The sequence below is a fragment of the Methanosarcina sp. genome (genome assembly GCF_028693135.1).
GTDB lineage: Archaea > Halobacteriota > Methanosarcinia > Methanosarcinales > Methanosarcinaceae > Methanosarcina.
On sequence record NZ_JAQUVZ010000026.1, the window covers coordinates 1 to 46,389 of the forward strand.

35 protein-coding genes and 1 pseudogene are annotated in these 46,389 nt (G+C 43.5%); 21 read left to right on the forward strand and 15 right to left on the reverse strand.

The features are described from left to right. On the reverse strand, positions 1 to 178 hold a 178-nt coding region (locus PHF18_RS11680; protein WP_300103050.1), incomplete at its 3' end, for a helix-turn-helix domain-containing protein. Between the two features lie 179 nt (positions 179 to 357). Here PHF18_RS11680 and amrS (PHF18_RS11685) point away from each other — a divergent pair. Together amrS (PHF18_RS11685) and PHF18_RS11690 are read left to right on the forward strand one after the other, a co-directional pair. Then, complete coding sequence (gene amrS / locus PHF18_RS11685; RefSeq protein ID WP_300102962.1) at positions 358 to 1,407, forward strand: AmmeMemoRadiSam system radical SAM enzyme; 1,050 nt, start codon at positions 358 to 360, stop codon at positions 1,405 to 1,407. Between the two features lie 270 nt (positions 1,408 to 1,677). Next, positions 1,678 to 1,863, forward strand: coding sequence for a hypothetical protein (locus PHF18_RS11690; RefSeq protein ID WP_048129191.1), 186 nt, complete (start codon positions 1,678 to 1,680; stop codon positions 1,861 to 1,863). A 142-nt stretch (positions 1,864 to 2,005) separates the two neighbouring features. Here PHF18_RS11690 and PHF18_RS11695 read toward each other — a convergent pair whose 3' ends face one another. Continuing rightward, the gene (locus PHF18_RS11695) at positions 2,006 to 2,275 is read right to left on the reverse strand and encodes a hypothetical protein (RefSeq protein WP_300102971.1); all 270 of its coding nucleotides are present in this window, start codon (positions 2,273 to 2,275) and stop codon (positions 2,006 to 2,008) included. A 355-nt stretch (positions 2,276 to 2,630) separates the two neighbouring features. Between PHF18_RS11695 and PHF18_RS11700 the strand changes: the two genes are divergently transcribed. From PHF18_RS11700 to amrS (PHF18_RS11730), 7 genes are all read left to right on the forward strand, one after another. Beyond that, positions 2,631 to 4,205 carry an ABC transporter substrate-binding protein gene (locus PHF18_RS11700; RefSeq protein ID WP_300102974.1) on the forward strand — a complete coding sequence of 525 codons (1,575 nt, stop codon included), beginning with the start codon at positions 2,631 to 2,633 and terminating at the stop codon, positions 4,203 to 4,205. Between the two features lie 42 nt (positions 4,206 to 4,247). After that, positions 4,248 to 5,189, forward strand: coding sequence for a nickel ABC transporter permease (gene nikB, locus PHF18_RS11705; protein WP_300102977.1), 942 nt, complete (start codon positions 4,248 to 4,250; stop codon positions 5,187 to 5,189). Then, positions 5,173 to 6,072, forward strand: a complete 900-nt coding sequence (nikC, locus tag PHF18_RS11710) for a nickel ABC transporter permease subunit NikC (RefSeq protein ID WP_300102980.1) — start codon at positions 5,173 to 5,175, stop codon at positions 6,070 to 6,072. Before nikB ends, nikC begins: the two co-directional genes overlap by 17 nt. Next, the gene (locus PHF18_RS11715; RefSeq protein WP_300102984.1) at positions 6,069 to 7,133 is read left to right on the forward strand and encodes an ABC transporter ATP-binding protein; all 1,065 of its coding nucleotides are present in this window, start codon (positions 6,069 to 6,071) and stop codon (positions 7,131 to 7,133) included. The genes nikC and PHF18_RS11715 overlap by 4 nt, the downstream gene beginning before the upstream one ends. Beyond that, positions 7,121 to 7,861: an ATP-binding cassette domain-containing protein gene (locus tag PHF18_RS11720; RefSeq protein ID WP_300102987.1), complete on the forward strand. Its 741-nt coding sequence runs from the start codon at positions 7,121 to 7,123 to the stop codon at positions 7,859 to 7,861. The genes PHF18_RS11715 and PHF18_RS11720 overlap by 13 nt, the downstream gene beginning before the upstream one ends. Before the next feature lie 207 nt (positions 7,862 to 8,068). Beyond that, positions 8,069 to 9,268 (forward strand): methyltransferase, encoded by a 1,200-nt coding sequence (locus PHF18_RS11725; protein WP_300102990.1) that lies wholly within the window; start codon positions 8,069 to 8,071, stop codon positions 9,266 to 9,268. Between the two features lie 613 nt (positions 9,269 to 9,881). Next, positions 9,882 to 10,946 carry an AmmeMemoRadiSam system radical SAM enzyme gene (amrS, locus tag PHF18_RS11730; RefSeq protein ID WP_300102993.1) on the forward strand — a complete coding sequence of 355 codons (1,065 nt, stop codon included), beginning with the start codon at positions 9,882 to 9,884 and terminating at the stop codon, positions 10,944 to 10,946. 707 nt (positions 10,947 to 11,653) lie between these two features. Here the strand turns inward: amrS (PHF18_RS11730) and PHF18_RS11735 are convergent. From PHF18_RS11735 to tatC (PHF18_RS11750), 4 genes are all read right to left on the reverse strand, one after another. After that, entirely contained in the window at positions 11,654 to 12,175 is a 522-nt protein-coding gene (locus PHF18_RS11735) for a Nudix hydrolase (protein WP_300102996.1), read from the reverse strand. Positions 12,176 to 12,309: 134 nt separating this feature from the next. Continuing rightward, positions 12,310 to 12,615 (reverse strand): twin-arginine translocase TatA/TatE family subunit, encoded by a 306-nt coding sequence (locus PHF18_RS11740; RefSeq protein WP_300103000.1) that lies wholly within the window; start codon positions 12,613 to 12,615, stop codon positions 12,310 to 12,312. Positions 12,616 to 12,841: 226 nt separating this feature from the next. Beyond that, complete coding sequence (locus tag PHF18_RS11745; RefSeq protein WP_300103003.1) at positions 12,842 to 13,186, reverse strand: twin-arginine translocase TatA/TatE family subunit; 345 nt, start codon at positions 13,184 to 13,186, stop codon at positions 12,842 to 12,844. A gap of 131 nt (positions 13,187 to 13,317) precedes the next feature. After that, a complete protein-coding gene (tatC, locus tag PHF18_RS11750; RefSeq protein WP_300103006.1) occupies positions 13,318 to 14,097 on the reverse strand; it encodes a twin-arginine translocase subunit TatC in 780 nt (259 codons plus the stop codon). A gap of 306 nt (positions 14,098 to 14,403) precedes the next feature. Between tatC (PHF18_RS11750) and tatC (PHF18_RS11755) the strand changes: the two genes are divergently transcribed. From tatC (PHF18_RS11755) to PHF18_RS11780, 6 genes are all read left to right on the forward strand, one after another. Then, positions 14,404 to 15,183, forward strand: coding sequence for a Sec-independent protein translocase TatC (gene tatC, locus PHF18_RS11755; RefSeq protein WP_300103009.1), 780 nt, complete (start codon positions 14,404 to 14,406; stop codon positions 15,181 to 15,183). Positions 15,184 to 15,309: 126 nt separating this feature from the next. Beyond that, a complete protein-coding gene (locus tag PHF18_RS11760; RefSeq protein WP_300103013.1) occupies positions 15,310 to 16,197 on the forward strand; it encodes an EamA family transporter in 888 nt (295 codons plus the stop codon). A 1,466-nt stretch (positions 16,198 to 17,663) separates the two neighbouring features. Continuing rightward, the gene (locus PHF18_RS11765; RefSeq protein WP_300103016.1) at positions 17,664 to 23,597 is read left to right on the forward strand and encodes a DUF3320 domain-containing protein; all 5,934 of its coding nucleotides are present in this window, start codon (positions 17,664 to 17,666) and stop codon (positions 23,595 to 23,597) included. A gap of 261 nt (positions 23,598 to 23,858) precedes the next feature. After that, a complete protein-coding gene (locus tag PHF18_RS11770; protein ID WP_300103018.1) occupies positions 23,859 to 24,830 on the forward strand; it encodes a DMT family transporter in 972 nt (323 codons plus the stop codon). 134 nt (positions 24,831 to 24,964) lie between these two features. After that, positions 24,965 to 25,753: an HNH endonuclease gene (locus PHF18_RS11775; RefSeq protein WP_300103019.1), complete on the forward strand. Its 789-nt coding sequence runs from the start codon at positions 24,965 to 24,967 to the stop codon at positions 25,751 to 25,753. A 466-nt stretch (positions 25,754 to 26,219) separates the two neighbouring features. Then, positions 26,220 to 27,380: a tetratricopeptide repeat protein gene (locus tag PHF18_RS11780; RefSeq protein WP_300103021.1), complete on the forward strand. Its 1,161-nt coding sequence runs from the start codon at positions 26,220 to 26,222 to the stop codon at positions 27,378 to 27,380. Between the two features lie 133 nt (positions 27,381 to 27,513). Here the strand turns inward: PHF18_RS11780 and PHF18_RS11785 are convergent, their stop codons facing one another. The 5 genes from PHF18_RS11785 to PHF18_RS11805 all read right to left on the reverse strand — a co-directional run bounded on the left by PHF18_RS11785 (position 27,514) and on the right by PHF18_RS11805 (position 33,157). Next, on the reverse strand, positions 27,514 to 27,789 hold the full coding sequence (locus PHF18_RS11785) for a hypothetical protein (RefSeq protein WP_300103022.1): 276 nt from the start codon (positions 27,787 to 27,789) through the stop codon (positions 27,514 to 27,516). A 217-nt stretch (positions 27,790 to 28,006) separates the two neighbouring features. Beyond that, a complete protein-coding gene (locus tag PHF18_RS11790; RefSeq protein WP_300103024.1) occupies positions 28,007 to 28,558 on the reverse strand; it encodes a pyruvoyl-dependent arginine decarboxylase in 552 nt (183 codons plus the stop codon). 138 nt (positions 28,559 to 28,696) lie between these two features. Beyond that, positions 28,697 to 28,837, reverse strand: a complete 141-nt coding sequence (locus PHF18_RS11795) for a hypothetical protein (RefSeq protein ID WP_300103026.1) — start codon at positions 28,835 to 28,837, stop codon at positions 28,697 to 28,699. Next, positions 28,815 to 30,812, reverse strand: coding sequence for a hydantoinase/oxoprolinase family protein (locus PHF18_RS11800; RefSeq protein ID WP_300103028.1), 1,998 nt, complete (start codon positions 30,810 to 30,812; stop codon positions 28,815 to 28,817). Before PHF18_RS11800 ends, PHF18_RS11795 begins: the two co-directional genes overlap by 23 nt. Before the next feature lie 422 nt (positions 30,813 to 31,234). Beyond that, the gene (locus PHF18_RS11805) at positions 31,235 to 33,157 is read right to left on the reverse strand and encodes a hydantoinase/oxoprolinase family protein (RefSeq protein ID WP_300103030.1); all 1,923 of its coding nucleotides are present in this window, start codon (positions 33,155 to 33,157) and stop codon (positions 31,235 to 31,237) included. Between the two features lie 581 nt (positions 33,158 to 33,738). Here PHF18_RS11805 and PHF18_RS11810 point away from each other — a divergent pair. From PHF18_RS11810 to PHF18_RS11820, 3 genes are all read left to right on the forward strand, one after another. Continuing rightward, positions 33,739 to 34,020 carry a type II toxin-antitoxin system RelE/ParE family toxin gene (locus PHF18_RS11810; protein WP_300103032.1) on the forward strand — a complete coding sequence of 94 codons (282 nt, stop codon included), beginning with the start codon at positions 33,739 to 33,741 and terminating at the stop codon, positions 34,018 to 34,020. A 614-nt stretch (positions 34,021 to 34,634) separates the two neighbouring features. Next, positions 34,635 to 35,372 carry a M48 family metallopeptidase gene (locus PHF18_RS11815; protein ID WP_300103034.1) on the forward strand — a complete coding sequence of 246 codons (738 nt, stop codon included), beginning with the start codon at positions 34,635 to 34,637 and terminating at the stop codon, positions 35,370 to 35,372. A gap of 228 nt (positions 35,373 to 35,600) precedes the next feature. Continuing rightward, positions 35,601 to 36,110: a hypothetical protein gene (locus tag PHF18_RS11820; protein WP_300103036.1), complete on the forward strand. Its 510-nt coding sequence runs from the start codon at positions 35,601 to 35,603 to the stop codon at positions 36,108 to 36,110. 181 nt (positions 36,111 to 36,291) lie between these two features. Here PHF18_RS11820 and PHF18_RS11825 read toward each other — a convergent pair whose 3' ends face one another. Beyond that, the gene (locus PHF18_RS11825; RefSeq protein WP_300103038.1) at positions 36,292 to 36,846 is read right to left on the reverse strand and encodes a hypothetical protein; all 555 of its coding nucleotides are present in this window, start codon (positions 36,844 to 36,846) and stop codon (positions 36,292 to 36,294) included. Between the two features lie 593 nt (positions 36,847 to 37,439). Further along, on the reverse strand, positions 37,440 to 40,643 hold the full coding sequence (locus PHF18_RS11830) for a tetratricopeptide repeat protein (RefSeq protein WP_300103040.1): 3,204 nt from the start codon (positions 40,641 to 40,643) through the stop codon (positions 37,440 to 37,442). A 745-nt stretch (positions 40,644 to 41,388) separates the two neighbouring features. Between PHF18_RS11830 and PHF18_RS11835 the strand changes: the two genes are divergently transcribed. Beyond that, positions 41,389 to 42,192 (forward strand): HD domain-containing protein, encoded by an 804-nt coding sequence (locus PHF18_RS11835; RefSeq protein ID WP_300103042.1) that lies wholly within the window; start codon positions 41,389 to 41,391, stop codon positions 42,190 to 42,192. A gap of 32 nt (positions 42,193 to 42,224) precedes the next feature. Here PHF18_RS11835 and PHF18_RS18095 read toward each other — a convergent pair. Both PHF18_RS18095 and PHF18_RS11845 read right to left on the reverse strand, forming a co-directional pair. Next, a pseudogene (locus PHF18_RS18095) lies at positions 42,225 to 42,341 on the reverse strand (pentapeptide repeat-containing protein); the annotation flags it as partial. A gap of 56 nt (positions 42,342 to 42,397) precedes the next feature. Continuing rightward, positions 42,398 to 43,318, reverse strand: coding sequence for a Nif3-like dinuclear metal center hexameric protein (locus PHF18_RS11845; RefSeq protein ID WP_300103046.1), 921 nt, complete (start codon positions 43,316 to 43,318; stop codon positions 42,398 to 42,400). Between the two features lie 556 nt (positions 43,319 to 43,874). Here PHF18_RS11845 and PHF18_RS11850 point away from each other — a divergent pair. Beyond that, positions 43,875 to 45,482, forward strand: coding sequence for a BatD family protein (locus tag PHF18_RS11850; protein WP_300103048.1), 1,608 nt, complete (start codon positions 43,875 to 43,877; stop codon positions 45,480 to 45,482). An 810-nt stretch (positions 45,483 to 46,292) separates the two neighbouring features. Beyond that, positions 46,293 to 46,389 (forward strand): RRXRR domain-containing protein (locus PHF18_RS11855; protein WP_300103052.1); only part of this gene is annotated, 97 nt, incomplete at its 3' end.

Genomic DNA, 46,389 nt, shown 5'->3' on the forward strand with positions numbered 1-46,389 from the left:
AAACTAAGAGGTGATTATTAAGGTCAAACTCCGAGAGACTTATTCTGAATTTTTTATACATTAACGATTTGATTTCAAGGAGTTTATTATAGACAAAACGACAGCTACCGAAGTGTTTTTCCATAAGGGCTTTTTGCTCCTTATTAGGGTGAATTCGGTATCTGTTACCTCGAAGCATCTTTATAATATACTCTTTGTAACTATATGGAGATATACGAAATTATTATCTTCGGATTGTGGGGAAGTTGACGCTCTCATCTCCCACCTGTCCAATCTGGTTTTACCGGATTGTCCGAGGAAGGAGTCTTCCCGCTTCGGGAGATAAATCCCATATTCTGGAACAGGGGGTTCTATATAATGATTCAAGAAGCCATGTTTTACGAAAAACTTACCGAAAACAAGGTCCGATGTAGCCTCTGTGCCCATCGCTGCAAGATCAACCCCGGAAAGCGAGGAATCTGCGGAGTAAGGGAAAACTGTGAAGGCACACTCTTTTCCCTGGTCTACGGTGCAGTTGCAAGCGAGTCAATTGCACATATCGAACAAAAGCCCCTTTATCACTATTATCCGGGGTCCACTGCGTATTCCGTCGGGACCATTGGCTGCAACTTCAGATGCAGGCACTGCCAGAACTGGACGCTTTCCCGGGCTTCTCCGGAAGATGCTGACCTGGGGACGCTCAGCCCCTCCCAGCTTATTCGGCAGGCTAAAATGGCAGGGTGCCAGTCGGTTTCCTGGACCTATAACGAGCCCACCGTCTGGTATGAGTATACTTACGACGGGGCAAAACTTGCAAAGGAGGCGGGACTCGGGACAAGCTATGTGACAAACGGGTACATCACCCCCGAAGCCCTTGAACAGATCGCCCCTTACCTAGACGCCTTCAGCGTGGACATCAAGGGGTTTTCCGAAGCATTTTACCGGGAAATCTGCGGGGCAAAACTGGCTCCTGTGCTCGAAGCCACCCTGCTTGCAAAGCAGCTTGGGATCCATGTGGAGGTCGTAAACCTGATAATCCCTACCCTCAACGACTCTCCTGACGAAATCAGGGAACTTTCCCGCTGGGTTTACGAAAACCTGGGGAGAAATACCCCTCTTCACTTCAACCGCTTCTACCCTTCCTACGAGATGAAGGACCTGCCTCCAACGCCAGTGGAAACGCTGGATAGGGCACGCTCGATTGCAATTGAGGAAGGGATGCGTTTTGTGTATGTGGGCAATGTACCCGGACACCCACACGAAAATACTTACTGTCCCGAATGCGGGACTTTGCTGATTGCAAGGGGATTTTTTGAGGTACAGGAATACAACCTTACCTTAGAGAAGGCCTGCCCGAAATGTGGAGAGAAGATTCCTATTGTGGGGGAGTATGCCGGAAACAGGAACCATATTTCGGACGCAGAATAAAGAAAACATTTCCGGATACATAATATAGGAACCATTTCCGGACACAGAATAAAGAAACCATTTCCGAACGCAGAATAAAGAAACCATTTCCGGATACATAATATAGGAACCATATTCCGGATGCAGAAACCAGGTGAACTAAGAATCTCCTTTTAAGATCAAGTTTAGTTGATTTATGCTCAAATCTATTTTTTAAAAAGATACATATAGAAGATTCCTCCAGTTAATATATAGTATAAAATTACCCAATTTTACTGGAGATGAATGTTAGTGACCATCTGGGAATACGATGTTAAAGAGATTAGGTTCAGTGAGTGGTCAAAGGCAAAAGAAGACCTTAACAACCTGGGTGTTGAAGGCTGGGAACTGATCAAGTGTTCAAATGAGATCGATGAAAATGGCATGATTACAGCTGTTTTCAAAAGGTCGGTTGATTACGTTGATGCAGCCTTCTAAAACTCTTTTTTCTTCCTTATCAAAAATTCTGAAGATTTACTCTTTTACTCTTTCTTATCCGTTTCCGGTTTTCCGTAAAAATCTCAATTACCTTCTACCTCAGGTAATTGTAGTATGTTAGCCAGAATTTGATTTTCAGCATTCAGTTATTTATTTTCAGGGTATTTTTCAGGGTATTTCTCAGGGTATTTCTCAGGGTATTTCTCAGGGTATTTCTCAGGGTATTTCTCAGGGTATTTCTCAGGGTATTTCTCAGGGTATTTCTCAGGGTATTTCTCAGGGTATTTTTCAGGGTATTTTTCAGGGTATTTTTCAGGGTATTTTTCAGGGTATTTTTCAGGATATTTTTCAGGTTTTTGTGTTTTACTGCCGTTATATTTCCTTCTAACGAATGATTTTCCGGGAGTAACATATTCAGTTAACGGCGTTTACTTGTAGTGGTATAAGAAAAATCTTTTATCTTATTAAATATTACAATATTTTAGTAAAATAATAATTGTAGGGGTAAATACATCGGGGGTATTTTTAAAGGCTTGAAATTCTCCGGTTTTTTATTTCCTGCATTAATTCCTTTAATATGGATGAAATGACGGCAGATTCCAGATAATCGGGACTATTAAAACATCTCCATCAAACTGTTTCCCATAAAAAATCTCCAACTAAACTGCCATTCCATCGGCCTGAATTCTATCAAACACCAGTTCATTAAATTATCTCCTATCAAAAATTAAGGATTGACTCTGAATTGGAGTTATTGAGGATTATCTATGAATCGGAGTTTCAAGTTCATTTTGATCATTTGTATGCTGTTTGCCGTAATCGGAGCAAGTGCCTGTATAGGTGAAGAAAAAGATGGGACTGCAAAAGGTGCAGGTTCCGGAGAAAATTCCCAGGAGCTTGTTGTGGGCATAAGTACGGATGTCAGCAACTGGTACCTTGACATGTTTGCAGCGGGTGATGCACGTTTTGTCTGGTCTCAGGTCTATGAAACCCTTGTGAGGCTTGATTCAGACCTGAACATTATCCCCGGGCTTGCGGAATCCTGGGAAACCCCTGATGAAGGAAAGACCTGGATATTCCACCTGCGCGAAAATGTGACTTTCCATGACGGGACTCCCTTTGATGCCGATTCGGTTGTTTACTCTTATTCCAATAAGTCCTATGTAAGGCAGGCAGTCTTAAAACCGGTTCAGAGCGTGGAAGCTCTCGACGCTCATACTGTAAAATTTGTCCTGGCAAAACCCATGCCTCTGCCGTTCTACCTGACTCACATAGCCTGGCCTGTAATGGGTCCGAGCTGTCTTGATGAAGCCGGGAATTTCATCAAACCGATAGGAACCGGGCCGTTCAAGTTTGAAACTCAGGCAAAGGACCAGGAAATAGTGCTCACAAAAAATGAAGCCTACTGGGGTGAAAAGCCGCTGCTTGATAAGGTTACTTTTAAGGTAATCCCGGAGGCGGCTACACGGGTGATTGCCCTTGAGACGGGGGAAGTGGACATGGTCGTCAAGGTCCCGGAATACGATGTCCAAAGGCTCGAAGCCGAAGAGGGTATCCAGGTCCACAGGAAACTTTCGACCTTTACGGATTTCCTGCAGTTCAACTGCGACAAATCTCCCTTTAATGAAAAGAGAGTACGCCAGAGTGTTGCTTATGCAGTCGATACTGAAACTCTCGTAAATGAAGTGCTTGAAGGCGTCGGGGTGCCGGCAGGTGGAAGGCCTTATTCCCCTGTAATGATGTACTCAGACCCTGATCTTAAGACATATACGCAGGACCTCGATAAGGCAAGGGCTCTCCTTGAGGAGGCCGGGTGGAAAGATTCTAACGGGGACGGGATTGCAGAAAAAGACGGAAAACCCCTGCATGTGACCCTGATAGTAAGTAAGGGAGTTTGGGCAGCCAGGCATAACCCTATAGCTCAGGTTGTGCAGGGTGTCCTTCGAGAAGTCGGAATGGATGTAGAAATCAAGGTTCTTGACGAAGGAGCCATAAGCAAACTCGAAAGCACAGGGGACTTTGATATGATACTCAGAAGCGGCTATTTCGTCTGGGGACCCTACCCGAAGCACTTCTTTGTGCACCACTCCGCAAGCCCTTATTCTCATTACCACAATGAGACCTATGACCAGCTCGTCAATGAAGCCGATATGACTGTTGATACACAGAAACAGGAAGAACTCTACCATTCCCTGCAGGCCTTTGTGATAGAAGAAGTTCCGGCTTTTTACCTTGTGCACGAGGAAAAAGTTGTTGCAACCGGCTCTTCGGTAAAAGGCTATACCATAAGCTCTGAAGACCCCTGGCTGAACCTTTCGAGGGTCTACCTGGAAAAGAAGTAAAGCATAAAGTTCAGAAAGATGTAAAGAGTTCGGAAGATACTCATGTGGAAATACATATCAAAGCGCCTGGCAATGGTTTCTATCGTACTTATGGGAGTTACACTCGTAGCTTTTTCTGCGATGTGCCTTGCTCCAGGCGACCCTGCAGAGGTTATAGCCCTTGCAAGGTACGGGGAAGACCTGAGCGCCAGCCAGATCGAAACCCTGAGGGAAGCGGAAGGACTTGATGCTCCTGTACATGTGCAGTACCTTATATGGCTTAACCATCTGCTTCGGCTGGACCTTGGAAAATCGCTTGTGACTTCAGAAGATGTCCTTGCCGAAATCCGCCAGAAACTGCCTGCAACCGCAGAACTTGCAATTGCCAGCCTGCTGATTTCCCTTCTAATTGCCCTGCCTGCGGGGATCCTGGGGGCACTCCGGAAAAACACCCTGCTTGACAAAAGTTGCATGTTTGTTTCTCTGGTAGGTGTTTCTATTCCGAACTTCTGGCTTGGACTTCTCCTGATCTGGCTTTTTGCCCTGACCCTCCACATATTACCCAGTTTCGGCTACGGAAGCCTGAAACACTTAGTTCTGCCTGCCCTTACCCTTGGAACCTCAATGTCGGCAGTTACTGCAAGGCTTACCCGCGCAAGCCTTCTGGAGGTGATGGGACAGGAATATATTTTGGCTGCACGCGCCAGGGGGTTTGACGAACATACAATCCTTTTCCGGCACGCCCTGAAAAACGCTTTTCTTCCGGTTGTCACATTTGCAGGAATGCAGTTTGGCTACCTTCTTGGAGGGGCAGTGATTGTGGAAACCATCTTTTCTTGGCCTGGCATTGGAAAACTTCTTGTTGACTCGATTTTTGCGAGGGACTTCTCCATGGTCCAGGGCTGTGTCCTTTTTATTGCAGTGCTTTTTTCCCTCTCCAGCCTTGCCGTTGATATCCTTTATGCAGTGCTTGACCCGAGGATAAGATATGACAGACGTGATTGAAAAAATAGAGATAACTGAAAAGATATGCCTGGCTAAAAAAAGGCTGTGTTTAGGGGAATTAAGGAAGAACAGGCTTGCGGTCTCAGGCATCCTGCTTATCGTCTTCCTTTGCGTTCTGGCTCTGTTTGCTCCCGAGATCGCTCCGCACGACCCCCTTGCCCAGAGGCTTGACAGCAGGTTTCTTTGTCCGTCTTTTGAATATCCTTTCGGAACCGATGAGCTTGGGCGCTGCATTTTTTCAAGAGTTATCTATGGAACACGCATTTCTCTGGGTATCGGACTCCTTGTGGTTGCAGTAACGTCCATTGCAGGCACATCTCTGGGGCTGCTTTCAGGGTACATGGGAGGTGTGCTGGATGAAGTCATAATGAGAGGAATAGACATCGTGATGGCCTTTCCCAATATCATCCTTGCCCTGGTGATTGCAGGGCTGCTGGGTCCGGGCTTTTCAAGTGTTGTCCTTGCCCTTGCCTTTACCCAGTGGCCTGCTTATGCCAGGCTTGTACGCGGGCAGGTGCTGTCTCTCAGGAAGAGGAATTTTGTGGAGGCTGCAAGGGCTCTGAGGCCCTCAAGTTTCTACATTATGCGAAAACATATCCTTCCAAACTGCATGGAGCCTGTAATCGTGCTTGGAACCCTTGAGATTGCACACGTTATTATTTTTGCTGCAGCCCTGAGTTTTCTCGGACTCGGGATTCAGCCCCCTGACCCGGAATGGGGTTCCATGCTCAAAGCCGGGGTCCCGTACCTCCGTACAGCTCCCCATCTCACCTTTTTCCCGGGCCTGATGATCATATTCACAGTCTTTGCGTTTAATTTTGCAGGAGACGGTTTGAGGGAAAGCCTTGGTCAGCCTGCCGATCAGGAGGTGCTGGCAAGGTGAACCCCCCCATTCTCTCAATTGAAGACCTGAACGTCTCTTTCAAAACCTCAAAAGGCATTGTAAGAGCCAATGAGGGAATTTCCCTTGAAATAAGGGAAGGAGAAATTCTGGGGCTTATAGGAGAAACAGGCTGTGGAAAAACCACTCTTGGAAAAGCCATTTTGAGGCTGCTCTCCGGTAAAGCAAAACTTGAAGGAAAAATAGTGTACAGGGATACGGATCTCCTAACCCTGCCCGAGAAGGAAATGAGATGCTTCAGGGGAAAGGAAATAGGAATTATGCTCCAGAACCCTTCAGCTTGCCTCAACCCTGTTCTTTCTGCAGGAAGGCAGATTGCAGAAATCTACCGTTACCACGAAGGCATGGGAAAAAAGGAAGCTGAAAAGAAAGCCGGAGAGATGCTTGAGCTTGTGGGGATAAGCTCTTTCCGGGGGTGCGAATATCCCCACCAGTTCAGCGGCGGGATGCTGCAGAGGGTCATGGTTGCAATAGGGCTTGCCCTCAGGCCCGGGCTTCTGATCGCAGATGAGCCTACAAAAGGGCTTGACACGGATACGAAATTGCAGATAGTGGAACTAATTGCCGGACTTGTCCGCAAGGAAAATTCTTCCATGCTTCTGATCACGCATGACCTGGAACTTGCCGGCAGGCTCGCGGACAGAATTGCAGTTATGTACGCCGGAGAAATCATCGAAATCGGAAAGGCGGCTGAGATCATTTCTAACCCGAAACATCCTTACACCCTTGACCTGCTACATTCGCTTCCCGGAAAGGGGTTCAGGACCGTTCCAGGGCAACCCCCTAGCCTTGTTTCCCCTCCTTCCGGCTGCAGGTACCATCCGCGTTGCAGTTTCCGGCTTGAGGCCTGCTCACAGGTCCATCCGGAACTTCTGGGGTTTGAGAGTGAGCGCCTTACCCGCTGCTTTCTCTCTGAAATGGGCAGGATAAAGGAAACTGCAGCACAGCCTTCTCTTAATTCACAGCCTTCCCTTAATTCACAGCCTTCCCTTAATTCACAGTCTGCTCTCAAGTGTGCAGAGGAGGAGACGTGGCACTGTTGAAGGGAGACGTGGCACTGTTGAAGGGAGACATGGCACTGTTGAAGGTAGAGAACCTGAAAAAGTACTATTATTCGGGGCTGTTCAAAAAAGAGGTCCACAGGGCTGTTGACGGAGTCAGTTTTGAGATAGGAAAAGGGGAAATTCTGGGACTTGTTGGAAAAAGCGGCTGCGGAAAATCCACACTTGGGAGAACAGTTTTGAGGCTGCTGGAACCCACTGCAGGTAGGGTCCTTTTTGATGGACAGGACATCTCAGGCTTCAAAGGCAGTGACCTGAAAAGACTGGGGACAAGAATGCAGATTATTTTCCAGAACCCGGAATCCTGCCTGAACCCGAGGATGAAGGTCTATGATGCCATTGCCGAACCCCTCAGGCTTCACAGGCTCTGCGAAAGAGATGAAGAACGGGGACGGATACAGGAACTTATCGAGGCTGTTTCCCTGAGTGAGGAACTGCTTTTCCGCTATCCCGGAGAATTGAGCGGAGGGCAGCTCCAGAGGGTTTCAATAGCCAGAGTCCTGGGCATGAAACCGGAGTTCATAGTTGCGGATGAACCCACTTCAATGCTCGACCCACTTGTCCAGGGGCAGGTCCTTTTCCTTCTCAAAAAACTGCAAAATGATTATGGAATCAGTTTTCTATTCATCTCCCACGATATGCAGGTCGTGGAATGGATGAGTGATGAAATCGCTTTCATGGAGGAAGGAAAAATTGTCGGTTTCAGGTAGTGGTGCCGGGCAAGAATTTGTAACTCTGTACCTGAGTTCCCATTTTTATTTAATTCATTTTACCGGGCTTACTTTTACTTTATTATAATAAGTAAATTTTTTCCTGTCGGATCAGAAAGATGTGTATAAAATATGATAGGAGAAATATATGGAGAATAGGAAAAATATCTGGAAATAGGAGAAATATCTGGAAATAGGAGAAATTGCATGGAAAACAAAGCTCAAAATCAAACTGAAACGTCTGTTGACCTGATGCAAAAGCCTGAGGTAGATTCCGATCGTTTTTTCAAGCTTGTTGATTCCTCTGTCCGGGGCCTGAGGGAGTGCAGGCTTATTGCTGCGGCCTTTGAGCTTGGAGTGTTTGAAGCTCTTAAAGTCCCCTTATCAGCAGGAGTTCTGGCTGAAAAGCTCGGATGCGACCCTGTGCTTATGCCCCACTTCTGCGAGGCTCTCCATAGCCTCGGTTTCCTCGATAGGTTTGAGGAAGGGGCACATGGAGAAGGGGCACATGAGGAAGAGGAAAATGCGCAGATGCAGGAAAAAAGCGAAGGCGAATCCGAAGGCAGATCTGAAGGCAAACCATCTGATCACGGAGTAAACCCTGATCACGAAGTAAAAAATCATGGGGCAGTGTACCTGGTATCGGAACTCAGTGCAACGTATCTTCTGGAGAGCTCTCCGTTTTCTCAGAAGCATTACCTTGCCGAAAGGCTCAGGAATGTTGAACTCTGGGTGCGGCTTCCGCAGATTATGAAGAGAGGACCTGAGATTGTCGAGAAAGGGCCTTTTTTCGGGGAGGTTGTCCAATGTATGGCTGAAAACGCGCGCTGCGGTCTGCTTCAGGAAACGGTTCGGATTGTCCTGGAAAATGTGGATTTTACAAATGTCAAAAAGCTGCTTGACCTCGGGGGAGGGCACGGGCTCTATGCAATCGCTTTTGCAAAATTGAATGAAAACCTCCAGGCTTTTGTTTTCGACCTTCCGCCTGTTACGCAAAAAACAAAAGATTTCATAGAAAAGTATGGATCTTCAAGAGTGGATATAATTCCCGGGGACTTTTTTAATGATGAAATCGGAAGTGGATACGATGTTATCTTTTCTTCCTTTAATCCAGGAGGAAAAGTGCCTTCCCTTATCCCGAAGATTTCCAAAGCCCTGACTCCAGGAGGCGTTTTCATAACCAGGCAGATCCCTGATGAAAAAATGAAATCCAGCCCTCTTCTCAGCCTGGATTGGAACCTCTGGACTTTTGAAGATGTAAAAAAAGGAGGATCAGGATACAGTTTTGAAAACAGCGTCCCGTTTTCCGAATATATAGAGATGTTGAACAGCCACGGGCTTGAAGTCTTCCGTGTCCTTGACATGAATGACGGGTCAAGGATCGTGTTTGCCTGGAAAGTAGCCTGAGTTTTGCAGGGAAAATACAGTAATTTCTCCTGCAATATTTTTCCGCCACGAATAGGCTACTTACAGGCTTGAAAAGACCTATATTTAAGCATGGATCTGAAGAGAACACTTTTTTGATATGGATACCGCAGTTCCGTTAGGGATAATTGTTAATTAACCTGTTTTTAACCTAAGTTCCGCATTTTTAGGCGCATAAACGTCTCTTGATATCGGAGTATGCGCTTAAATTTAAGCACATAATCTATAAGCTCCAATTTCAAAACCACAATCTACTGACTTAGTAGATTTGCGGAATTGTGTGTATGCGCTTAAATTTTGGGAACTCAGGTTTTAACTCCATAAGCACGCATTTTGCGACAGGAAAACCGGAGAGATCCTAATCCGGCTTTGTAGAATGGATTTTAATGAATACAAAACCAGCAGGCAAAATAAAGGTTTGAAAGACAAAAGTACAGGTTTTATTCTGACAGTTTTTTTACAGCGGGGAAGGGGTTCCTGAAACTGTTACTCAAAAATCCTGCTTGGAGCAAATTACAGAGCCCACCCGTTTACCCACACCTGACTAAAAAAAATCTCTAACAGCAACGTTATTACCCAAAAAAACAATCTCTTAATGGGGATTGTTGTGATTCGCGAAGCCATGTTCTACGAGAAACTCGAAGCTGACAAAGTACAGTGCGGGCTCTGTGCCCACAGGTGCAAAATCGCCCCTGGAAAGAGGGGATTTTGCAGGGTTCGGGAAAACAGGGGAGGTAATCTTTATTCTCTTATTTACGGTACGGTTTCCAGCGAAGCTGTGGACCCTATCGAAAAAAAGCCTCTTTATCATTTCTATCCGGGGTCTTATGCATACTCAGTGGGGACTATCGGGTGCAATTTCCGCTGCAAACACTGCCAGAACTGGACTATTTCCCAGACCGACGTGGAAGATTCCTATGCCAGGGACATCCTCCCTGAAGAGCTGGTGGAAAAGGCGCTTATCTCGGGTTCGAGGTCAATCGCCTGGACCTACAACGAGCCCACTATCTGGCACGAGTATACATACGAAAGCGCAAAGCTGGCAAAGGACGCGGGCCTTGCTACCGTCTATGTGACCAACGGCTACATGACCCCGGAAGCCCTCAGGCACATTGCTCCCAGGCTGGACGCTGCCAATATTGATATCAAGGCATTCACTGAAAAATTCTATCATGATGTTGCCAGCGCAAAACTGGCTCCAGTGCTTGAGTCCTCCGTCCTTGCAAAAGAGCTCGGGATCCATGTGGAGATCACCAACCTCATCATCCCGAAACACAACGACTCTCTTGACGAGCTCCGGGAACTTTCGAAATGGGTCTACAAAAACCTCGGGCCTGACACTCCCCTCCACTTCACGCGCTTCCACCCCCAGTACCAGATGCAGGACCTCTCCCCTACTCCGGAAAAAACAATGGAAGAGGCCTGTAAAATCGCAACCGAAGAAGGGATGAAGTATGTCTACATGGGCAATGTTCCGGGAAGCGACCGCAACAATACCTTCTGCCCTAACTGCGGTAAAATGTTGATTGCAAGGGGATTTTTCGATATCGAAAAGTACGAAATAACTCCTGAAAAGACCTGCCCTGTGTGCGGAGAGAATATACCTATCATTGGAGAGTATGCGGGCTCAAAACAGGTATTGAATGAAGATGAAGATTGAAAGCGGTTCCTGATTAACTGATTGATCTATTCCGGAATCCCAGGAAGAAATCTTTCGGTTTTCTTTCCCTGCGCCGCAACAGGCCTGGGCCGATCTGCCCACAAGATAAAAAGCGACCGGAAAATAGGCACTGCAATGCAGAGAAACAAATGTTGAAGGAAATAGCCAAGGAATAAGAGAATACTTTCCTTAATTCCCAAAAACTGATTGCTGATTTATAAGGTAAATATAAGCGCCCCCGCCAGCTTGTCTGGCGGCTCGTCAAAAAAGAAAGAAAAACAGATTTGAAAGAGAACTTAGACCGAAATTTATGCCTATTTGAGCTGTCTGGTTCTCGTTTTAACTCAAAAGAGCCTTCAAAAGCTTTTATTTAGACCTTATTCTTCCTTTTTGTTTTTTTGGGAAAGACCGCTCTCCTGCATCGAACTGGACAAAAACGACGTGATAAAGCGAATAAGGTTGTATGGGTCAGAGAGCTCTTTAAATAGTCAGCTTGAGCTAAACTCACTACTAAAACCAAAAAGTAGTCCTCTTGAGCGCAGCGAAAAGGACCATGCACTGCAGAGCCGCAACTCTGCCGGGACAAAAACGACGTTATGAAGTGAATACGGTTGTAAGGACCAGAAATATTATACTTTTAGTCTATTTATTCAAGTTATTTTATTATAGTCCTCTTATTTGTTATATTTTTTTAGCCCTCTTAAATGTCAGAAAAGATATTTTCCGCACCCTTCTTCAAAGATTTTTATTATCCCTGCCCTCAGGGAAGGCGTATAGTTGCCAGGTTCGGCTTCAACAGCCCTGTACAATTCTTCGAGTTCCACCCACTCAACGGAAATGGCTTCCTCAGGGTCGTGTCGGATAAGGCTGGCAGTTTCTTCCGAACATCTGCCTGAAAATACCGTATGGTAAGCTCCTTTGTTTTCAAAAATGCAGGGAATTTTGAACAATTTCCTGAAAGGGACTGAGATTCCAATTTCTTCGAGCATCTCCCGCGCAATGCAGGTCTCGTAGGATTCATCTGCGACAGTGCCGCTTACGGAATAGGTATATCGATCGGGATACCAGTATTTTCCAGGCGCCCGCTTCTGCAGGAGCATTCTGTTTTCCGGGTCCAGAAGGATGAGATGGGAAGCCCTGTGGATGTGATTCCCCGAGTAAAAGTCTTCCCTCGGGCGCAGTCCGAGAAAGTTATCATCTCTGTCAACTTCAATGATCAACTCTGTCACAGGAAATCTCCGGATTACCTTTGATCTTTAACACGAATAATGTAAAATTAGAGCGACAATAAAAAGAAGTTCCGAGAAATGAAATTAAAAAATGAAATGATATGAAAAAAGAACAGTTTGCTTTTCGGGCGCTTTCAGGGCTCTGAGACCTCTTTTGGTTTCTCTGCAGATCTCTGGATCTCTTCAAGCAACTGGTCGTCGGTCTTGCCTCTGATGTCGATCCCGAGCTTTGCAGCAGTCTCCTGCACCTTGGTCTTTGGAGTGATCGGTTCCTTTAAGGATTTTTCAAATTCCTTCAGGTTTTGTTCGGATTCTTTCTGGGCTTTTTTGAATTCTCCCACCGAACTTCCCATGGACCGGGCCAGTTCCGGAAGTTTGCTTGCCCCAAAAAGGAGTACAGCTATTGCAAAGATCATTAACAGTTCATTTGTGCCTATCATGGCTTAGACCTCTAGTTTTTCGTTTTCTTAAGAATAACAGGTTTTCGGCAGGTAATAATTGGTCTGAAGGTCGAACCTTCAAGTGAAGTTAAGGACTTTTTATTCTATATAAGTATGTTATATAAGGTTTCTATTTTGAATTTATTATATGAGCAAAGTTTATATTATTTTGTATTTCCTTTTGTGCCAGCACTTTTTCAGGTTCTGTCTCTTAAGGCTCTGCCCCTTAATTTGATTTTACCTGGGATTTCGGCTGTTCCGGGGTTTTATCCTGTGCCGGAATGGATTGTCTGGCCTCCAGAACATTTTCCAGACCTGTATTTGCCTTTGTTTCTTTTTCGTTACTTTTAATTTCTTTATTTTCCTTCTCTTCCTCTTTTTCCCTGTTTCCATTTCCGGTTTTTCGGGTGTATGCATCGAATTCCGTTAGTTCCAGCTCAGCAGCACGCTGTGCTTTTTTAAACTCCCCTAAAGCACCTCCGAGAGATCGTGCAAGTTCAGGGAGCTTTTTGGGCCCGAAGAGGAAGAGAGCAGCGATCAGGATTGCGATCAGTTCACTGGAACCTATCATTGTCGGTTATTATCAGCAACCAAATATAAAAATTCTTGCAAGAACGAGCTGGGTAATAATTTTTCCTGTGAATTTTTTATAATTGCAGGTTTTATAATATAATGTCTGTCTTCAAATCGTCCGACTTCTTCTTAAAATAATCTGATGAGCAACAGGCTGAACTCAAAGAGAACTGCCAGCAAAAGCGTGACAAGAATCTGGGCAATGAAAGTCGGGTCCGGGGAGAGAAAGAGGGAAAGGGCAAGGATCGCACTGTAGACCAGTATCCGCTGTTTTTTGAGGGTTTCATTCTTTACAAGCCCCATTTTCACGGCAAAAACTATGAGAAGGGGGAGCTGGAACACAACTCCGAAACCTGCCAGGATTGTAGTCACGGCTGAGAGGGTGTTCTGGACGGAAAGCTGGGCTGAAGCCATGTCCCCGGAGTAGAGGAAAATATATTTGAACATTACAGGCAGGACAAGGAAGTAGCCTATAGCCGTCCCGAAAATGAAAAGCAGAAAAGATGCAGGGATTACCTTAAGGAAAAAGTGCTTTTCATGCGGATAAAGCCCTTTGCCTGCAAACCTGTAGAGCTGGTAGAAGAATTGTGGGATGGAGACTGCAAGGGCAAAGACCAGGCAGAGCTTGAGGCGGGCAAAGATCCATTCCAGAGGCGAGTACACTGCCATGTCAAGACCCGGACTTATGAACTCTTTCCATACGAGCAACATCCCTTTTTCCGAGAATGGAAAAGCAATAATAATTCCCAGAAAGAGCCAGATTAAAACAACTGCCAGCCGGTTCCTGAGTTCGAGCAGGTGGGCTACAAGGGGCTCTTCAATATCCCCGGGGACGCCGGAAGTATATGAATTCTTATCTGATGTGTTTTCGGTGGAAGGGGTTAAATTGCCTGTATGATGTGAGTCCATTTTCTTCTGCCCTTACACTGTACTTGAATAAATATATTAATATCGGAACATAATATTAGCTCTGAACCTGTGCTCCTATCCTGCAGATATTCAGGTGTTCCGGAGCAGGGAGTCTTCACAATAACCTCTTACAAACATCTTTTCGATCTATCTTCACAATATCTTCACAATATCTTCACTATATTACTTAAGGTGGAAAAACAAAGCAGATAAAAGGAAAATGGATGGTAAATGTTCCTCCACGGATCCCGAGTTCCTTAAATATGAGAACGAATTTCCTTTTATTTCTCCGGATAGGTACTCAATATGTCTGAAGCAATTGAAAATCTAAGTGTAATCCTGCTAGCCCTGCGAAAAAAACTGCTTGTGATCACTGCGGTCCTTTTCGCAGGTGTTATGGTCTCTTTCCAGTTTACAGGCCCCATTATCGAGAGGATGAAAGAAGACCTCCTGCCTGAGGGTGCAAAGCTGGTTTACGTGTCCCCTCTTGAAGTAATGATGCTGCAGTTAAAGCTTTCTGTCATAATGGGACTGCTCATCACCTTACCGATTATTGCATTCTATATTTACAAAGCCATTTCGAATCGTTTTTCGGTTCGAATCCCTATAATTATTGGAAGGGGCCAGTTTGTTTTCCTGAGTGCAGTTTCTATCATCATGTTTGTTCTTGGGGCTTCATACGCTTATTTTCTCATGCTGCCCCTTTTCCTTAAGTACCTTTACCTGAGTGCAGCAGGTTCAGGAGTTACTGCGACTTATTCGATCTTCAAGTTCATTTCTTTTGCAGCTTCAGGCACAGCAATCTTCGGGTTGATTTTCGAACTCCCAATTGTGCTTACCTTCCTGACCCGAAACGGCTATGTAAAATACAGTACCCTTGTGACCTACCGCAAGCATATTTATATCGTCTTCCTGGTGATCGGGGCTGTCATCACCCCTCCTGATGTCCTCAGTCAGGTCATGGTTGCAGTGCCCATGATAATCTTTTTTGAGATCAGCATGGTTATTGTGAGGGTACTTGGAGTAAAGAACAAGGTATCTCAGCCTGACTCTTCATCAGCATCCAGAGCTTCGGGAAGAAGCTAAGCGATGAAATAAAGCGATAAAAGGCAGGATGGAGTGAGTGTTCTGGAGATCATCCGACATGTCATGGACTATCTTCAGTGTGCTCGGGAAAACCTTATTTAAACCAACCCCTTATTTGAAGGGGTCATGGAGCCCAGGTACATAAAAGCAAATGCTCAGGTTATTGCTGCATCCGTCATCTATGGGTTTGCAGGCATATTTTTCCTGTACATAAAAAACATGGCTGCAGGCCCGGTTGTTTTTTTCCAGCTCCTTTTCGGTTTTCTTGCCCTTGCAGTTTATCTGGCAGCCACAGGAAAGCTCTCCGGGATAAGGCTGAGGGGAAAAAGAAAAACCGTGCTGCTTCTTGGGGCCTGGCAAGCCGGAGTAATGCTTTCCTATTACACAGCTGTGAACTTTACGAACGTCTCGATGTCTGTGCTTTTGCTTTATACGGCTCCTCTATATGTCCTGCTGATTGCCCCTATCATCCTTAAAGAAAAAATAAGCACAAAAAACCTTGCTGCCCTTGCGCTCTCCCTTATAGGGGTGGTGGTGGTTGTAGGTCCTGAGAGTCTTGTTGCCGGCACGGCAGAAGCCGGATCGGGATATCTCTACGGTGTGTTGATGGGGCTTTTTTCAGGTTTTTTCTATGCCTGTATAATTATGACCTCCCGCTACCTCAGAGACGAATATTCAGGCATGGAACAGCTTTTCCTCTCAACAGGCGTAACCCTTGTGATCCTTTTTCCCTTTATGCTGCAGATCTCTTCCGCAGCCCTGCTTGAGAACCTGCCTGTCCTTCTCTTCCTCGGGGTAATGATAACCTCTCTCGGCTCCATTCTCTATTTCACAGGGCTTGAGCAGGTAAAAGCCCAGAATGCTAGCATAATCTCCCTGCTTGAACCCGTAAGTGCTATCTTTTTTGCTTATCTAATCTTAAACGACCCTGTATCCCGGGCTACCCAACTCGGATGCGTCCTTATTCTTGCAAGCTCTCTCCTCATGAGCCAGGAAAAAGAAAGCAAAATCTGAAGTGATGTTCTTTTGAAAGGAAAGGCAACTGAAAAAACACCCGGGTTACCGCTCGAGTTTCGCTGCCCGAATTGCGCCTCGGGAGTACGCGGTCCTTTTCGCTGCGCTCAAGAGGACTACTTGATTGGTTTTAGCTGAGATGTGCTCAAGAGGACTACTCGATGGATTTTAGCAGTGAACTTGGCTCAAGAGGTCTGAATTACAAATCTTTTTGATCCGTACAACCATATTCGTCATCTAGTACCGTCCTTGTCACGCTCGACGCAGGAGAGCGGCCTTCAGACAAAAAAGAGAAAAAAGCCAGAAAGTAAAAGAAAATAGGGAGCCGGTGAGATAAAAAAGAATAGTAAATACAACCGGAAAAACTGAATGGGTCAAAAAAAAGAATTAAATTATACCTGAAAAATAATCTTTTCCACGTATATTTTTTCTTCATTTTCCTGTTTTTTACAGCTTTTTATTGAATTTTATTGAATTTTATTGAATTTTATTGCTTTTTATTGAGTTTTATTGCTTTTTATTGCATTTTATTAGTTTTTATTACTTTTTATTGCATTTTATTGAATATTATTGATTTTTATTGCATTTTATAGCGAGGTATTGCTTTTAAATTATTTTTAAGGCTTTTAAAAACATTTTCTTTCTGCATCTATCTTCTTTTTGGGAAGGACCGCCAGACAAGCTGGCGGAGGCGTCCTATAAAGTTGGAGTTTCTCTCAGAGGGTGTGGTGGTTAGCTTGTTATTTTCTTGCTGATGGTGAACCGGTTTCAGCCATGCAGGGAGCAGAAGAGAAAAATGATAGATTCCATCTTCGGGTTACAGATGTATCAACCGATTAATCAAGGACCAAAAACAAATTCTAATGTCAAGTAAATAATTCCAGATGTATTCCCCTTATGTGTACGGATATTTTTCAAATAGGTAATATACAACCACTTACACAAATACAACCACTTAAACAAATACAACCACTTAAACAAATACAATCACTTGCACAAATACAACCACTTGTACAAATACAACTACTTAAACAATCCTTTCACAAAGAAAAAGATAAAACCCTGAGAGTGAAGACAGAATTAACTTTGTAACATCAAGGACAAAATCGGTTTGTCAAACGATCTCAAAAGATAATGTTGAAAATTATTTGCAAAATATTTTGTGTAAGTGGTTTAAGGATTAATTAAGGAACCGTATTCGAAAAGAGGTTTTTTCAGAAAAAAATTTAGTAAAACATTTTATACTCTTGCACTAATACAATACAGTTATATATTTACATACTCAAATTATTTCAGAATATGACGAGACTTTCAGAGGAGTTCCTTCTCCTTTCAGTATTATTTATTCCCGGTTTATAGTTTTATTTCCCGACAAAACATCATAAAATTTATTAGTAGATATACTGTATTCTTATCTGTATCATAAATATATTTTATTGATTTATTTGAAAAGGGCCTGGTATTTTATGGTAGACATAGTTAAGGAACTGGAAACACTAAGGCAGAATTTACTTGATCTATCCCTTCGAAATAACCTTCTCAATTACCGCCCTTCCCCGAGAAGGACAATCTCAATTACGGGCAGAACTCCGGAGGAGGTCTATGACCTTTTTGTTCTCCAGGAAAAATCAATGAAGTTCAGGGCAGCAAAGACCAGGCCCAGAAAAGGAAAGAAAAGTGAAAATGGAGAGGAAGGGGAAGATGATGGGGCAGAAAATGAAAGCAAGCTTCTGAAAACAATAGGAAAAATCCTTGTTTCAGAAGAAAGGAATAAACCCCAGAACTCCCGTTTTGAACCGTTTCTTGAAACTCCTGATGACAGCGAGACTCTTGATCGAAAACTTTTTTACGTCTACAACCAGGCAAATTCTATTTTTGAAGAGCAGGGTTATCCTGTCCTCTATCTTGCAATGGGCTTTCTGCAGTGGAGTGAAATTAAATCTTCAGTAAAGAACCCGAGGGCTCCCCTTGTCCTGGTCCCGGTTGAGCTCAAAAGGATGGGAAAAGGCAGGAACTTCAGTATTCAGTGGACCGGAGACGAGATTTTCACCTCAATTACCCTTCAGGCGAAGATGAAAGAGTTCGGGATAGAGGTCCCTGAGTTTGAAATGCCGGAGGAGGCTTTCGGCATAGAGGAATACTTCAGGACAGTGCTCGGGGCAATCCGGGATAAACCGGAATGGAAGATCATTCCGGAAGTCTGCCTTGACCTATTCAATTTCAGGAAATTTGTCATGTACAAAGACCTGGACCCTGCAACCTGGCCTGAGGACATGTCCCCCGCAGAGCATCCCCTTATCCAGAAGGTTTTCAACCCTGAAGAGCCTGAGGGCGAGATTCAGGGCTTTCGGGAAGAGGAGGTCGACCTGAAGCTTTCGGCAAAAGATACCTACCATATAATGGATGCCGACTCCTCGCAGATTGCAGTCGTTGAGGATGTAAAAGCCGGAAAAGACCTTGTTGTGGAAGGGCCTCCTGGCACAGGAAAGTCCCAGACCATTGCGAACACAATTGCAGAACTACTTGCCCAGGGCAAAAACGTGCTCTTTGTGAGTGAAAAGATGGCTGCCCTCCAGGTTGTAAAGAGCAGGCTTGATAATGCAGGCTTAGGGGAGCTCTGCCTCGAAGTCCACAGCCACCAGACCAGGAAAAAAGCCGTGCTTGAGGAACTGGAAAAAACCCTTAACCGTGCTGTACCTCCTGCTATCAGCGCTGAGAGAGATCTTAATGAACTTGAAAAGCTTAAAAAGGAACTCAACGGGTATGCAGAGACCCTCAAGGAACCTGCAGGAAAGATCTACCCAAGCCTCTATGCCCTTTACGGAGTAAAGGAAAAGACCCGGATTTACTTTGAGTCAAGTGGCCTGAAAATGCCCAATTTTAAGTTTAAGGACCCTGATACGTGGGAACCCGGAGCCTGGATGGAAGCCGAATCTGTTCTCGAAAAAATGGGGCAGGTGCTTCCCGCTCTTGGGCCTGTCAGGAAAAATCCCTGGTACGGCTGCGAGCCCGGGCTTGTGCTGCCTTCTGACCTGGGAGAAATCGGGGCTATTGCAGATGAATGCGCTTTTGATTTTGAAAACCTTGAGAAGACAATAAAAACCCTTAATGACCTCTCTGCAACCTCAAAGCCCCAGACACTTAAAGATATTACAGGCATAACCGAAGCTGCAAAACTTATAGGCAAATCAAAACCCCTGTCTGAAAAACTGCTCCAGAACCCTGAATGGGACTCAGCGGCTTCAATATCCGAAGCCGAAGCTCTGGTCTCAAAAATCCGGCAGTATCTGGAACTGAAAACTTTTGTGGACAGGACTTTTCACACATCAGTTTTTGCCCTTGACCCCTCCGAGTTTAAGGACATATCCGGCAAGCTGTTCAGCATTTTAAACCCCAGGTACAGGAAACTAAAAAAGGATATTTCAGCCTGCTATATCTCAGGAGCGCCCTCAAAAGACAGCCAGATCCTGCTCGACCTCGCCTGCGTTTCCGAGTGTCAGGCACACAGGGTGGAGCTTGAGGGAGCTGAAATAAGAGGAAAAAAGTTCTTTTGGGAATACTGGAAGGGCTTTGAAAGCGACCCTGTTTTCCTGGAAGAATACTGCAAGTGGATGGTCCCCTTCCGCAGGCATATCAAGGAAGGAACTTTAACTGACAGGTCATTCAGGCTGGTAGGAAGCGGGGTTGATGCAGCCGCCCTCGAATCTGCTATAAACGAAGTCCTGGCAGCAAAACAGGCTTTTATTTCCTCTCTGGAAAAACTTGGCTCCCTTATAGGGGCAGATTTCGGGAAAATGTTCAACGATATGGAAGCTGTAAAAATCAGCCAGTTAAAGTCCCGTGTAACCAGGTGGAAAGATGAGACTTCTTCTCTCGTGTTCTGGAGCCAGTACCTGGGATACAGGCAGGCTTGCCTTGAAACGCTTGCTTCCCCTATGATGGAGGATATAGAAGCCGGAAAAATGGAGCCAGAAGCCCTGATCCCGGCTTTTGAAGGAAACTATGCCGAAAGTATGCTGCACCGGGCTTTCAGGGAAAGGCCGGAACTCTCTGCTTTTATCCGGGAACTTCATGAAGGCAAGATCAGCAAGTTCACCGAGCTTGACAAAAAAGTCCTGCTTGAGAACAGGGTGAGAATTATCTGTTCTGCTTATGAGCAAGCCCCCAAGCTGACCTCGGGAGCATCAAGGGCTTCCGAAGCCGGAATTCTGCTCAACGAATTCAACCGCAAACGCGGGCACATGCCCATACGCACCCTGATGAAAAAGGCGGGAAGCCTTGTACAGAAAATAAAGCCCTGCTTCCTTATGAGCCCGCTTTCCATTGCCCAGTACCTGGACCCGAGGAATACAAGGTTTGATGTGATTATCTTTGACGAGGCAAGCCAGGTCAGGCCCGAAGATGCTGTCGGCGCACTTCTGCGCGGAAAGCAGGTAGTGGTAATGGGAGACTCAAAACAGCTTCCTCCAACCGACTTCTTCGATACTGTTGTCGCGTCTCCTGATAGCGATCCTGATGACTATACCTCCGCAGGGGACATGGAAAGCATCCTGAACGTCTGCAAGCGCAGCTTCCCGGTAAAAACCCTGCGCTGGCACTACAGGAGCAGACACGAGTCCTTGATTGCGATTTCAAACCAGGAGTTTTACGACAACCGCCTTTATGTTTATCCCTCTCCCATGCAGAAAGATGAAAGCCTAGGGCTGAAGTTCGTTCACCTCCCTGATGCGGCTTATGACAGGGGCAAGAGTGGAGCCAACAGGATCGAGGCAAGAGCTGTTGCCAGGGCGGTGTTCGAGCATTTCCAGAAGTATCCCGGAAAAAGCCTGGGAGTCGGCACCTTCAATGTAAAACAGCAGGAGGCTATCCAGGAAGAGATCGAAGCCCTCCTGAAAGCAAACCCGGGTGTTGACCTTAACTCAGGGAATGATAGGGGTGAACACTTCTTCGTAAAGAACCTCGAAACCATCCAGGGTGACGAAAGAGATGTCATTCTGCTGAGTGTGGGTTTCGGTTTTGATAATAACAGGAAACTTTCCCTGAACTTCGGACCTCTTAACCGGGAAGGTGGGGAAAGGCGTCTGAATGTGCTTATCACGAGGGCAAGAGAAAAATGCGTTGTCTTTTCCAACTTTACTTCAAGAGACCTGCCCCTTGACGAAAATTCCTCTTTCGGGCTCAGAGCCCTCAAAGTCTTCCTTGAGTTTGCCGAAAGCGGCACGCTTCCGGCTCCTTCATGCGGCAGGCAGGAGCTTGATTCTCCTTTCGAAGAAGCGGTCTCTGATTTTCTGACTGAAAACGGTTGTGAGGTACACAGGCAGATCGGATGTGCCGGTTACAGGCTTGACCTTGCAGTCCCTGACCCCCGCCATCCGGGCAGGTACGTGCTCGGGATCGAATGCGATGGGGCAAGCTATCATTCTTCTCCTGTTGCAAGAGACCGCGACCGCCTGCGCCAGCAGGTTCTCGAAGGTCTGGGCTGGAAAATCTACAGGGTCTGGTCTACGGACTGGTACCTCCATCCGAAAGATTGCAGGGAAAAACTGCTTGATACCGTAAAGGCAGCTGTTAAACAGGCAAAATTGCAAGCAAAATCCGAACCTGAACCCGAAGTTGTGATAATAAACGAACCTCCTGCCTGGGCAAAATCCGCCAGAATTTATGAGGTCGTCACAACAAATGAGGTCGTCACAACTAATGAGATAGCCACAACTAATGAGATAGCCACAACTAATGAGATAAATGCCGGGCCTGCTGCAAGCCTGTTTTCACCTTTAGAAAGCAAAGCCGTTAACGAGCCTGAAAACAACTTTAACGAGCCTGAAATAAGACCCTTGGGAACGGCATCCCCGACAGAAGCTTCCTCTAAAGTAGAGTTCCTTTCGGAAAACTCATCTGAAATGCAGCCCCTGGTCGAAGATTCACCTGAAAAGAAGTCTATTGCACAGATTTCCATTGAAACGGCATCTGAAGGGGAAGTAGAAGAAGCAGACGAAGAGAAACTGGAAGACGAGGTGGAGTATGAAGACGAAGCAGAAGATGAAGAATCCTTTACGGCTGCTTTCCCCGCGTTGGAAGGAGGATTTTTAACCAATTCAGGGCCGGACTTCCTTCCGGAAATGACTGTAAAAGCCGATTCCATGGCTGCTCTTGCGGGCGAAAACTCCAGAAAAAAACCTGTCAGAAGGTTAAAGAAATCAAAGCTTCTTAAATTCAGTGTTGATCCACGCTCTAATTTCGAAACAGATATGGAAAGAGAATCAGACCTTATTCCTGAGCCTGAACCTGAAAAAATGAACTTCTTCCAGGCTTACCCTGAGATCGATTTCAGTGCAGGTCCGGAAAAGAAACGAAAAAACAAAAGGATTAACGAGTTTGCTTACATCTACGGCTCGGGCAACTTCTTTGAACCTGAAGACCCTGAAGAAGATGATTATCCTGACCCTTATCCTGATCCTGAATGGAGTTCTGAACCCAAAATAGAGCGTGAAATCGAACTTGAATTTGAGCCGAAACCAATTATTGAGCCTGAAGCCGATTTTGAAGCAGAAATAGAGTTTAAATCTGAAACAAAATCTGAAATAAAACCTGAAATAAAACCTGAAACAAAATCTGAAATAAAATCTGAAATAAAACCTGAAATTGAATCTGAAATTGAATCTGAAATTGAATCTGAAATTGAATCTGAAATTGAATCTGATCCTGTTTCAGGCGGCAATCCCGAAAAAAAACCCGAATTAGATCCCAGCTCAGGGCTCGAGATTGAAGATTTCGGAATTATTGAAACTTCTGCTCCTGAGACTATGAAAGCTGAAAATAAAAAACTGTCCAGGAAAGGGAATTCCCTTGAAGCTCTGGTGCCTTCCTACAGAATCTGTGCCTCCTCAGGACTTCCGCAGTCATTAGACCTTTCTGAAGTTTCGGATGAGCAGATCGAGGAGGCAGTTGTAAGAATTGTGGAATGCGAAGGGCCCGTTCACTCAGAGGAAATACTCCAGAGGATAAAATCCCATACAGAACTCTCCCGCATGCTCGGTAAAATCAAGCAGAGAATACTTGATTCCATGGCATCGGCTGAAAATTCGGGAAAAATCCTGGCAAGAGGAGAATTTTACTGGTCGCTCTTGGAACCTGAATATCTCCTGCGCAGGCGTGATGTTGATGCATATGCAAAGATTGAATGGATCTGCGATGAGGAAATAAAAGAGGCTGTCCGTTTTGTTCTTAACAACCAGTACTCAACCCCTATGGAAGATCTGATTATCCAGACATCAAGGGTACTGGGGATTAAAACAACCCGCAAAAACACCTGGGATAGAATAGAGAAAATTATTCAGTCAGGAATAGAAAGCAACGAACTGACCCGAACTCCCAATGAAATGATTTATTTTGTAGAGTAAGCGAAGACATGGGTTAATTAATTCGTTCTATTAAAAATATATTTTTATTTTTTAATTTAATATAATTTAATTTAATTTAACTTAACTTAATTTAAATTAACTTAATTTTCGTTCTTTTCTTTTACCCCTGTTCTACTTTTTAATTTTTCTATTGAGTTGCTTGCTGGAACCCTCTTTTAACGATCATATTTTAAATAATCTGTAATCATTAATTATTTTCAAATAGTTTTATATTCTGGATCTGATATCTCTCCTGCAATCATGCCCCTAACAATTAAAGAAAATAACAAACCATTTGCAGCAGTTATCACGTCCTGTATCCTTTTTGGGATGATAGGCATATTTGTAAGAGAGATAAGAGGTATGGACGCAGGTTCTATCCTGTTTTACCGGTTATTTTTCGGATTTGCGGCCATTCTGGGGTATCTTGTGGTATCTGGAGGGATAAAGAAAGTTGGACTGAGGCAGAAAAAATTTTATATGTTTCTACTTGGAGTTCTTAACACAGTAACGATGTTTGCGTACTTTTCCTCAATCAAATATACTGGCATTCCTGTAGCCGTGCTTCTCCTGTACACAGCGCCAATATATGTTACCCTGCTCTCCCCTTTACTCCTTAAAGAGCAAGTAACTCTTAGGGATATGCTTGCACTTATCCTATCTATCTCGGGTATACTGCTTGCTGTCAATCCTTCAACTATTTATGGGAGCACAGGTTCTGAAAGTGGAAACTACATAATAGGAATCCTTTTTGGGCTGCTTTCCGGACTTTCTTACGGCTGTTCGATCATGACCATAAACTACCTGAAGGAAACCTATTCGGCTGTCGAGCAGATGTTCTGGTCAACAGCAATCAGCCTCGTACTGCTCCTGCCTTTCGGGATCTCTATATCGGCACCAATCCTGCTCGAAAACCTGAATTTACTGGTACCTTTAGGCGTTATAGCTACAGCTTTTGCCTCCATTCTGTACTTTAGAGGAGTGGTGCATATAAAGGCACAGACTACAGCTGTGCTCTCCCTGCTTGAACCGGTGAGCAGTATCGGTTTCTGCTGCATGCTCTTTGGAGAGCCTGTGCAGCCAAACACAATTGGGGGCTGCCTCTTCATCCTTGCAGGTGCCGCACTTATTGGTTACGGTCCGATCCGGCCAGGAGCTTCAGAAACATATTTCAGGAACATGTGGGCAAGGTTCTTCCAGCCTTACATGCCTCTTAGACCGGGGAAGCTTTGATTTTCTTCCCCTTTATCCCTTTTTTAAAAACAGCTTATGTGAGCACGTCAGAAGCTCTTTAATCAGAAAATTTAACGTTTCTAAAGTGATTGTATCTTCTTGGTTTATTATTCCAATTTAAAGGTGAGTTACTGATGGAACAGCGATACTTGAGGTATTCTGATGGTCGATATGAAGCAGACATTGATATCACCGTGGAAGAATGGAAATCCATGATTCAAAGTCCAAATATTTTTTACAAAGAAGCTTTGGATATGATTTTGAAATGGTATAACGAAATTGACCATCAAGCAACATCAAAAGCAATAATGGCAAAGTATTCTCCTGAGTTGAAAGGCACTCCATATAACGGAATTGTTATTGGTCTAACTAATCGAATTCTAAAATATCTAAATCGATTTGAAGTAATCAGTACCGAAGGCAATAAATCAAAATTCATTGTACCATTTGAAGGATGGCATCAAGACTACAATCCGTCTAAGCATTTTGTTTGGAAATTGAGAGATGAGTTAGTCCAGGCGTTAGAAGAGCTTGGTATGGTAAATGATCGACCATTTCCATCTGAAGAGGATGAACTTACAAGTTCCATTGTAGAAAGCACACCGGACGGAAAAAAGACATTATGTTATACTACTCGATATGAACGAAACGCACAAAATAGGCGTAATGCTATTACAATACATGGAACTGTATGCCAGGGATGCGGCTTTGATTTTGAAAAGACATATGGTGAAATAGGAAGAGATTATATCGAAGTTCATCATGTAAAACCACTCTGCGAAGGAGAAGGTTCTGTTCCAATAAATGCTGAAACAGATTTAATATGTGTTTGTGCTAATTGCCATCGTATGATTCACAAAAGAAAAGATTCAGTCCTTTCTCTAAAAGAATTGCAAGAATTACTGTTAGCACACAAAAGTTGAATGCTTTTTTATTATTGCGGGCTTATGAGGCTTCTTGTATCTCTTTTTTGGAAAGGCCGCTCTCCTTCGTCGAGCGGGACAAGAACGAAATGATGAAGCGAATGACGTTGACACGTCAAAGAGATCTAATTATTCCTCTTAATCAAAGCTACAGACTCTAAACCATCAAGTATTCAGCTTGAGCGAAACGGACAGCGTACTGAAGAGCCCCACCTCTGCCGGGACAAGAACGACACGGTAGGCGAATATGGTTGTATTGATTGAGATATCTATCAATTAGTCCTCTTGAGCGCAGCGAAAAGGACACCGTCCTCCCGAGACGGGACTCGGGCGGGACAACTTTTTTGAAAACCTTTCCTTGAGTCCGAATTATATAATAAAGTATTTATTGGCTGAAAGCAGTGGATAAATAAGGAGGAAGCTGAAGCTTTTTCTCAGGGAATTATTTTTGGGAGAATTGATTTTTATGGACCTGGACATGATCGATAAACTTGTTTTTGGTGTTGTGGAATCGGTCAGGAAAAATGAGAAAGAAACCGGCGCAGGACTTGAATTTGCAGTCCAGTTTTCAAGGAAAAACGGGATTTCTCCCGATTATCTCCTGAACATCGCAAAGATATGCGACTCAAAGGGAATGTTCAGGGAAGAATACGTGTTCATGAAAGCCTGCGCTCTCCTGGGAGAAGGGGGACAGCAAATCGAGGCTTATTTCCTTTCGGGAGTTCTTGCTTATTTCATGGGGAAGAAGGAAAATGCTCTTCAGGAATTCGATGAAGCCCTGAAGCTGGATCCAGGACACGTCAACTCGCTCTGCAACCAGGGAGTTGTCCTTTCCGAGCTTGGGCAAAAACTTGAAGCTGAGAGCCGGTACAGGCAGGCTCTTGAACTTGAGCCGGGGCATGTCAGCACCCACTGCAACTACGGGAACCTCTTTTTTGAGCTCGGGAAACTGCAGGAGGCGGAACGCGAGTTCAGGACAGTGCTTGAACTGGACCCCGGAAATGCAAACACCCGCTGCAATTATGCCAACCTCCTTGCCGAACTGGAGAAAAAAGATGAGGCTGAAGAACAGTTCGTACAGGTGCTTGAACAGGTGCCGGAGCATGTGTCAGCCAACTATAATTATGCCAATTTCCTCAAGGAAGAAGGAAAGGTTGAGGAAGCTGAAGTTCATTATAAAGAGGCTTTGAAGGTAAGCCCTGGTCACATAAGTGCTCTCTGCAACTACGGCAACCTGCTCTCGGAATCCGGCCGTACTGAGGAGGCGACAATGCAGTACAGGCTTATACTCAGGCTGAAACCCGGGGACGCGGATACCAGAGCTAATTACGGGCAGCTCCTTTTTGAGCTTGGGCGGTATCATGAAGCTGAAATCCAGTACAAAAAGACCCTTGAAATAGACCCATGCCACGTCCCTACACTCTGCAACTACGGCAACCTGTTGAAACGGCTAGGGCTGTTTCGGAAGGCTGAGACCATGTACCGGGAAGCCCTGGAACTGGATCCAGAAGACATTAACACCCGCTACAACTACAGCCTGTTCCTCTTCAAGCTTGAGCGCTTTGATGAGGCTAAGGAACACTATATTAAAGCTACATCCTCGGATTCTTCACCGATTCTCTTTTAATCCCGGGACTTCCGTGAATTTTCTTTTTTGAATTTATCTCCGCAGGCGAGAAGACCCCTTCCTCAAAAATCCAGACCTTCAGGCGAAGATTTTAGGGAGAGGTAGTTCACTATATGGGAAAATAATAGGAAAATTACGGGTAAAAATGGGAAAACGTGGGTAAAAAATAGCAGGTGACACTGCCGAGACGTTTTGCAATTTCACGGTAAAAATCCTTCAAAATCTTAGAAATTGCCGGTATATCCTCTTTTCCCTCCTCGACTTTGAGAAATAAACCTATTCGGCTGTTGAGCAGATGTTCTGGTAAACAGCAGTTAGCCTCGTCCCTCGTCCTGCTCCTGCCTTTCGGGATCTCTTTATCGGTACCGATCCTGCTCGAAAACCTGAAGTTGTTGGTACCTTTAGGCATTATAGCTACGGCTTTTGCGTCTCTTCTGTAATTGGTTACAGTCCGATCCGGCCAGGAGCTTCAGAAAAATATTATTGGGACATGTGGGCAAGGTTCTTCCAGCCTTACATGCCTCTTAGACCGGGGAAGCTTTGATTTTCTTCCCCTTTATCCCTTTTTAAAAACAGGTTATTTTTAACTCTTTAATTCCTTCTTTTTTTCCTTTTTACAGAATATCTCAACATTTACTTGTAACAAAGACCATAGCAGACACTACTGTAGTCCATTTACCGTCCTTGTCACCTTTTGCGGTCTGGCATATATGGAAAGTATCAAAAATGTGTCCGCTTGCCTTGTACACCTGTTCTCTCTCATGCCAGGCCATCTCTGCATCAAACTCTATACCGAGAGTTGTTGCCAGCATCGTTGCGGCCAAGTCTTCAGCATATTCTCCGGCAATTACTTCTTCTTCTCCAAACGAGTGGTGTTCTGAAATGTAGCCGTAATTATCCTCATTCACAGGTACAGCAGTTCCTATGGCTGATGCCATCAGGCGATGCGGCTCATTAGTATCGTTTCTCGCAAGAACACAATGGACAATGGCACCTGGCTTCAATTCTGAGAGACCTTCTTCTCTAGGTACAAGTTTGCAGTTGGGAGGAAGAATACTTGATACGCTCACAAGGTTGTATTTTTCTATTTTTGCATCTCTCAGTGCGAGTTCAAAGGATGCTAATCTGTCCTTATGGACCCCGAAACCTTTAGTCAAAAATGCTTTTCTAGGGATCATGGTAACTCCTTTAAATGTTTATGTTTAATACATTTTGTTTAATACATTTGATGTGCACTTTTCCATTGTTTGGGCAACCAATGCACACATAAAACATTATAAATGATCTAAAACTTTTCTACAGTATCAGGTAAACTCTCAGGCGTATAACCAATATTTCATGTTCCAAATGTACAGGAGAGTTATGAACTTTACCCTCTTTTCAAATCCAATTTTCAGCGATAGAAGTATCTGCTGCAGAGTTGCAGTCCCGGGATCATGCCTGTCCTTCAGGTTCATCAAAACTTTTTGAAAATTTTTCATGCCCGGATACCGCTTTCTCGTAAACATCTGAGTTTGAGGTTCCTTCGAAAATAAACCTGGTCTCAAGGGGAATATCGCCTGTATGAACCTTTATGTCTTTCTGTTCTAAATTGACCGTAACCTGATCCGGAGAATACCCTGATTCGGCCATGTAATCAAGAATGAGCTTTCTTCCGAATTCTTCCGCGAACTCGAGAGCTTCAGCCCTTACTACAAAGTGCCGCCTCCCGACAGGAGTGTAGACAAAAACCCCTTTTGTCTTCAGGTCATACTTTGACTCACTGTAAGTTGTACGGACAGTGATTTCAACGCGTTTTGTCCCTTTACCCACAAGGGCTCCCACAGCATTTCCTACATCGGAGTATTCCGGGACAACTATTTCGGCATCAACCAGGTTTTTCAGAGAATCCACATACGCTCTGACCGGCCCTCCCAGAAGTACTACAGGAATATCTACTTTGAAGCGGGAGAAAAAGTTACCTTCGAGCATTTTCTCAATCTCATTCCTGTCAACTCCTTCCATAAGAAATGCAAGAAGGTCTCTTGCCATGTTCTTTGCAAAAAGCTGCTTCACGTTTATACAGAATTCCTGTTTACCGGTTCCTATGAAGTTTGCAAGCAGTGTAGCCCCTATTTCCGAGGCTTCAGAATTCCATTCAGCATATTCCCCCAGGACATGCAGGGCGTCAGTTGGGGTAAAGCCAATAGCCTGAACAAGCCGCTTCTGGATCAGGGAGTCCATTACTTTTTTAGAAGGAAGGATATTTTTGTCCCAGTAGACGTCTTTAAGGGAGAGCGGTTCATTTCCTATAAGGGCAAGGAGCTTCTCTTCTTCCTGGCTCAGGTCAACAGCTATCTGTTTTGTCCTTACAAAGAATTTTGTTGCCTGGATATGTTCGTTCATTTTAAGCCTATCAGGAATCCAGCGCTTTTTCAGGGTATTCATGAACGAGGGGTAAAGGACGGCAGCCCTGCAGAGCGGAATAACCCTTCGAGGTCCTATGTTTGTCCTGCTGCCCTGGACCCAGATATGGCTGTCCCCTCCCATTGCTGAGGTCTCCATCCTGAGTGCCCTTACCTTTGTCTGCCAGCCTCCTACAACAGCTCCGGTTTCACTGAGGTAAGGAAGCCCTTTATGGATAAGGGAGACATCCGTGCTTGTCCCTCCAACATCGATAACAGCACAGGTCTCATGCCCTGACAGATAGGAAGCCCCAAGAAGGCTTGCAGCAGGCCCGGAAAAGACCGATTCTATGGGTTTTTTCATGGCTTCGTGCATGCTTACGACAGACCCATCACAGCGGAGCATTGCAATTCTGGATTCAAGCCCTCTCCTTTCGATCTCGCCTACAACGGTCTTCAGGAAACCCTCTGCTACCGGCAGGAGCTGGGCATTCAGGTAAGCTGTAACTCCTCTTTCATAGGCCCCCAGGGACTGGGCAAGTTCATGCCCGCACACAACAGGAAGCCCTGTCAGTTCCTGGATCAGGGCTTTTACACGAAGTTCATGTTCAGGGTTGCGGACGCTGAAATATGAAGAGACTGCAAAAGCCGAGACCCTGCCCTTTAGCCTCATTACAAAGCTTTCAACTGCGGAAATATCGAGGGTAGCGACCTCATCTCCGTAGCTGTTGTGTCCTCCCTGAACCATTATGCAGTTTTCAATCTCAGAATCCACAGGAATTTCATAATCTCCTACAAGAACCAGCCCTACAGGATATCCTGTCTTTTCCAGGATAGTATTGGTTGCAAGGGTTGTGGAAACCGAAACCATAGTCACAAGCTTCAGCTTTTCCTGGTCAAGCCCGTCAATAGAATTCGTTATTCCTTCAAGAAGGTCGGGATATGTTGTAAGTGCCTTGTTTGAGTCGGCGACCTTTCCATCCGAGTTCCTGAGTAATATGGAATCGGTATATGTCCCACCGGCATCGATGCCCAGACTGTATGCCATTTTTTAACTCCTTGTATATATTTTTAATATTTACGGATCACTCATAAGGTGCCATTTGATGATCACGTTTATGATTAAATCTCTAAAGCGTTCATAAGTCATTTTTTCTGTTCAAGCCATTTTTTTCTATTCATAAGTCATTTTCTTTGTTTTCCATTCCATAGCTTCCTGCTCAAATCGAGAAAATATCTTAATTCCAGTTAGTTTCCTTATGAAACTGTTTCTTAGAATCAGAAACCGGAACCAGGAAGCAAACGGATGGCTAAATAATAAATTTCGAGCTTAAGAGAAGATCTCGAGATTAAGAATAAATCTCAAACTCAGAGTTTCCTGTTCGTTTTAACTTTCGAAGTATTGTAGTCCGAAATTTAATATCTGCATTATTGCGGGAAAATATAAATGTTCCGGAGGTTTTCCGGAACTCAGACTTTAGGCATCCCGACTCCGACAAAAACAAGTTTTGATTCTATGGGCATTGAGCCTGCATCACTCAGGGAAATATCTTTTCTACTCATCTCGATCTGGACCTGCCCTTTGTTAAGCCCAGCCTCGGTCATGTATTCCATTACAAGTTTTCTTCCGAGGGATTCTGCATGTTCCAGGGCTTCCTGATAGCTGCCGAAGGTTTCCCTGCCCTGAGGGGAAAAGAGAAGGACAAGCCTTTTTCGATCTTTTGAATAGGTACTCTGGATCAGGATTTCAATCCTTTTTATGCCCTTTCCGACAACAGCTCCGACAGCGTTTCCTACTTCCGAGTACTTAGGGACTACAATATCAGCATCAAGAATCTGTTTTAGTTCCTCCGTATAGGCGACTACGGGCCCTCCTATAAGCACGACAGGTATTTTCATCCTGAACTGTGCAAACCTATCGGACAGAATAATTCTTTCAATTTCCTGGGAGGAGACGTCTTTTAAGACAAAAGACATCAGGTTTACTGCCATGTTTTTTGCAACGTCCCTTTTTATGCGCTTGCAGAGTTCAATATAGTCTGTCTGCATGTAGCGTTCGAGAAGTTTTGCCCCGGCAATTGAGGCTTCCACATTCCAGCCCCGGTACTCCCCGAGCACATGCAGGGCGTCTGTTGGGGTAAAGCCAATTGCCTGGATAAGGCGCTTTCTTATCAGGGAATCAAGCAGGCCAGGGGACAGAGTTTTCTTGGTTTCCCAGAAGATATCGTTAAGAGAAGTTGGGGTATCTACTATCCTGTCAAATAATTCCTGCTCGAAACTTCCAAGATTTGAAGCCTCTGCCCCTGTCCTTATGAAAAACTTTGTGGGCTGCACATTCTCTTCAAGGTGCATGGTTCCGGGAATTCTTCCTTTTTTCAGGACTTCAAGAAAGCCAGGGTATTTGACAGCCGCAACGCAGAGTGGAATTACTCTCCTTGGACCGATGTTGATTTTCATACTCTTTACCCAGACATGGCTGTCCCCTCCCATTGCCGAGGTCTCCATACGGATAGCCTTGACCTTGGTCTGCCAGCCCCCAACCACAGCCCCTTCTGAGCAAAGTTCGGGAAGCCCGTTTTCAAGCATGGAAACATCCGTACTCGTCCCACCCACATCTATTACTGCACAGGTCCCTAGCCCGGAAAGGTGGGATGCCCCTACAAGGCTTGCAGCAGGGCCTGAAAAGATCGATTCTATGGGCTTTTCAAGGGCTTCGTTGATGCCCACTACAGAACCGTCACATTTGAGCATGAGCAGCCTGGAGTTCATTCCCCTGCGTTTGATCTCTTCCCTGATTGAAAGGATAAACTGGCTTGCAATAGGAATCAGCTGAGCGTTCAGGTAGGCTGTAACTCCTCTTTCGTATGCCCCGAGATCAAGGGAAAGCTCGTGCCCGCACACAACAGGAAATCCCGTGAGTTCCTGAATGCGGGTTTTGATTGCCAGCTCATGCGCAGGATTCCGGATACTAAAGTATGAAGAAACTGCAAAAGCCGAGACCTGGTCTTTTACCTTTCCGACAAAAGCCTCAACTGCCTCCATATCAAGAGGAACCAGTTCAGCTCCGTGGTGGTCGTGCCCTCCTTTTACCACGGTATAAAACTCAGCATCCATATTCTCCGGGATCTCGTAATCCCCTACAAGGATTAAACCTACAGGGTAGCCATTTTTTTCAAGAATTGTGTTTGTAGCAAGAGTTGTTGAGACGGACACCATTTTTACGTCTTGTAAGTATTTTTCATCCAGTCCATCAATGGAATTTTTAATTCCTGACAAAAGGTCCGGATAGGTCGTAAGCGCTTTGTTCGAGTCCATCACCTTGCCATCGGAATCCCGGATGATGATCGAATCGGTATACGTCCCTCCTGCGTCAATGCCCATGCTGTACTGCATTCGAATGTCTCCTGTTGATTTTGTTTTCGTGAATGGGGTTCATGAAATCGTTCATGAGATTAAATTGCCGGATATTAATAATGACCAAAAATATATAATAGTTAGTTGAAAAAAGTGGTGTTACCGATTTTGTAGAAATGTCAAGGAGCTTTTATTACAGGCAGTCCTCAAACTTACGTTTCAGTTCGGATTCTTAATATTTAAAGCCCAACATTTATATAAGTGATCTTATTAAATCTCTAATTTAAATCCCTCTATCCTTTGATCCCCTGTTCAGAAACCCCTTCAAAAATAGCAGCCTGAAATAAGCCCTTTAGAATCTCTTATAAACTGATTGAGATGGTAGGTATGTCATTTTCAGATATTTTCAACCAGTTAAAAGAACTTGAAAAAAGATTCAATGAGATAAGATATCCGCCTGAAGCTACTTTTCAACCTTCCTTTTCCTTTAAAGTCCGAAAAGCAGAACAGGACTGTTTACAGAACCATTTGCCTGATTTTGAGATCGATGAATTTTTTGACAAGGTAGAACAATGACAGGGTAGAACAATGACAAGGTAGAACAATGACAAGGTAGAACAATGACATATAGAGTGGCATTTCACCCTTCCGTCCGCAAAAACCTGACAAAACTGTACCGACTCGACAGGCCGGCATATGATTATGTAAAGAAGCGCCTCCGTCTCCTGGCTTACAGGCCTGAAATGGGGAATCCTCTTAAGGCTGAGTTCGAGGGAAAATGGAGGATTCATATAGGAGCCTTTGTGCTGATTTACACATTTGATAAGACCAGCAATACCCTTACCCTTCTGACTTTTGAGCACTATACACGGGCTTATGACACGGATAGTGCTTATACTTGAAATGACACTAATGCTATGCGTCTAAAATGATCCATCCTAGTATCAGTACCGTGTTTTATAGCGTTTTTAATTTTGCCTTTTTATTTCAGTTTTATTTTCTTGTTTCTTTTCTCTTCTTTGTTTGAAAAACCGCTTTGCGTCGAGCGTGACAAAAACGACACGATATAGCTAATTGCGGTTGTACGGGTCAGAACGATCTAATTTCGTCCTCTTGAGCGCAGTTCAGTATTAACATCCATAATTTAGTCCCCTGATCAAAGTTCACTGCTACAATCCATCAAGTAGTCCTCTTGAGCGCAGCGAAAAGGACCGCGTACTCCCGAGGCGCAATTCGGGCAGCGAAACTCGGGTGGCACAACTCGGGCGTGACAGGAACGACACGATATAGCTAATAAGGTTATACCGGTGAGAAATATTTGTAATTCGATACCCCTTACCGAAATTCTCATAATTTCCAGTCCACCTGTCGTTTCTGTTTACACAAAAGGTCAATCACTTAAAGATAAACGATCTATTTCACCTGAAGCTGTAAAATTCTTAAGATCAAAGCAGGTTTAAAGGCAAAGTTAGATGTAGAATTGAACAAATTTCAGGACTCAGGTAAGGAACCAGCTATGAGAAAAAACGATAGCATCAAAGCTTGCGGCAAGACACTAGACTACGAAATAGTCTACAGCAAAAAGAGGAGGAAAGCAGCGATTGTAGTCTGCCCGGACCTTAAGGTGGAGTTCCGAGCCCCTCATGGGCTTAGCCGTGAGGCTATCAGGGAAATGGTACAGAAGAAATCTGGCTGGGTATGGGAAAAGCTTGACTGGTTTGAAGCAAACCGGCTGCCAAGCCAGGAGAAGCGGTACATCGACGGTGAAATGTATCTCTATCTCGGCAAAGAATATACCCTGAAAATCCTGCATATGGACGGAATCAAAAAATACTTTGCTTCCTTCAATGGGTCTGAACTTACTGTTTTTATTCCTGAAGCCGTTCCTGAGGAGTTGAAGTCCATACTCGTAAAAAAGGCTGTCTGGGATTTTTACCGGGACTGTGCCGAATCGGATGTTGACAGGCTCCTGAAAGTTTATTCGGATAAACTGAAAATATCTCTTCCGGTTTTTAAGGTAAAGCACCAGAAGAGGCGTTGGGGGAGCTGCTCTGCAGACAATGTCCTCAGGATTAATTTCCAGCTTATGATGGCTCCACCTGAACAGCTTGAGTACGTGGTTGTGCATGAACTCTGTCATGTAAAAGAAAAAAACCACTCCGCAAGATTCTGGAAACTGGTTGGGGAACTCATGCCCGGTTATGAGGTACACAGGAAGAGCCTGAAAAAAGACGGCTGGAGATATGTGCTTTAATGTCTGTAATTCAACTGTTTTCAGGGCTGTGTTTAAGGTCCGTGCCTAAGTTTTTTTTAATACAGTGCCTTAATTTTTTTGGTTTTTTAGTTTTTGGTTTTTTAGTTTTTGGTTTTTATTTCTAACCCTGGTTTTTTTCAATTTTATTCTTTTTTTTCAGTATTCTCGCTTTTTGGGAGATATGAAACATTAAATACTTTTACACAGTCCTACTTCATAGGGATATTTATGACTAATTCAGAAAATAAGAATTTTAAATATCTGCTTTTCTTTTTCATCGGGATATTTACTTTTTTCCTGAGTGGATACGTTCTGAGTGGGATTCACCCTCCTACGTCAATTTATCTTATGTTCGTGATTTATGGGGTACTCTTTGCAGGCGGGCTGTTAGTTTCAAGGGAAAAGTCTTCGGGTTTTATTCTGAAAGCATTTGCAGTTTCTTTTACAGCCCTTTTCCTGATCTCTACAGCTTTCTTTGCCCTCGGAGCTTTCAGCCACGAGAATTCCAAATCTATGGGAGCTGATAAACTGGAATTTGCACCTGATGAATTTGTTATCGTGACAGAAGAGGAACTTGATGAATATCCTGCACTGAAAAGAGCTATAGAATCCCAGGGAGGGTACTTTAGTGTGGATTCTGAAGAATGGGAACGGACAAGTGATTTCCTTCGCGAAAAAGGAGCTTCTGAAATAAAAGTTGGGAATGATTATTATAGAGTCTATTTCATGACAGCCTGATATCCTTCCTGTAACCTGAAAATTGTTGGAAAGGATTGATGTCAATACTTTTTTGAGAAATAAAAAGCAATCGGCAGCAGAACCACAATTCCGGTTTCCATTTTTGTTTCAGGGGCTCGTACAGAGATATGAGCCGGCAGGCTCTGGTAAAAATTGTTCCTTTTCTGCTGAAACCGGTTCTTCATGACCCGCAGGCGTAAGCACTACGGTTAATTGTTTCTTCATCTTCACTTATATCCTCATGCCCGCACAGAGTACATTTATAATATCTTCTGGTTATTCTCTTATTTCCAATCTCTTTTACATCAGGTTTCTTGAATTCTACAACCGCGCCTGGTAAGCTGCATTTTTTACACTCAATATTTTTCAGATGAATTACAGGCAACATTTTCCCTTTTTCTGTAAAGATATTTTCAGGTCCTTCCCTTGTATCCACATTCCCGCAGTACCTGCATTTCCAGTGTCTTGTAACCGTTAAGGTATAGTCCCCTAAGTTGCTTGTTTCCTTCATAATTGGCTCACCTATTTCTTCATAGGCAAGCTTATTCCCACATTCTCTGCAAAAAGTGTCCTGATAATATTCCAGCACATTTTGTATGCATAAAGAGATAATGATTGAAACCAGAGATGCCATTATACCAAGAATATAAAACCATTCTGAGGTTTCATTATCCAGGAAATTAATTGTTGTTCCCAGAGCTATAGTTATACAGAGAAGGACGAAAATTTTGCTCATTATTTCAAGGGTTTTTTCATCAAAAGCATTTATTAAAAAAAGAGAAACACTTTTGAACCTGTGTCTCTTAAATTCAACTGTGCCAGTAAATATATGAACGTCGAGGGTTTGTTCGCAACTGTTATTTTTAATGTATTTCTTTTCTAAAAGATAAGTTTCGAGGTTACCAAACTCAGATTGATGGTACAATTTAAAAGCGCCTTCTCTCATCTTTAATTATACTTCTTTAATATTGCTGCATGTGTGCTATCTTCATGTGTACTATCTTCATGTGTACTATCTTCATGTGTACTATCTTCATGTGTACTATCCTCGTTACTTCCTCAATTGTTAAAAAAATTGCTATTTTAATCGGCGGCAGCTTTCTGTATATATAATTTATTTATGTCAGCTCTTGCCATCGTATTCAAAAATATAAAGATTTCGTCTCACGATCAGAAAACGAATTAAGATTGCATAGCCTAAAAAAGGTGCAGAAAAATTGCTGAAGGGAATAATATTTATCTGGTTTCTTTATAAAAAGTTTACCGGTATGCCTGAAACCTTATATGCATACCGGAATAATTATTTTTATTCAGCTTAATTTTTATCCATTAAATCTCATCGGGTTCCGGAACATACCAGTCACTGTTATCTTCATTTCCCTGGTTGTCAGGTTCAGGAATATTCCAGTCTGTGTCTTTATCAGGTTCACCAGTATTTTCAAATTCCTTACCGGAAGTGGTGTTTAACTGCTGAGAAATTTCTGTCATGTTTAAGCTGACGTTTTCAGAATAGTTTTCTTCTCCACCATACCATCTTGCAGGCAGGGAATAATTAAGGTCGCTTTTGTATGTTTCGGGAATGTAGACGCGGGTCCCCCTATCCTGAAGGGCTGTAACAAAACCAGGGTCAACAGCATCAAGCCTTGCTTTGCATACTGAAGCCTTCTCGAATTCCCTTACACGGTAGTGGGCAAAACGCTTATTATAAAGGGCAGAAGGTGCATTGGGATTGATTCTAAGAGCCTCGTCATAAGAATTGATCGACTCGTTAATGTCTCCCATTACACTGTATAGATACCCCTTGTTATAACATGCCGTTATGCAGTCCGGTTTTAAATGTACCGTTTTATTAAAGCATTCAAGGGCGGCATTGTTACTGCTTATTGCGAAATAAGCGCATCCTTTGAAATACCAGGCTGCGGCATTTTCTGGAGCATACTCAAGGGCTTTGTCATAGCTGGCAATTGCTTCCTGATATCTCTCCATTTTAGAGAAAGCAAAACCCCTGTTATTAATCGCATCAACATTTGTCGGGTCCAGCGTAAGAATATGGTCATAACAGGCGATTGCTGCTTCGAAATTTCCCATAGCTTCCAGAGCCTTGCCCTGCCGGTACATTATTTCTCTGTTCTCAGGCGTAATCTTGAGAATCTTCCCATATGTTGAAGCAGCTTCCTCATACCTTCCAAGCTCTTCATACAAAGAGGCTTTCTCAGCCAGCACCTTTGAATTTACAGGATCAAGCTGCAGGATTTTATCGTAATCCTCCAGCGCTGCTTCCTGCCTTCCGGATCTGGCTAAAGCAAAAGCTCGACCCTCCAGAGCCTCTATGTTTTCCGGCTCCAGTTCAAGAAGAGGAGTGAAACAGGAAACTGCTTCCTCGTACCTGCCAAGGGTTACAAGGGCCAGAGATTTTCCCTGGAGGGCTTCAGGATCACTGGAGTTAAGAGCAAGTAACTGCTCATAGTAAGCAACTGCTTCTTCAGATCTTCCAAGGGTACTCGAGGTAGACGCTATCGCATACCAGGCATTGCTTGACTGCGGGTCAAGATCAAGGGCTTTTTTGTAACACTCCAGAGCTTCTTCGCTTCTTCCGAGTTTGTCAAGGACAGAGCCTTTCTCATACCAGGCCTCGGTGCGTACAGGATTGAGTGTAAGAGCCATTTCGTAAGAATAAAGTGCGTCCTCGTACCTCTCAAGTTTACTGTATGTTGAAGCTTCACCGTACCATGCCGCATCGTAACTGAATTCCGGACTCAGGGAGTTAAAGTTCCCTGAAAGATCCGAGCTATCTTCAGAACTTGAATATTTGTAGCCCAGAAGGTAAGACCAGAAACCTCCTGAAATTGTCCTTTGCGGGCTGACATCCCTATTTTTATTTTCAACTGACATGGAAGTCGAGTTTCCAGACAATAATTCCATATCCTTGTTCAATCTGAAACGGGCAATAGAATACTCTGAATTTATCTGGAGGGCCTGACTGTAGCAGTCTGAAGCTTCCTGGTATCTTTCGAGCTGATCAAGGAGAAGACCTTTGTTGTACCAGATTTCCGCACTATCCGGGGCAACGGCAAGAACCCTATCATAGCACACAAGAGCATCTTCATATTCTCCTGTTTTTGCCAGGGCAAAAGCTTTGCCATACCATGCAAGTATGTAGTTATCATCAAGATTAACGGCTTTATCATAACTTTTTGCAGCATCGTCGTACTGCTCAAGTTTTAAAGAATCGTAGCCTTTTCTATACCAGACTTTAGCATATCCGGAATCCAGTTTAAGGGCTTTATCATAGCAAGCAGCAGCTTCTTCATACCTGTTAAGCCTGTCAAGATCCTGACCTTTCATGTACCAGACCACTGCATGCTCTGATTCGGTCTCCAGAATCCGATTATAACACTCAAGGGCAGACTCGTAGTTCTCAAGATTATCAAAAGCCAGTCCTTTATCGTACCAGATTTTAATGGCAGGAGATTTAAATTCGGGAGCTTCAGAATAACTGGCAAGTGAAGAGTCGTAAGCATTAAGCTTTTCGAGAAGATCATCTCCAACCTCCTCTACCTCAATTCCTGAATCTGGATTAAGAGCTTTATCATAGCAGACTATTGCAGCGTCGTAATCTCCCATCGCATTAAGCACGGAACCTTTGCTGTACCATGCGTCAGTGTTATCAGGGCTGTAAATGAGTACCTCTTCATAGCACTGCAGAGCCTCTTCATTTCTACCAAGCTTTTCGAGACAGAGGCCTTTCTTCTGCAGGGCACTAAGGTTTTCAGGCTCTGAAAGGAGGACAAATTCATAGCAGGTCAGGGCATCCTGATACATCTCCATCCTCTCAAGGTTTACGCCTTTATTGTACCAGGCCTCTAAAAGATCAGGATTAAGGGAGATAGCCTGGTCATAACACTGTATTGCAGTTTCATAATCCCCGGACATATCGTACATTGTTCCTTTCTGAGTCCAGAGTTCGAAATCGTCAGGAGTAATGTTAAGAGCCCTATCAAAACAGCTCATTGCTTCGTCGTGTTTTTCAAGCCCGCCATAAGCCTTTCCCTGCATTTGCAGAGTTTTGGAAGAGTTGGAGCCAAATTCAATTGAACTCTCATAAGAGGCTAAAGCCTCCTGGTCAAGGCTGAGTTTCTCAGAAGCAAGGGCTTTCTGGAACCAGACTCGGGAAAGATAGTTATCCGCAGCGAGACTTTTCTCGTAACAGTTGATAGCTTCTATATTATTTTTTTTCTGAAGGTTCTCATTACCTTTTTCATACCAGACCCCGGAAGAAGCCGGGAAGGTTTCAATAGCTCTGTTGTAGCAATCAATTGATTCTTCGTATCTCTCCAATGCGACCAGAACACATCCTTTTCCATACCATGCCATTGACGAGTTAGAGTCCATTTTAAGTGCATCTTCAAAGCATCCTATGGAAAGCTCATATTCTTTGAGAGAATAGAGACCAGTGCCTTTGCTTAACAGGCCTTCTACAGAAGCCGGGTGCTGCGCAAGTACTTCTTCAAGAGTGGGAACAGCAACAGACATGTTATCTATTGTAACATTTTTCTGGCTTTCAGAGGCTTCTGCTGCAGGTAAAATACCTGAGGTAAAAGATGAAAAAAAGGCCAGAAGAATGAAAAAGCAAACGATCAAATAAGTTTTTTTAATTGAGCTCATTAAATACCCCGATTTATTCTAATGAGTTCCTGCAGAAAATTTATGTAAGCAGTCTATCAATGTCATTTAAAGGTCACTGTGATATGTAGTTTCCTAAATGATGTAAACGAGAACAACCAGAGATTAATTTAACATTATAAATTCCTTGTGTTCCCCCACAGATAATTTATCCAGTTTGGACTGGATCTTTTCCTATGATTTCCCAGTAAATACTTATTTAATTTGAGGAGCTCCCTCCATATATAATTTATGCAGTTTAAATGGGAAATTGCCAGGTTATATGAGAATTATCAGTTTTTACGATTTAAAAATCTCATGTAATTGTTATTTTTTTTAACATGTTTTATTATATGTTCTGTTATATGTTCTGTTATATGTTCTGTTTAAACTGTTGAATTCACAGAAAAAAGTTGAGTTTATAATAGATAGTCATGGTTTTTACAGATATTTGTTAGGTTCCCTATAAATTGCAAGGTTTTTGTCTTAAGAGACTATAATTATTTCACAATTTTCCGGAGTAATTAGTATTATTATTTAAAACAAAAACCTTTTCTGTACAAAGTCTGCAAGATATGCATAAAGTATATACCTCAACATTTCTTATTGCAGAAGCATGCAAAAAGAAGACCTGGATTATTTTCGGAGATGGTTTTTCGAGTATGTGAACAGATTCTTTTCTCCCGACTCTTTCACCCAGGAAAATATTGAGCTAAAGATTGAACACACTCGACGGGTTTGTGAAAATATCCTTTTACTTGCAAAATCTGAGAAAATAGGCGAAAAGGAATGCATGCTCGCCGAAGCAATAGCCCTGTTTCACGACCTGGGCCGTTTTGAGCAGTTCACCAAATATAAAACGTTCAGAGATTCCGAATCGGAAAATCATGCGGTTCTGGGCGTGAAAATTCTGAATAAAGAAAGGGTTCTCTCCCGCCTTTCCGAAGAGGAAGAAAAACTCATCCTAAAAGCTATAGAATATCACAACATGATGGAGATTCCAGGAAATGTGGAAACCTCCAGTAAACTTCATTTTTTCTCCAGGCTGATAAGGGATGCAGATAAGATTGACATCCTGAGGCTTGCCAGTGAAGAGTATGCAGAAGAGGAAGAACGCAGGAACCCGGCGCTTGAACTATATCTGCCAGATACTCACGGGTATTCGGAGCCTATGGTATCAGAGATCCTGAATAACAGAATGGCAAAAATTGAGGATATGAAAAACAGAAACGACGTAAAACTTCTTCGCCTGAGCTGGATTTTTGATATAAATTTTCCTGCAACTTTTTCCCTCCTTAAAAAGTACGGATATCTGGAGGCAATCATGTCCTCCCTGCCTGAAACAAAAGAAACGGACATTTTGAGAAGGCATATTGAAAATTATTTAAATGCAATAGAATCAGGATCCAGAAAAATTTGATATCCCATACAGGGTACCCCTGTTGAAATATATTATTTAAACATATCCGGGATATATTGGTTGAAGTAGCATTTGTTGAAGTAGCATTTGTTGAAGTAGCATTTGTTGAAGTAGCATTTGTTGAAGTAGCATTTGTTGAAGTAGCATTTGTTGAAGTAGCATTTGTTGAAGTAGCATTTGTTGAAGCGGCATTGATTGAAGTAGCTTACTCAAGATATCTTCTGCGATTTTCATTGCCAAGGCTGCGCCGGTAATCTGAGCGTATCTGGTTTCTGGACTGTTCTTCAAGCATGAACTCAAGAGAACCCTTTCCAGGTTCTTCCTGTTTACAGGTCTCCTCTCCTGCTTTCATATCGAGTACAACCTTATTTTTGTCAACTCTGCAGTTAACCGCCCTGAGTCCGGAAGGCTGGTCAATGAATTCCACCTCAATTCCAGGAAGCCTGCGCAGCCTGGAACACAGGGCCTCCATACCCGGGTTCTCCGTTGCATAATGGGTTGCGTCAATCAGGCAGAGATCTTCGTGCGTTCGGAGAATGTCATGCTTAAGTTCGGATGATATAAAGGCATCAACTCCGTTTTCCCTAGCGATTTCAAGATATTCGTTTCGAAAGCAGCTGCCTCCTATAACCATCACCTTACTGATTTTTTCCTTTTCTCCGGCGTACATAACAGGGGTCTGCAGGCAATCCGAAACATGGGCTGCCAGTTCAGCTGAGGAACATGGTTCTATTTCCCCGATCCTGCCAATTTCTGAAGTCCTTATATTTTTGAGCCCCAGACGGGCGGCAAGAACATCATTAATTCCTCCTTCAGCTCTATCGTAATTAGTGTGCATGCTGTAAAGGGAGATCCCGTTTTCAAGAGCAATCCTGAGGGAAGCCGCCAGAGACTTTGAAATCATGTTTACCGGATGAAAGATGAGGGTGTGATGAGTTATCAGCATGTCTGCTCTCATTTCTGCCGCTTTTTTAAGAACGTAAGAGTTTGCATCCAGGGCAACTGCTATCCTGTTCACATCATCCTCAAGCCCAAGGATCAAACCAATTCTGCCTTTATCAAAATCATCCGCAAGCTCAGGTGGAGCTATCTCTTCAAGGGTCTGCACAATTTTTTTAAGTTTCATGGAAAAAACCTCCGGAAACCGGAAAATTTAAAAGGACTGGTTTTTGCCGGTCAGAATTCTAATTGCCAGAATTCAGATAAAGTGTTTATGGCATTTAATCCCAGCCCTGAATTAAAATTTCATTCATGAATTAAAAACCCATCAACAAAAAACCTCTCTACAAAACAAAGAACCCTTCTCAAGGAAATGGCCCTTTCAAACAAAATTTGCTAAATCATTAGCAAAAATTAAAATAGAATATATGAAGATATTTTATAGAGATTTACTACAGATATTTTAGAGAGATTGATATATCTTTAAAATTCATATTTATAGTGTATTATTGAAAATATGGATCTAATCATTTGGTTTTAAATAAATTATTTCGGGGGATGTGCTGGGGCGAAGACTATGCTGCGCATAAATATAATACGGCTGTTGTAGTATTTCATATAGAAAATAAATAGTGTATCATACATAAAATATTTGCCAAGCCGCAAATTTTTCAGAAGCGCAAAATGTACGTTTCCGTTGCCCGGACCTGCTATAAACAGCATAAAAATCAAGGAAGGTAACCATGGCTAAAAGGATTGCACTGATCGTATTACTTGCCGTTTTTATCTTCTCCGGCCTCTCAATGGTCGCTTTTGCGGCAGATGAAGTGGAGTGGGTGGAGAAACAAAATGATGCAACACTTAATTGGGGAAAGACAGTAACCGTAGAAGGCTATGAAATAAAAGCAGAAGATTTCAACGAAGACAAAATGGTTTTCGTTTCGATTTCAAAGGATGGGGAAAAATTAAAGACTGCTCCTCTTACGGCAGGGATGGAATTCGCATATGATGATGAGATAAAAGTTTATGCCCAGAGTGTAGATCCAAATTATGAAATTATCACCAAAGATGGAAAGGAATTCAAGACCGGAAATTGGAATCCATCTGCTAAACTGGATATTCTTGTAAGAGGAAAGCCGAGTTTTGACATAAAGATCGAAACTGATAAAGATACATACGATTCTAAAGCTATAGGGGATAAAAGAATCGATGTAACGGTAACAGTTAAAAATAATGGGGAAGCAAAGGCTGAAAACGTTGTACTGACTGTTGATACCGGCGAGCTGGAAGTACTTAGTGGAAAAACGAAATACACATACACTAAAGTCCTTAAGGAAGAGACTGTTGAGCCCATTACTTTCACACTGAAAACGCCCACTCCCTGGGAAGATACGGATTTCAAAATCACCGCAAAAACTATCTGTGAGGATATTAAGGATAAAAAGTATGAACACGAAGGTTCCAAAACCATAAAAATAGAACAAAAATGGGACCTCATTGTTTCAAAGAGTGCTACAAAAAAACGTCATATGGGAGAGCCGGTATATGTTTCAGTCACTGTTCGGAACGCAGGGCTATGCGACATAAACAATATCATCCTTAAAGATTCGATCCTTTCTAATATGCATCTTCAAAAAGATGCAACGCTTGATAAGACGCTTTCCCTGAAAGCCGGAGAAACAGCTGAAAAGGTTTTTGAGTATACCCTCATTCCGGAAAAACCTGGGGACTTTACCTTCCCAAAAACCGTAGCTACTTTCACTCTTCCAAACGGGAAGGATGGAGAAGTGACTTCCGATAATTCTGATACGACACTAATTTCCGGGCCCTATATTGAAATTACGAAAACTGTTAACAAACAGCAGCTAGACCCTGGAGACGAACTGACTGTAACGGTCACTACGAAGAACACTGGAAATGTTGATGCAAGTGTAACTGTAACCGATACCGTGCCTTCCGAAGCTAAACTTATAAGTGGAGAAACGAGTTTCAAGCAGGTCCTTGGAAAAAGCGGTGGCTCAAGAACCCTCACTTACATCCTGCAGATGAATAAAAAAGGGGAAGTTCAAATTCCTGCCTGCAAAGCAAGTTTCCTTGATCTTGACAAATATTCAGGAGAGGTCAAATCAGGAAGTCCTGTTGTTTATGTAGGAATACCAATGACCCTTGAAGGAAGCAGCTCACAACCGGAAGGGTCAACCGGCTCCAACCAGGAAAAAAATGAGCCTTCGGGTCAGGCGAGTACAGGGAACACGGAAGAAGATTATGGAGATACTCCGGGATTCAGCTCCATACTTGCTGTAACAGGGCTTCTGGCGGGAACAGGACTCCTGAGAAAGAGAAGCTCCTGAATGACTAAAAAAAGTTAAACATTATTCTGGGTGCTCCCGGGTTTTCCGGGACATCCTTTTTCGCCCTGCCTACTCTACTTGTCAGACTGCTAAATGCCAGTATTCACAGTCATTTATTTTTTTTCTGCGTGACACCCTGTTTCACTTGCCGGTCTAATTCTCTACGTGGCTCATTGTAGATCCTTATCATTCAACCTGTTTTTATTTTCCCTTGCAGCCATATTGCTGCTTTCCTGACTTTACTTTCATTTTTTTCAGCTCCCATTCCTTGAATTGGGATTTCTGGAAATTTCCTTATTACCTATTAAGAACATTAGAATAAAAAGAGAAAGTTAACAATTAAAAAAAAGAGAAAGTTAACAATTAAAAAAAAGATGAAATTAACAATTAAAAAAAAGATAAAATTAATAATTAAAAAAAAGATAAAATTATAAATTAGAACATAGAACTTCTATAAAACCCTGGAACGAAATGAGAAAATCGGGTAGTTCACAAAAAGATCAAAGTCAATTACCCCTCCCTAAAACCTTCACCTAACGGCTCAGGTTTTTGAGGAAGGGGCTTGTCTAACAAGCCCTGGTTGACCAGATCACCGATAAGGAGCAATGGAAAATCGGTAAACGATAGGAAAGAAATAGTTACCCTTGAATGCCGCCTCAGTTTAAGGCTCTAAGGATGCCGGTTAAACAGTCCTGAGAGGTAGGGACAGTGCTTGCATCGTTAAACCTTTCCATATCAGATCGAGAGGAAGACGGATTCCGGAATTGACTCCACAATTCAGATACGCATAACTCTTCGGAGGAAAACTATATGTTAGTTTTCGTAATCAATCAAAACAAAAAACCACTAATGCCCTGTAAACCTTCAAAAGCCAGAAAGCTACTGCAAGCAGGCAAGGCAAAAGTGG

Coding starts and splice junctions, on each gene's coding strand:
- PHF18_RS11825 (WP_300103038.1), bottom strand. CDS start 36,846: ATGAGCAAAATTTTCGTCCTTCTCTGTATAACTATAGCTCTGGGAACA.
- PHF18_RS11810 (WP_300103032.1), top strand. CDS start 33,739: ATGACATATAGAGTGGCATTTCACCCTTCCGTCCGCAAAAACCTGACA.
- PHF18_RS11800 (WP_300103028.1), bottom strand. CDS start 30,812: ATGGCATACAGTCTGGGCATCGATGCCGGTGGGACATATACCGATTCC.
- PHF18_RS11770 (WP_300103018.1), top strand. CDS start 23,859: ATGCCCCTAACAATTAAAGAAAATAACAAACCATTTGCAGCAGTTATC.
- tatC (WP_300103006.1), bottom strand. CDS start 14,097: ATGGACTCACATCATACAGGCAATTTAACCCCTTCCACCGAAAACACA.
- PHF18_RS11785 (WP_300103022.1), bottom strand. CDS start 27,789: ATGCCTAAAGGTACCAACAACTTCAGGTTTTCGAGCAGGATCGGTACC.
- PHF18_RS11740 (WP_300103000.1), bottom strand. CDS start 12,615: ATGATAGGCACAAATGAACTGTTAATGATCTTTGCAATAGCTGTACTC.
- PHF18_RS11830 (WP_300103040.1), bottom strand. CDS start 40,643: ATGTCTGTTGCTGTTCCCACTCTTGAAGAAGTACTTGCGCAGCACCCG.
- PHF18_RS11820 (WP_300103036.1), top strand. CDS start 35,601: ATGACTAATTCAGAAAATAAGAATTTTAAATATCTGCTTTTCTTTTTC.
- amrS (WP_300102993.1), top strand. CDS start 9,882: ATGGGGATTGTTGTGATTCGCGAAGCCATGTTCTACGAGAAACTCGAA.
- PHF18_RS11775 (WP_300103019.1), top strand. CDS start 24,965: ATGGAACAGCGATACTTGAGGTATTCTGATGGTCGATATGAAGCAGAC.
- PHF18_RS11745 (WP_300103003.1), bottom strand. CDS start 13,186: ATGATAGGTTCCAGTGAACTGATCGCAATCCTGATCGCTGCTCTCTTC.
- nikB (WP_300102977.1), top strand. CDS start 4,248: ATGTGGAAATACATATCAAAGCGCCTGGCAATGGTTTCTATCGTACTT.
- PHF18_RS11790 (WP_300103024.1), bottom strand. CDS start 28,558: ATGATCCCTAGAAAAGCATTTTTGACTAAAGGTTTCGGGGTCCATAAG.
- PHF18_RS11780 (WP_300103021.1), top strand. CDS start 26,220: ATGGACCTGGACATGATCGATAAACTTGTTTTTGGTGTTGTGGAATCG.
- PHF18_RS11725 (WP_300102990.1), top strand. CDS start 8,069: ATGGAAAACAAAGCTCAAAATCAAACTGAAACGTCTGTTGACCTGATG.
- amrS (WP_300102962.1), top strand. CDS start 358: ATGATTCAAGAAGCCATGTTTTACGAAAAACTTACCGAAAACAAGGTC.
- PHF18_RS11695 (WP_300102971.1), bottom strand. CDS start 2,275: ATGTTACTCCCGGAAAATCATTCGTTAGAAGGAAATATAACGGCAGTA.
- PHF18_RS11815 (WP_300103034.1), top strand. CDS start 34,635: ATGAGAAAAAACGATAGCATCAAAGCTTGCGGCAAGACACTAGACTAC.
- PHF18_RS11700 (WP_300102974.1), top strand. CDS start 2,631: ATGAATCGGAGTTTCAAGTTCATTTTGATCATTTGTATGCTGTTTGCC.
- PHF18_RS11835 (WP_300103042.1), top strand. CDS start 41,389: ATGCAAAAAGAAGACCTGGATTATTTTCGGAGATGGTTTTTCGAGTAT.
- PHF18_RS11765 (WP_300103016.1), top strand. CDS start 17,664: ATGGTAGACATAGTTAAGGAACTGGAAACACTAAGGCAGAATTTACTT.
- tatC (WP_300103009.1), top strand. CDS start 14,404: ATGTCTGAAGCAATTGAAAATCTAAGTGTAATCCTGCTAGCCCTGCGA.
- PHF18_RS11845 (WP_300103046.1), bottom strand. CDS start 43,318: ATGAAACTTAAAAAAATTGTGCAGACCCTTGAAGAGATAGCTCCACCT.
- PHF18_RS11760 (WP_300103013.1), top strand. CDS start 15,310: ATGGAGCCCAGGTACATAAAAGCAAATGCTCAGGTTATTGCTGCATCC.
- nikC (WP_300102980.1), top strand. CDS start 5,173: ATGACAGACGTGATTGAAAAAATAGAGATAACTGAAAAGATATGCCTG.
- PHF18_RS11850 (WP_300103048.1), top strand. CDS start 43,875: ATGGCTAAAAGGATTGCACTGATCGTATTACTTGCCGTTTTTATCTTC.
- PHF18_RS11795 (WP_300103026.1), bottom strand. CDS start 28,837: ATGAACCTGAAGGACAGGCATGATCCCGGGACTGCAACTCTGCAGCAG.
- PHF18_RS11805 (WP_300103030.1), bottom strand. CDS start 33,157: ATGCAGTACAGCATGGGCATTGACGCAGGAGGGACGTATACCGATTCG.